At 67.2% G+C, this 56,001-nt stretch carries 56 protein-coding genes, 1 tRNA gene and 1 pseudogene (2 of these 58 cut by a window edge); 26 read left to right on the top strand and 32 right to left on the bottom strand.

Translation table 11 applies throughout. From position 1 onward, the window contains the following. On the top strand, positions 1-405 hold the 3' portion of the coding sequence (locus tag JSQ98_RS00525; protein WP_211647879.1) for a glycerate kinase. It extends 747 nt beyond the left edge of the window; 405 of the gene's 1,152 nt are visible here — the last part of the coding sequence; the start codon falls outside the window, past its left edge; the stop codon is at positions 403-405. Here the strand turns inward: JSQ98_RS00525 and JSQ98_RS00520 are convergent, their stop codons facing one another. The 4 genes from JSQ98_RS00520 to JSQ98_RS00505 form a co-directional block, all read right to left on the bottom strand. Further along, positions 406-1,914, bottom strand: a complete 1,509-nt coding sequence (locus tag JSQ98_RS00520; RefSeq protein ID WP_249290858.1) for an MFS transporter — start codon at positions 1,912-1,914, stop codon at positions 406-408. It abuts the gene before it with no gap. A gap of 116 nt (positions 1,915-2,030) precedes the next feature. Next, complete coding sequence (locus tag JSQ98_RS00515) at positions 2,031-2,903, bottom strand: M48 family metallopeptidase (protein ID WP_211647877.1); 873 nt, start codon at positions 2,901-2,903, stop codon at positions 2,031-2,033. 12 nt (positions 2,904-2,915) lie between these two features. After that, positions 2,916-3,485: a LemA family protein gene (locus tag JSQ98_RS00510; RefSeq protein ID WP_090147664.1), complete on the bottom strand. Its 570-nt coding sequence runs from the start codon at positions 3,483-3,485 to the stop codon at positions 2,916-2,918. A gap of 30 nt (positions 3,486-3,515) precedes the next feature. After that, positions 3,516-3,713, bottom strand: coding sequence for a hypothetical protein (locus JSQ98_RS00505; protein WP_090147662.1), 198 nt, complete (start codon positions 3,711-3,713; stop codon positions 3,516-3,518). A gap of 71 nt (positions 3,714-3,784) precedes the next feature. On the opposite strand from JSQ98_RS00505, the gene JSQ98_RS00500 reads away from it, so the two are divergent. From JSQ98_RS00500 to JSQ98_RS00470, 7 genes are all read left to right on the top strand, one after another. Next, the gene (locus JSQ98_RS00500; RefSeq protein WP_211647875.1) at positions 3,785-4,780 is read left to right on the top strand and encodes an alpha/beta hydrolase; all 996 of its coding nucleotides are present in this window, start codon (positions 3,785-3,787) and stop codon (positions 4,778-4,780) included. After that, the gene (locus JSQ98_RS00495; RefSeq protein ID WP_211647873.1) at positions 4,777-6,195 is read left to right on the top strand and encodes an alcohol acetyltransferase; all 1,419 of its coding nucleotides are present in this window, start codon (positions 4,777-4,779) and stop codon (positions 6,193-6,195) included. The genes JSQ98_RS00500 and JSQ98_RS00495 overlap by 4 nt, the downstream gene beginning before the upstream one ends. Continuing rightward, positions 6,192-6,857, top strand: coding sequence for a DUF6320 domain-containing protein (locus JSQ98_RS00490; RefSeq protein WP_090147655.1), 666 nt, complete (start codon positions 6,192-6,194; stop codon positions 6,855-6,857). The genes JSQ98_RS00495 and JSQ98_RS00490 overlap by 4 nt, the downstream gene beginning before the upstream one ends. Positions 6,858-6,957: 100 nt before the next feature. After that, complete coding sequence (locus JSQ98_RS00485; protein ID WP_211647871.1) at positions 6,958-7,236, top strand: hypothetical protein; 279 nt, start codon at positions 6,958-6,960, stop codon at positions 7,234-7,236. A 382-nt stretch (positions 7,237-7,618) separates the two neighbouring features. Continuing rightward, positions 7,619-8,224, top strand: coding sequence for a hypothetical protein (locus JSQ98_RS00480; protein ID WP_211647869.1), 606 nt, complete (start codon positions 7,619-7,621; stop codon positions 8,222-8,224). Further along, entirely contained in the window at positions 8,221-8,775 is a 555-nt protein-coding gene (locus JSQ98_RS00475) for an XF1762 family protein (RefSeq protein ID WP_211647867.1), read from the top strand. Before JSQ98_RS00480 ends, JSQ98_RS00475 begins: the two co-directional genes overlap by 4 nt. Positions 8,776-8,789: 14 nt before the next feature. Then, positions 8,790-9,512, top strand: a complete 723-nt coding sequence (locus JSQ98_RS00470) for a hypothetical protein (RefSeq protein ID WP_211647865.1) — start codon at positions 8,790-8,792, stop codon at positions 9,510-9,512. Between the two features lie 38 nt (positions 9,513-9,550). On the opposite strand, the gene JSQ98_RS00465 is transcribed toward JSQ98_RS00470, so the two are convergent. Continuing rightward, on the bottom strand, positions 9,551-10,012 hold the full coding sequence (locus tag JSQ98_RS00465) for a hypothetical protein (protein WP_211647863.1): 462 nt from the start codon (positions 10,010-10,012) through the stop codon (positions 9,551-9,553). Between the two features lie 34 nt (positions 10,013-10,046). Here JSQ98_RS00465 and JSQ98_RS00460 point away from each other — a divergent pair, with 34 nt between their 5' ends. Then, entirely contained in the window at positions 10,047-10,658 is a 612-nt protein-coding gene (locus JSQ98_RS00460) for a hypothetical protein (protein WP_211647861.1), read from the top strand. On the opposite strand, the gene JSQ98_RS00455 is transcribed toward JSQ98_RS00460, so the two are convergent. Continuing rightward, complete coding sequence (locus JSQ98_RS00455; RefSeq protein ID WP_211647859.1) at positions 10,638-11,036, bottom strand: hypothetical protein; 399 nt, start codon at positions 11,034-11,036, stop codon at positions 10,638-10,640. The two genes, JSQ98_RS00460 and JSQ98_RS00455, sit on opposite strands and share 21 nt — an antisense overlap. Before the next feature lie 343 nt (positions 11,037-11,379). Between JSQ98_RS00455 and JSQ98_RS14890 the strand changes: the two genes are divergently transcribed. The 5 genes and pseudogenes from JSQ98_RS14890 (at position 11,380) to JSQ98_RS00435 (ending at position 13,072) form a co-directional block, all read left to right on the top strand. Beyond that, positions 11,380-11,562, top strand: a complete 183-nt coding sequence (locus JSQ98_RS14890; RefSeq protein ID WP_249290657.1) for a hypothetical protein — start codon at positions 11,380-11,382, stop codon at positions 11,560-11,562. A 110-nt stretch (positions 11,563-11,672) separates the two neighbouring features. Then, complete coding sequence (locus JSQ98_RS00445) at positions 11,673-12,032, top strand: hypothetical protein (RefSeq protein ID WP_211647854.1); 360 nt, start codon at positions 11,673-11,675, stop codon at positions 12,030-12,032. After that, positions 12,029-12,466, top strand: coding sequence for a hypothetical protein (locus tag JSQ98_RS00440; protein WP_211647851.1), 438 nt, complete (start codon positions 12,029-12,031; stop codon positions 12,464-12,466). Before JSQ98_RS00445 ends, JSQ98_RS00440 begins: the two co-directional genes overlap by 4 nt. A 102-nt stretch (positions 12,467-12,568) precedes the next feature. Beyond that, positions 12,569-12,688: pseudogene (locus JSQ98_RS15475) on the top strand (helix-turn-helix domain-containing protein); the annotation flags it as partial. Beyond that, positions 12,689-13,072 (top strand): hypothetical protein, encoded by a 384-nt coding sequence (locus JSQ98_RS00435; protein ID WP_249290656.1) that lies wholly within the window; start codon positions 12,689-12,691, stop codon positions 13,070-13,072. 34 nt (positions 13,073-13,106) lie between these two features. Here JSQ98_RS00435 and JSQ98_RS00430 read toward each other — a convergent pair whose 3' ends face one another. Continuing rightward, complete coding sequence (locus JSQ98_RS00430) at positions 13,107-13,535, bottom strand: hypothetical protein (protein ID WP_211647847.1); 429 nt, start codon at positions 13,533-13,535, stop codon at positions 13,107-13,109. A 54-nt stretch (positions 13,536-13,589) separates the two neighbouring features. Between JSQ98_RS00430 and JSQ98_RS00425 the strand changes: the two genes are divergently transcribed. Next, positions 13,590-14,090, top strand: coding sequence for a terminase large subunit domain-containing protein (locus JSQ98_RS00425; RefSeq protein ID WP_211647846.1), 501 nt, complete (start codon positions 13,590-13,592; stop codon positions 14,088-14,090). Between the two features lie 291 nt (positions 14,091-14,381). Here JSQ98_RS00425 and JSQ98_RS00420 read toward each other — a convergent pair. Together JSQ98_RS00420 and JSQ98_RS00415 are read right to left on the bottom strand one after the other, a co-directional pair. Then, positions 14,382-14,455, bottom strand: a tRNA-Leu gene (locus JSQ98_RS00420). 236 nt (positions 14,456-14,691) lie between these two features. Then, positions 14,692-16,542, bottom strand: coding sequence for a phosphoenolpyruvate carboxykinase (GTP) (locus JSQ98_RS00415; protein ID WP_211647845.1), 1,851 nt, complete (start codon positions 16,540-16,542; stop codon positions 14,692-14,694). 127 nt (positions 16,543-16,669) lie between these two features. Here JSQ98_RS00415 and JSQ98_RS00410 point away from each other — a divergent pair, with 127 nt between their 5' ends. Beyond that, positions 16,670-18,148 carry a helix-turn-helix domain-containing protein gene (locus JSQ98_RS00410; RefSeq protein ID WP_090147649.1) on the top strand — a complete coding sequence of 493 codons (1,479 nt, stop codon included), beginning with the start codon at positions 16,670-16,672 and terminating at the stop codon, positions 18,146-18,148. A gap of 297 nt (positions 18,149-18,445) precedes the next feature. Here the strand turns inward: JSQ98_RS00410 and JSQ98_RS00405 are convergent, their stop codons facing one another. The 8 genes from JSQ98_RS00405 to JSQ98_RS15470 form a co-directional block, all read right to left on the bottom strand. Beyond that, positions 18,446-19,777 carry an FAD-dependent oxidoreductase gene (locus tag JSQ98_RS00405; RefSeq protein ID WP_200329638.1) on the bottom strand — a complete coding sequence of 444 codons (1,332 nt, stop codon included), beginning with the start codon at positions 19,775-19,777 and terminating at the stop codon, positions 18,446-18,448. A 123-nt stretch (positions 19,778-19,900) separates the two neighbouring features. Then, on the bottom strand, positions 19,901-20,383 hold the full coding sequence (locus JSQ98_RS00400; RefSeq protein WP_211647844.1) for a DUF501 domain-containing protein: 483 nt from the start codon (positions 20,381-20,383) through the stop codon (positions 19,901-19,903). Continuing rightward, the gene (locus tag JSQ98_RS00395) at positions 20,380-20,919 is read right to left on the bottom strand and encodes an FtsB family cell division protein (protein WP_211647843.1); all 540 of its coding nucleotides are present in this window, start codon (positions 20,917-20,919) and stop codon (positions 20,380-20,382) included. Before JSQ98_RS00395 ends, JSQ98_RS00400 begins: the two co-directional genes overlap by 4 nt. A gap of 29 nt (positions 20,920-20,948) precedes the next feature. After that, complete coding sequence (eno, locus tag JSQ98_RS00390) at positions 20,949-22,226, bottom strand: phosphopyruvate hydratase (RefSeq protein WP_090147645.1); 1,278 nt, start codon at positions 22,224-22,226, stop codon at positions 20,949-20,951. Positions 22,227-22,534: 308 nt separating this feature from the next. Further along, complete coding sequence (gene hisS / locus JSQ98_RS00385; protein WP_211647842.1) at positions 22,535-23,845, bottom strand: histidine--tRNA ligase; 1,311 nt, start codon at positions 23,843-23,845, stop codon at positions 22,535-22,537. A gap of 54 nt (positions 23,846-23,899) precedes the next feature. Next, positions 23,900-25,519, bottom strand: a complete 1,620-nt coding sequence (locus tag JSQ98_RS00380; protein WP_090147643.1) for a solute symporter family protein — start codon at positions 25,517-25,519, stop codon at positions 23,900-23,902. After that, on the bottom strand, positions 25,516-25,878 hold the full coding sequence (locus tag JSQ98_RS00375) for a DUF485 domain-containing protein (RefSeq protein ID WP_211647840.1): 363 nt from the start codon (positions 25,876-25,878) through the stop codon (positions 25,516-25,518). Before JSQ98_RS00375 ends, JSQ98_RS00380 begins: the two co-directional genes overlap by 4 nt. Positions 25,879-25,926: 48 nt before the next feature. Beyond that, a complete protein-coding gene (locus JSQ98_RS15470) occupies positions 25,927-26,532 on the bottom strand; it encodes a hypothetical protein (RefSeq protein ID WP_249290654.1) in 606 nt (201 codons plus the stop codon). Positions 26,533-26,717: 185 nt separating this feature from the next. On the opposite strand from JSQ98_RS15470, the gene JSQ98_RS14880 reads away from it, so the two are divergent. Further along, positions 26,718-26,918, top strand: coding sequence for a response regulator transcription factor (locus JSQ98_RS14880; RefSeq protein ID WP_346728691.1), 201 nt, complete (start codon positions 26,718-26,720; stop codon positions 26,916-26,918). Positions 26,919-26,928: 10 nt separating this feature from the next. Here the strand turns inward: JSQ98_RS14880 and JSQ98_RS00365 are convergent, their stop codons facing one another. Beyond that, positions 26,929-27,636 (bottom strand): MazG nucleotide pyrophosphohydrolase domain-containing protein, encoded by a 708-nt coding sequence (locus JSQ98_RS00365; protein WP_234037092.1) that lies wholly within the window; start codon positions 27,634-27,636, stop codon positions 26,929-26,931. A 104-nt stretch (positions 27,637-27,740) separates the two neighbouring features. Between JSQ98_RS00365 and JSQ98_RS00360 the strand changes: the two genes are divergently transcribed. After that, on the top strand, positions 27,741-28,283 hold the full coding sequence (locus JSQ98_RS00360; RefSeq protein ID WP_200329648.1) for a hypothetical protein: 543 nt from the start codon (positions 27,741-27,743) through the stop codon (positions 28,281-28,283). A gap of 93 nt (positions 28,284-28,376) precedes the next feature. Here the strand turns inward: JSQ98_RS00360 and mfd are convergent, their stop codons facing one another. From mfd to hutH, 5 genes are all read right to left on the bottom strand, one after another. Beyond that, complete coding sequence (gene mfd / locus JSQ98_RS00355; RefSeq protein WP_211647838.1) at positions 28,377-32,009, bottom strand: transcription-repair coupling factor; 3,633 nt, start codon at positions 32,007-32,009, stop codon at positions 28,377-28,379. Next, positions 32,006-32,629: an aminoacyl-tRNA hydrolase gene (gene pth / locus JSQ98_RS00350; RefSeq protein ID WP_211647837.1), complete on the bottom strand. Its 624-nt coding sequence runs from the start codon at positions 32,627-32,629 to the stop codon at positions 32,006-32,008. The genes mfd and pth overlap by 4 nt, the downstream gene beginning before the upstream one ends. A 116-nt stretch (positions 32,630-32,745) precedes the next feature. Beyond that, on the bottom strand, positions 32,746-33,327 hold the full coding sequence (locus tag JSQ98_RS00345) for a 50S ribosomal protein L25/general stress protein Ctc (protein ID WP_090147625.1): 582 nt from the start codon (positions 33,325-33,327) through the stop codon (positions 32,746-32,748). A gap of 170 nt (positions 33,328-33,497) precedes the next feature. Beyond that, positions 33,498-34,280 carry an IclR family transcriptional regulator domain-containing protein gene (locus JSQ98_RS00340; RefSeq protein WP_200329654.1) on the bottom strand — a complete coding sequence of 261 codons (783 nt, stop codon included), beginning with the start codon at positions 34,278-34,280 and terminating at the stop codon, positions 33,498-33,500. A 34-nt stretch (positions 34,281-34,314) separates the two neighbouring features. Continuing rightward, positions 34,315-35,889: a histidine ammonia-lyase gene (gene hutH / locus JSQ98_RS00335; RefSeq protein WP_211650332.1), complete on the bottom strand. Its 1,575-nt coding sequence runs from the start codon at positions 35,887-35,889 to the stop codon at positions 34,315-34,317. A 207-nt stretch (positions 35,890-36,096) separates the two neighbouring features. Here hutH and JSQ98_RS00330 point away from each other — a divergent pair, with 207 nt between their 5' ends. Continuing rightward, on the top strand, positions 36,097-37,041 hold the full coding sequence (locus tag JSQ98_RS00330) for an arginase family protein (RefSeq protein ID WP_211647836.1): 945 nt from the start codon (positions 36,097-36,099) through the stop codon (positions 37,039-37,041). Positions 37,042-37,138: 97 nt separating this feature from the next. Next, complete coding sequence (locus JSQ98_RS00325) at positions 37,139-38,563, top strand: amino acid permease (protein WP_211647835.1); 1,425 nt, start codon at positions 37,139-37,141, stop codon at positions 38,561-38,563. Here JSQ98_RS00325 and JSQ98_RS00320 read toward each other — a convergent pair. Further along, positions 38,560-39,231, bottom strand: a complete 672-nt coding sequence (locus tag JSQ98_RS00320; RefSeq protein ID WP_211647834.1) for a uracil-DNA glycosylase — start codon at positions 39,229-39,231, stop codon at positions 38,560-38,562. The two genes, JSQ98_RS00325 and JSQ98_RS00320, sit on opposite strands and share 4 nt — an antisense overlap. Before the next feature lie 27 nt (positions 39,232-39,258). After that, positions 39,259-40,032, bottom strand: a complete 774-nt coding sequence (locus JSQ98_RS00315) for an SDR family oxidoreductase (RefSeq protein ID WP_211647833.1) — start codon at positions 40,030-40,032, stop codon at positions 39,259-39,261. 222 nt (positions 40,033-40,254) lie between these two features. Here JSQ98_RS00315 and JSQ98_RS00310 point away from each other — a divergent pair, with 222 nt between their 5' ends. The 3 genes from JSQ98_RS00310 to JSQ98_RS00300 all read left to right on the top strand — a co-directional run bounded on the left by JSQ98_RS00310 (position 40,255) and on the right by JSQ98_RS00300 (position 43,559). Beyond that, a complete protein-coding gene (locus tag JSQ98_RS00310) occupies positions 40,255-41,580 on the top strand; it encodes a bifunctional o-acetylhomoserine/o-acetylserine sulfhydrylase (protein WP_090147615.1) in 1,326 nt (441 codons plus the stop codon). 75 nt (positions 41,581-41,655) lie between these two features. Continuing rightward, positions 41,656-42,861: a homoserine O-acetyltransferase MetX gene (metX, locus tag JSQ98_RS00305; RefSeq protein WP_090147611.1), complete on the top strand. Its 1,206-nt coding sequence runs from the start codon at positions 41,656-41,658 to the stop codon at positions 42,859-42,861. A 113-nt stretch (positions 42,862-42,974) separates the two neighbouring features. Further along, positions 42,975-43,559 carry a hypothetical protein gene (locus tag JSQ98_RS00300; RefSeq protein ID WP_141653214.1) on the top strand — a complete coding sequence of 195 codons (585 nt, stop codon included), beginning with the start codon at positions 42,975-42,977 and terminating at the stop codon, positions 43,557-43,559. Between the two features lie 48 nt (positions 43,560-43,607). Here the strand turns inward: JSQ98_RS00300 and JSQ98_RS00295 are convergent, their stop codons facing one another. Both JSQ98_RS00295 and JSQ98_RS00290 read right to left on the bottom strand, forming a co-directional pair. Continuing rightward, positions 43,608-44,654 carry a hemolysin family protein gene (locus JSQ98_RS00295; protein ID WP_090147604.1) on the bottom strand — a complete coding sequence of 349 codons (1,047 nt, stop codon included), beginning with the start codon at positions 44,652-44,654 and terminating at the stop codon, positions 43,608-43,610. After that, a complete protein-coding gene (locus JSQ98_RS00290) occupies positions 44,651-45,979 on the bottom strand; it encodes a hemolysin family protein (RefSeq protein WP_211647832.1) in 1,329 nt (442 codons plus the stop codon). Before JSQ98_RS00290 ends, JSQ98_RS00295 begins: the two co-directional genes overlap by 4 nt. 243 nt (positions 45,980-46,222) lie before the next feature. Here JSQ98_RS00290 and JSQ98_RS00285 point away from each other — a divergent pair, with 243 nt between their 5' ends. Genes JSQ98_RS00285 through JSQ98_RS00275 form a run of 3 tightly spaced genes read left to right on the top strand, consistent with a single transcriptional unit; the run spans position 46,223 to position 51,422 of the window. Then, positions 46,223-49,915, top strand: coding sequence for a multifunctional oxoglutarate decarboxylase/oxoglutarate dehydrogenase thiamine pyrophosphate-binding subunit/dihydrolipoyllysine-residue succinyltransferase subunit (locus tag JSQ98_RS00285; RefSeq protein ID WP_211647831.1), 3,693 nt, complete (start codon positions 46,223-46,225; stop codon positions 49,913-49,915). A gap of 8 nt (positions 49,916-49,923) precedes the next feature. Beyond that, entirely contained in the window at positions 49,924-50,712 is a 789-nt protein-coding gene (locus JSQ98_RS00280; protein WP_346728690.1) for a FadR/GntR family transcriptional regulator, read from the top strand. After that, positions 50,712-51,422, top strand: coding sequence for a cache domain-containing protein (locus tag JSQ98_RS00275; RefSeq protein ID WP_211647830.1), 711 nt, complete (start codon positions 50,712-50,714; stop codon positions 51,420-51,422). Before JSQ98_RS00280 ends, JSQ98_RS00275 begins: the two co-directional genes overlap by 1 nt. Before the next feature lie 20 nt (positions 51,423-51,442). Here JSQ98_RS00275 and JSQ98_RS00270 read toward each other — a convergent pair whose 3' ends face one another. The 5 genes in view from JSQ98_RS00270 to JSQ98_RS00250 are tightly spaced (at most 47 nt apart) and all read right to left on the bottom strand, a layout consistent with a single transcriptional unit that may run on beyond the window. Then, positions 51,443-52,252 (bottom strand): type 1 glutamine amidotransferase, encoded by an 810-nt coding sequence (locus tag JSQ98_RS00270; RefSeq protein ID WP_249290653.1) that lies wholly within the window; start codon positions 52,250-52,252, stop codon positions 51,443-51,445. After that, complete coding sequence (locus tag JSQ98_RS00265) at positions 52,249-53,031, bottom strand: gamma-glutamyl-gamma-aminobutyrate hydrolase family protein (protein ID WP_346728689.1); 783 nt, start codon at positions 53,029-53,031, stop codon at positions 52,249-52,251. Before JSQ98_RS00265 ends, JSQ98_RS00270 begins: the two co-directional genes overlap by 4 nt. After that, a complete protein-coding gene (locus JSQ98_RS00260; RefSeq protein ID WP_346728688.1) occupies positions 52,983-53,699 on the bottom strand; it encodes a substrate-binding periplasmic protein in 717 nt (238 codons plus the stop codon). Before JSQ98_RS00260 ends, JSQ98_RS00265 begins: the two co-directional genes overlap by 49 nt. Further along, a complete protein-coding gene (locus JSQ98_RS00255; RefSeq protein ID WP_211647826.1) occupies positions 53,696-55,204 on the bottom strand; it encodes a glutamine synthetase family protein in 1,509 nt (502 codons plus the stop codon). The genes JSQ98_RS00260 and JSQ98_RS00255 overlap by 4 nt, the downstream gene beginning before the upstream one ends. Positions 55,205-55,251: 47 nt before the next feature. Next, positions 55,252-56,001, bottom strand: the 3' portion of a protein-coding gene (locus JSQ98_RS00250; protein WP_211647824.1) for a cytochrome P450. Its footprint extends 474 nt past the window's final position; 750 of the gene's 1,224 nt are visible here — the last part of the coding sequence; its start codon lies beyond the right edge, outside the window; the stop codon is at positions 55,252-55,254.

Here is a 56,001-nt window from a genome sequence, read left to right as displayed (position 1 = left end):
GCCGGCGCAGGAGCCGCCGGGGGTGTCGGTTTCGCCGCCCTCGCCGTGCTCCGCGCATTGCAGCGGCCCGGGGTCGATGTGGTGTGCGAGCTCACGCGACTCCGCGCGCATCTCGCGGGAGCCGACCTCGTCATCACCGGAGAGGGCTCGTTGGACGCCCAGAGCCTCGGTGGCAAAACACCCGTCGGAGTGCTTCACGCCGCCGCAACGCTCGGCATCCCGACGGTCGCAGTCTGCGGGCAGTCGTCGCTCGAAGAGTCCGAGTGGCGCGCGGCCGGCTTCAGTGCGTGCTACGCCACGATCGATCGCGCGCCGGATCGCGCGACGAGCATCCGGAACGCACGCGTGTATCTCACTGAGATCGGTGCTGAGATCGCCGCAGCGGTTGCCGCGCGACGCGACTGATCAGACGCTCGGTCGCCGGCCCGAAGCCCGGCCGTTACCGTCTGCGTCGTCCTCCGGCGAGTTCCGCCCGCGCGGCGTCGGTCCGCCTCCGCCGTCGGAGTCCTCGGTCAGATCGTTGATCGAGATCGCTCCCGTCGCCGACGTGCTCGACCCCTCCTGAGGCGCCGACTCCCCCGCCCCCATCACGGGCGTCGAGCTGCGTCGCAACACCGAGATCGGCGCGGTGAGGGTTTCGAGCTGCGCACCGGGATCGTCGTCGAGGCCCGGTCGACCGCGGTGCGTCACCCGGAGCTGCAGCCCGTCGCGGTGGAAGCGCAAGCGGCGTTCGGAGAACAGCCAGGTGAGCCCGACCGCGAACGCGAGCAGACCGGCTGCGGCGCTGATGAAGAGGGTCGACCGCGGTCCGAGCACGTCGGCTGCCGCTCCGACCAGCGGTGCACCGATCGGCGTCCCGCCCATCAGGATCGCCATGTACAGCGCGAGCACTCGCCCTCTCACCGCAGGTTCCGCGGTCGTCTGCACGAACCCGTTCGCGGTCGTGAGCATCGTCGAGATCGCGAACCCGAAGAAGACGAGGGTGACCGCGAAGCTCCAGAACGTCGGCATGACCGCAGCGATCAGGCTCATGACGCCGATGCCCCCGACGGAGACGATCACGATGCGCATGCGCGCCGATGGTCGGCGAGCCGAGAGCAGGGCCCCGGCCAACGACCCGATGGCGAGCACCGATGACAGCAGGCCGTAGTCGCTCGCCCCACGGCCGAACTCGAGCGACATGGTCGACGAGATCACCGGGAAGTTCATGCTGAAGGCGCCGACGAGGAACACCATGACGAAGATGACCAGCAGGTCGTGTCTGCCGCGCACGTAACGGAACCCCGCGGAGAGCTGTCTCCACTGCGACTCCCGCGCGGACTCCGGAGGTGCGCTTCGACGCGTGCGGATCATCAGCAGGGCCCCGAGCACCGCCACGAACGACACCGCGTTGATGATGAACACCCAGCCGGAGCCGATCACCGCGATGAGCACGCCCGCCACAGCCGGCCCGATGAGACGCGCAGAGTTGAAGGAGGCCGAGTTCAGAGCCACGGCGTTCGAGGTCTGTCCGAGGCCGACGAGATCGGAGACGAAGGCCTGCCGTGCGGTCGTATCGAACGCGTTGACCACTCCGAGCGCCAGAGCGAAGCCATAGAGATGCCACAGTTCCGCCTGCCCGGTGATGAGCAGCACGCCGAGCCCCGCGGCGAGGAGCATGAGCAGTGACTGGGTGACGAGGAGCACCCGGCGCCGGTCGAAGCGATCCGCCACAGCGCCGCTGAACGGCACGAGCAGCAGCTGCGGACCGAATTGCAGCGCCATGGTCGTTCCCACCGCGGCGGCGTTCGTCTCGGTGAGCTCCGTGAGCACCACCCAGCTCTGCGTGGTCGCCTGCATCCACGCGCCGATGTTCGATACCAGCGCCCCGAAGAACCAGATGCGGTAGTCACGAACGGAGAGCGAGCGGAACATATTGGACACGGTTGGGGCGACCTCCTTGGCTACCCTCTAACACTACGCCTCTGCGCGCCCGACATGCGCGGACCGGAGCGGTGCCGACGCCCCGGACGCCTCCCAGCGGCGCTCAGCTAGAACTTGCCGCCCATGTCGAGGAGACGGCGGATGCGCTCCGGGATCGGCGGATGGGTCGCGAAGAGTCGCTGCACCACTCCCGGCTTCAGCGGATCCGCGATCCAGAGGTGCGCCATGCTCGACTGCTGCCGCTGCAGCGGCTGGCCGTGGGTGGAGAGCTTGTGCAGCGCACTCGCCAGCGCCTCCGGATGACGCGTGGTGAGCGCGCCCGTGGCGTCGGCGAGGTACTCCCGCTGGCGGGACACCGCGAGCTGCACGACACTCGCGACGAGCGGAGCGATGAGCATTGCGACGAGCCCGAACACGAGAACGATCGGGTTTCCGTTGTTGTTGCTCCTCCCGAAGAAGGCCATGCGCACGAGCACGTCCGCGATCATCCCGACCGCGACGACGAGACCGTACACGATCATGGAGACGCGGATGTCGTAGTTGCGCACGTGGCCGAGCTCGTGCGCCATGACCCCTTCGAGCTCGGGATCGGTCATGAGGTCGAGCAGCCCGGTCGTGGCCGCGACCATGGCGTGCTCGGGATCGCGGCCCGTCGCGAAGGCGTTCGGCGCTGGATCGTCGATGATGTACACCTCTGGCATCGGCGTACCCGTCGTGATGGCGAGGTTCTCGACGATGCGGTACAACCGCGGATGATCGGCTTGAGTGATGCGGCGCGCGCCACTCATCGAGATCGCCTGGCGCCCGGCCATGAAGTACTGGATCGCCGCATAGATCGCCGCCACCGCGACCACCGTGATGACGATGCCGGGAGAGCGGTAGATGTAGGCGGCCAGGTAGCCGAGGCCTCCGACGATGCCGAGAAACAGCAGGATGATGAAGAAGCTGTTGACCTTGTTGCGGCGAATTGCCCGGTACACGGCCCTCCCCGGTTAGAACTGGATGCGCGGCGGCTCCGAGATCGACGCGATGTCCTCGACCTCGAAGAAGACGCGCTCGGTGAAGCCCATGGGGCGAGCGAAGAGGGTGTTCGGGAACACCTGGATCTTCGTGTTGTACTCGCGCACTCCCCCGTTGTAGAACCGGCGCGACGCCTGAATCTTGTTCTCGGTGTCGACGAGCTCGCTCTGCAACTGCAAGAAGTTCTGACTCGCCTGCAGCTGCGGGTAGGCCTCCGCCACAGCGAAGATGCTCTTCAACGCCTGCTGCATGTGGTTCTCAGCCGCAGACGCCTCGGCCGGACCCTCGGCGGAGATCGTTTCAGCGCGCGCCCGCGTCACGTCTTCGAAGACGCTCTTCTCATGCGCCGCGTACCCCTTCACGGTGTCGACGATCGTGGGGATCAGGTCGGCCCGTCGCTTGAGCTGGACGGTGATGTCGCTCCACGCCTCATCGACGCGCACGCGCAGCGTGACGAGCGAGTTGTACGTCACCCACACGTAGCCGATCAGCAGGACGAGCACTCCGACCACGACGAGCGCGGCAATCAATCCACCAGACATGCTCTGCATCCTAGCGTCGGAGACACGGAATCAGCTGGGATCGCGCGGTTTGTCGGCCGATGCTGGGAGGGCGGCGGCGCCGTCGAACCGCGCCGCTCGAGCGGCTGCGGCTCTGCGCGCAGCACGCGCTCGCTCCCGGCGCAACCGAGCAGCTCGCAACCGCATGAGTACCGCCAGCACGATCACGACGAGGATCGTCATCACGAGCACGAATTTGGCGAAGACCACGGCACCACTGTAACCGCTCCGAGTTCGCCGGCATCAGGTCGAGCCGGGTCTCCGCGCGTTACGCTGAGCCCATGCCCTTCGCCGACCGACAACGCTCACAACTCAACTGGGTGGTTCGGAAGGTGCTGAGCTACTTCGCCGCGCCCCGACTCAACATGCGCGAGGACTACGAGAAGGTGCGCCGCCGGCAGCGCCAGCTCGCCGTGCTGCCCCACCCGAGCTATCACGCGCTCGATGTGGAGATCATGTCGGCCGACGGCGACCACCCGATCCCGGTCCGCGTGTTCCACCCGCGAGAGCGCCAGCGCGATGAGGTCCTGCTCTTCTTCCACGGAGGCGGCTGGGTGACCGGGGATATCGAGAGCTACACGCCGGCGTGCGCGACCATGGCGGATCTCACCGGGTGCGTCGTCGCATCGGTCGACTACCGGCTCGCCCCCGAGCACCCGTTCCCGGCCGGCCTTGAAGACTGCCTGCGCGTCGCCCAACTCTTCCTCGCCGACCCGACGCGCGCCGGAGCCGAACCTGACGACGAGGTGATTCTGATCGGAGACTCGGCCGGGGGCAATCTGACCGCCGCCGTCTCGCTCGCGCTGCGCGAACGAGGAGAGCCGGGGGCCAAACGGCAGATCATGCTCTACCCCGTCACCCACTGGGATCACGATCCGAGCACCTCGCCATTCGCGTCCGTGCGCAACCACGGCGACGACTACCGCCTCACCAACACGGAGGTGCAGGACTACTTCGACCTGTACGTCCCGGATCGAGCCGAACGCGCGCAGCCGCTCGTCGCTCCGCTCATGGCGGAGGATCTGTCGGGGCAGCCGGACACGTTGATCATCACCGCGGAGCTCGACCTGCTGTGCGACGAGGGCGAGGCCTACGGCAGCGCGCTCGAAGCGGCGGGCAACGTCGTGCGCGTGCACCGCGTGAGCGGCGCGCTCCACGGTTTCATCGCGCTCCCCCGGTTCTCGCGGTCGCTGCGCGAGGCGTACGAGCACATCAATGCGTTCCTCGACGGACGCGAGGAGCATGCGGCGAGCGCGACGGCGGCGGAGACGACGTGACGCCGGCGTCGTGGGTGCGACTCGACAACGCCTCGAACATCTTCCTCGCTGCGAGAAGCGATGCGGATCCCAAAGTGTTCCGCATCAGCGCCGAGGTCGACCACGCCGTGGAGCCGCGCCTGCTGCAGCAGGCGCTCGAGGCGACGTACGAGCGGTACCGCCTCTATCATGCGGTGCTGCGGGGCGGCATGTTCTGGTACTACCTGCAGACGAGCGACCTGCGTCCCACCGTCTCCCCCGAGCACCTTCCGACGTGCGCCCCGATCTATCGGGAGGATCGCAGAAACCTGCTCTTCCGCGTCGCGTATCGGCGGCAACGGATCATCCTCGAGATCTTCCACGCGCTCTCCGACGGCACGGGCGCGCTCTGGTTCCTCACGGACCTCGTCACGGCATACCTCCGAGCGCAGGGTGCCGATGCCGCCGGAGCGGACGGCGGCGAGACGGCGCTGCCGGCCGATCCTGCATCGCAACCGGTCGAAGACGAACCGCACCCCGCCCACGAACTGATCGCCGACAGCTTCTCCCACTACTTCCACCGCACCCGGGAACCATTCGCCCCGGCCGACGCTGAATCGGAAGCACCCCGCACCGCGCCGCTGCGCACTGCTGCGACGGCTGCGCTGCGGATCCCTCGGTGGCTCCGAGCGCCCCGCACCCGGGTCCACCGGATTCGCGGCACCCGCACCCCGGACAACCGCACACGCGTCGTCGAACTCACCATGCCAGCCCCGGCCGTACTCGCGCTCGCACGCGCGCAGCAGACGTCGCTGACGATCTACCTGACGGCGCTCTTCTTCCGAGCGCTGCGCGAATCGATCGGGCCGCTCGGGCATGCCAACACGCTCGCGGCGTCCATCCCCATCAACCTCAGACAGTTCTTCCCATCAACCTCGGCGCGCAACTTCTTCGCCACGGTGCGCGTGGAGCACGCGTTCGACGCCGACGGCGCCGGCGACGACCTCGGATCGATCTGCCGCGAGCTCGAAGCCCAGTTCAAGCCGAAGGCGACGCCGCAGGCGCTCGAGCGGAAGCTCCGGCGACTGATCCGCTTCGAACGCACACCGCTCCTGCGCATCCTGCCCAGAGTGCTGAAGGACGCGATCCTCCGCCTGATCAACTGGGGCAACAACCGCGGGCTCAGCGTCGCAGTGTCCAACCTCGGTCGCGTCGTACTCCCAGAGCCGGCGGGGTCGCGGGTGGGCCGCATGCTGTTCCACGTCTCCGCGGTGCGACCGCAGTTCTGCGCGATGTCGCACGCAGGACTCCTGACGATCAGCTTCACCTCCCCCTTCGTCGAAACCGATCACGTGCGCGCATTCGTGCGAATGCTCACCGACAGCGGCGTCGACGTCTCAGTGGCAGCGGCCCGCGTGACGGAGGACGAACTCGCACCGCAGGAGCCCGGCGCATGAGGCGCTGCGAGGAGTGCGCGGTCACCATCGAGGGCACCTGGGCCACGTGCCCGCTCTGCCAGACCGCGCTCATCGGCGACGCCTCCCCCGATCCGCTGCCCAGCGTTCCCCTCACCTTCTCGAAGCGGCGCATCCTGAAGGCGCTCTTCTTCGCGTCGCTCGCGGTGATCCTCGTCTCATTCGTCGTGCAGCTCTTCTTCGCCCGCGACCTCGACGGCATCGGCGTCTGGCGATCCATCTGGCTCGGCGTCACCGCCATGTGGCTCGTCGTGCTCATGGCGGTGCGCAAACGCCGCAACGTGGCGAAAGGCACCGTCTACCTGGTGGCGCTCATCGGACTCGTCTGCGTCTACTGGGACTACCTCGGGGGCTGGCAGCGCTGGTCGCTCACCTACGCCGTTCCGATCGTCTGCGCGTCGGCCATCATCGCCCTGCTGATCACCGTGCAGCTCCTCCGCATCGACGTCGCCGAGCACCTCGTCTACAGCGGACTCACCGTGCTCCTCGGCCTCGCGCCGTTCGTCTTCCTGGTCTTCGGCTGGGTGAACAACCCATGGGCGTCGTGGAGCTGCATCGTCGTCAGCCTCGTCGCGCTGGGCGACGTGCAGATTCTGCGCGGGCGCGAAATGCGCCTCGAACTCGCGAAGCGCTTCCACCTGTAAGTGGGCGGCGGGTGCCGCAAGGGAACGCTCGCGACTCTGGCGCGGTGTCATCCATCGTGGGTAGAGTGCTGGCAATATCCCCGTTGAAAGGAACTGCGCGATGACTGATTACGCGAACGCTTGGGATTTGCTCGCCGACGCAATCGGTGCAGCGAAGAACGAGTCATCAGGGTCCACTGCAGACGTCGCACATCTCACGATCGACCAGAGAATTGAGGTCGCGAAGGTCGCCGCGCTGCTCTCGATCTCGCAAGAACTGAGCGGCCTCCGTCAGGGTGAGGGCGCGGGGCCGGAGAAGATCGAGGCCCATCTGAGCCGGATCGCGATGCACCTGAACGGGGAGACGCCGCCCGTGGAGTTTCGAAGCTTCGATCTCTAACCCGAGGTCCGGGGATGTGATGGTCCCCCCACAGGGATTCGAACCCTGACTGTGCCGATTAACCGGGCCGAAAGAATGGCGGAATCTAGCCAAATCGGTATGGGTAGAGATACTTCGGGATGAGTCGAGCCGAATGCGCCCCTAATCTGGAGTAAGAGCCGGTGCGCATTCGGTATAGATGGGGCATCGTCGGCATAGGTCGAATTGCCATGATGTCCGCTAAGCGACCGGCTTGAGCTCGCTCCGTCGTTCCAGTGGAGCGCTTCCTCGCGGTGCCTCGTGACCGCGGCAATCACGTCATCGAGGCGATCCGGCCAGAGATGCGCGTACATCAGCATCGTTTCCTTCGCCGTCTTATGCCGAACTATAGCGAGATGGCCGCATGAAGCTCGCAATTGCGGACCCGCCATATCCGCCGATCTTCGGCGAGCGGTTCGACACTGTCAGCGACGAGGGCCGGCTGACGGTGAGGTCACGCGCGCGGCGCTGGTACGGCGACGGCACCCGCGCCCAGACGGACTCCGCACCGGCTGACTTCCACCCCGACGCCGGCCGATGGGACGACATCACCGAACACCGCCGACTGATAGAGCAGCTGCTCGACGAGTACGACGGGTGGGCGATCGCCACGACACCCGACGGACTCGGCGCTTACCTACCGCTCCCGGTATCGGCGCGCGTCGCCGCTTGGATACGCCCGAACGGCATGCCGGGCGGCGGACGCCTTCTCTCGCGCTGGGAACCGGTGATCGTTTTCGTGCCGGAGTCGCGGCGTCGAGGTGAGCAGCTGCGAATCCCGGACGTTCTCACCGCCGCCGCTCCGCGCCGCGGGTTCGCCGGCGCGAAACCTGCGGAGTGGACACGGTGGGTACTCGCGATGCTTGGCTACGCACCAGGTGCGGACACCGTCGATGACCTCTTCCCCGGCTCCGGTGCCGTGGCCGCGGCGGCCGACGGTCTCCTCCCGATCGAGGAGTTCGGCCTATGACCGCCTACCCACCCCTCACCGAGACCGACCTCGACGCCCTCGCCCGCATGGGGCTGCCCCGAACATCACTCGACCTCCCGAAGGAGAACACCGTGCTCCGCATCGCACCGATCAGCCTCAGAGAAGCGAACCGGTTCGTCGACGCCTTGCACCGGCACCACGGCCCCGCGCAGGGGCACCGGTTCAGCGTCTCCGTCGTCGACGAGCACGGCGAGGTACATGGCGTCGGCATCGCCGGGCGCCCGGTGTCTCGAGTGCTGCAGGCCGAGGGATACCTCGAAGTGCTGCGCATCTGCACCGACGGCAGCCGCAACGCGTGCTCGATGCTCTACGGCGCGCTCCGCCGCGCCGGCATCGCGTTGGGCTACCCGGCCGAGCGGATCATCACCTACACGCTCGCATCGGAGGAAGGCGGCTCCCTGCGAGCGGCGGGCTGGCATGACGACGGGCCGGCAGGCGGCGGAACGTGGCACCGCGCCGACCGGCCTCGCCGCGACGCTGCACCCATCCAGACGAAACGACGTTGGCGCGCTGCGCCGGCGACCCGATGAAGGAGAACATCACCATGACGAACCAGAAGTCACCCGTGCAGGCGATCGCCGACACGATCGCCGTCGTTGATAAGACGCTTGACAATATCGAACCTGGCACGACCGCGGGTGGCTGCGTCTGGTCAGCCGACGAGGTGCGGGACATGCTCGGAGACCTCCGCACACGGCTCGCCGTAGCGACACCCGTGCAGGGCGGCGCAACCGAGGAACAGATCGAAGCCCTTAGAGAAACATTTGAAGACCTCCGTCGAGGTGATCAAATCGGCTATTCCCAGTACGTCTACCTGATGACCAGACTCGACGCTCTCTCAGTGTCGGCGTCCGCCGATCCGGCGGACGAGCGCCACGATGCCGAGGAGCGCGAGGCCGAGCCCGAGGATCATGCGGCAACGGCGGCTGCGGAGGATCCGGTCGCTGCGGCCCAGAAGGCCGTCTGGGGTGAGGTTCACGGGCAGGACCCGCGCCGGAAGTGCTCGGTCGCTGAGGCCAAGAGGCTCGTCTACCGGCTGGACAACGCCATTGCCGATGCTCTCGTCATTGCCGATGCTATCGCCGCACCGGTCGAGATGGACCGCGAGAAGCTTGCCGACTTCATCGACACGAAGCTGGACGGCGACCACTTCCCCGGCGTGCCGAAGTTCCTGGCCGACTCGATACTCGACGAGTTTCCCGCTCTCGCCGCTCCGGTCGAGATAGAGGACCACGCGGCCACGGCAGCAGGTGGGGCCCACGCATGACCCATATCCCGCGTACGCACGCGATTCAGCACAGCGATTCAGACAATGTTCCACTCGCCGCCAAAGTGATCGAGATCGAAAGGACGGAGCTTCGTCGCAACCAAATCTCCGCGAGCCCACGACAGAACTTGCTCGCTCGCAAACTCGGCAATCACCAGGCGAGGTACCTCGTCGCGGTATCCCTGCATTTTGGACAAGGAAAATTCAATGAAGCGGTCAACCTGACCCGCCCCCTTCGGAAGATGCTGCGCGACATCAAATCGCGCTTCCAGCGCTATGGTGTGCGCCTTCCGGACATCGGAAGCATCAAAATCGCTCGGTGTGATCCGCGCCGCCTTCACCACTGCCTCGCTGAATCCTGCTGCCGACCGGAGGCGATCGCTTCGCACATTTCCTCGGTCGACCCGGCCATCCCGAATCAGCGCGATAACTGGATTCGTGGCTGCGCCGACCGTAGTGCCAAGTACCGCGACAAGTGCAACCCAGATCGTTTCGCTCATTCGAGAACTGTATCGATAACCAAGGAGTTGACCCATGCAGACTGAGCACACGTGGTCGGGGTCGTTCAGGTGGCACCTCGAGCAAGTACCGTGGCAGCTGCTGCACATGCGCGCGCTCGCGGAGTCCACGCTCGCCGCGCAAGACACCACCGCTGTGCGCGTCTCCGGTGGTAGCGAGAAGGCGCGCCTCCCCTACCGCGTCGACCCCGCAGATGACGCCGACCTGCTCTACGCGACCCTCGTCATCTTCGGGCGAGAGGTCGCGGAGAAGATCGGCGGATCATCACCGAAGCCGCTCCGCACCCGCATGTGGAAGGGGCGCGACGAACCCCAAGGGCTTCCCGTCTGCACCCCACAGGACGCGATGGGGCTCGCCGCGGAGATCTGCCGGTGGCTCATCGCCTGCACGCACCAGATCGCGCACGACGAAACCCTGCATGACGCCCCCGAGTCACTGATCGACCTCATCCGGGACATGCGGCGCCGGTACCCGCAGGCCGCGCCGAAGTTCCGCGCATACCGCCCGCGCCCGTGCCCGACCTGCGGCGAGCGCACTATCCGCCCGATCTGGGGCACCGATGGTCTCGCCGGGGCGATCTGCGACGCTTGTGGACAAGGCTGGGGACTAGACATTGCCGCCACATGAGGAGCATGGCAGGTCGAGCCACGCAGTCTGCATCTCATCACGATAGAAATCGAGCAAAGGGCGATCAAGCAACCCATCGTAGTAGGCGAGTACTACAGCTTGGAACCGTTCAAAAGCCGCGCAGACTTGTTCGGGCCGATCAAAGTAGAGCTGATCGTTCAATCGGATGCGAAGATCACGAACCAGGTAGTGAATGTCGCCAGTGGTGGAAAGTACGTGCTCCGTGAGAAAGAGCTTTGCTCCCAGCGCCCCGCTAGCGAACGGCTGACCGTCAGGGAACACCACCGAAATCTGTTCGGGATGTTCTCGCTCAAAGTGCCTGTAATAGCCCTGCCACATCCACTTCTCCGAGACCCCGGGCGACGCATAGGCAGACACCGCTGCGACAGCCTTGCGATTCGCTCGGTCGGACTCCGCGGACTGAACGGCACTCCTCACCAATGCCTCATGGTCACGCTGCCGGCGCTGCAAAAGGTAGTTGGTTACGAACGCTAGACCGGCGCCAAGGAAGACACTCAATAAAGTCCCAAAGAAACCACTCGCGGTCGCGTTGAAAAGTCCATTGAACTGTGACCCGAATGAACAAAGGGACTCATGAGGAAGAACACATGACATGAACCATGAATCTATCTCAACTGTGTGGCTGACTTATCGAGACGCATCGAATCGGGTCAGTCGGTCAGTGAGAACAATGAAACGCTGGCGACACGAAGGTATGCCCATGTCATTCGATCAATGGGGGCGCCGCATCGTCAAAGAACACATCTTGCTCGCCGAGTACCGAAAACGTCTCGCGGCGGATCCCGTGCATCAGCAACGAATTCGCTCTCTGACGGGCGACACGCCGTCAGATGAGCTTCTTGACCTGCTGTCGGTGTCACCCCCTAGATTGATGGTTGAGTAAGTGGGCCGGAACGCGAACATCGCGACTCCGGCCATTTCTCATTCCATCTCGCAGGGGGCAGGAACCTCGAGCTATCGCGGCGTCCCACCCCTCAGCACTACTCTCGAACCATGAGCGACGCACAGACAATCACGCCCGAAGAAGTTCGAGAAGCCTTCGCTGCCTTCCTCAAGGAACGCGCCGATGCCGGAGTGCTAATCGCTCAGGCCGTCACCGACATCACCGTCACGCACAGAGTCGTGCGGATCACGTTCGATCTCAACGAATCGCTCATGTCAATCAACCCGTTCGAAAACCTCGCTCAGTTCGCCGGGCAGCCCATCGCGTTCCGAAACGAGGAGTGCGCCCGCGTCCGTGCCGGCGTCGATTCCGTCGATACCCAACTTCCTGATGGGACATCGCTCGGCGCCCTCACCGCGGCCGAGATCTACAAGCTCGGCGCAGGGCTCGAACTCGCGGACGAGAAGTGAAGCGCGCTACAGCGATCGCAGCAGCAATTCTCATCGCTGCACCCCTCGCAGCATGTGCCGAACCCACGGGGGGCGACAGCGAACCGGAAACCGCCGACACCAACTCGGCGGCATGCGCAGACTTCCAGGAGAACTACGCCGACATCATCGTCGACCTCGTCGTCGGCGCAGGGAACCGCACCCCCGAAGAGTGGCGAGCTGACATCGCCGGCAAGGCCGCAACATTCGACACGATCAGCCTCGCTGCCGAAGGGGAAGTAGCCGACCGCATCGACGCCGTCGCAACAGGCTTCCCAGCAGAGCCGTACACGATCCTGCTCAGCGACCACCGCACCGAGTACAAGCAATTCGGAGAGAACACACAACGCGTCGCCCGAGCCTGCGAAGCCGAGGGCAACGACATGGACATCCCCGAAATCAGATACGGCTTCTAACCAACACCACACCCACCAAGGGCCCGCATCCACACCGGACGACGGGCCCTTTCTCATGCCCGCACCACACACCGGGCACCGTGAACGGGAGGACACCCGAACATGGCCCACAACGCCGCCCGACCAGACGCCCAGCAAACGCGCGCCCGCGTTACCGATCTTCACGCGCAGGGGCTCTCTCGGAACGCGATTGCTCGAGAGATCGGGTGCTCGCCGTCGACGGTGTCGAAGCACGCGAAAGCGCTCGGGTTGTCGTTCGATCGTTCAGCTACGGCGGTAGCGGTTGCTGCACAGACGGTGGATCTCGCTTCTCGTCGTGCTGCTCTAGTGGAGCGAATGATGAAGCTCGCCGAGGACACGCTCGATGAGATAGAAGGCGGCGAGATCGAACAGGTTGCGATCACGCAGCGCGGCGAAGTCGTGCGTACCACTCGTAAACCTGACATGACCGATCGGCGCAACGGTGTGACGATCTCGGGCATCGCTGTCGATAAGGCGACGAAGCTGCTCGACCGCGATTCCGGTCTTGAGACCGCTACGTCGACGCTTGACGCTCTCGAGGCTGCGGTCGGGGCGGCTGCACGCTCGCTGCTCGACGGCGACTGAGGGATGTAGGAGCTATACCTTCTGCAGGATGTTCTTAGTCACGCTCGTCACGTTTGAAGGGAACCTTAATCCGCATTGCTCTCAAGAAAATGCCTACGTAAGCGACGGAAATCGACACGGAAAGCACGAAGACGACGGCCTCGAACCAGTGGCCAGATGTTTGCTGATTGCCGATGAGCTGGAACAGCAACACTGCCGCGAGAATACCGAAAGCTCCGGCCCACAGGATGAAATTGGTCGTCCAATGCCGGCTGCGTTGACGCTTCATCCGCTGCAGTTCGGCCTCGATCTCGGTCTCGACGCTCTTCCTAAGCTCCGGGTTGCTCTCGAGCTTCCCATGAAGCTCTACCAATAGCGCCAGCCGCTTCGACACTGACCGGTCCGAAAGCACCCCCCAGAGAGGCGCAAAGAACCCGAATAACGCGGTGATAGCCGCGACGACAATCGGCGTAACCCATTCCATACTCAATGACTGTACTGCCCCCGCTGCAGGACCATGTCGAGAACAGGGGGTGGTATGAACGCCCTACCAATGAACGGCATTTTCTGCCCGAACCAGCTCCGATTCCTCGGCACCTGGGCGAAGGGCCCGAAGCACACGATCCTCTCCGGCGCGGTCTCCGCCGGTAAGACGTTCATCAGCCTGTGGGCGCTGCTCATGTACATCAAGTACATCCCGACCTCCGGGCAGATCATCCTCATCGGGCGCACGCTCGGCACGCTCAACACGAACGTGATGCAGCTGCTCATGTCCGAGCAGCTCTTCGGACGCATCGCGCAGCAGGTGAGATACACGCCGGGCGCGAAGACCGCGACGATCCTCGGCCGGACGGTCTACCTGTACGGGGCCGGCGACGCGAAAGCGGAAACGAAGATTCGCGGCATGACCGTCGCGTTCGCTTACGTCGATGAGGCGACGCTGCTGCCCGAAGCGTTCTGGAACATGCTCGTCACCCGACTGCGCGTGCCCGGTGCCCGGCTGCTCGCCACCACGAACCCCGGCTCGCAGAACCACTGATTCCATTTCAGCACGAGGAACCGCGCCTCGCCTCTCGTGTCGGTGATGCGGGTGACGATTGCGGTCGGGTGATCGGTCGCGTTGCGCATGATCGCCCACGTGTCGGCATCGAGCCGGATCGGTGCAGGTCTGGTCATGCGCAGAATCGTATGCTCGGCCGCCGACAATCCTTCGAAGCCGCGAACGCCATGCTGTCCCGATGCTGTCCGAGCCCTCATTAGAGCGCATTCTCCCGCATCGAAAAAGGCCCCTACTTCCGCGTAATTCTGCGGAAGTAGGGGCCTTTTTTCGTCCCCCCACAGGGATTCGAACCCTGACTGTGCCGATTTTAAGTCGGCTGCCTCTGCCAGTTGGGCTATGGGGGGCCGTTCGATTCTCGCAGATCGCGGCCGTGTGGGGAGCCAGGCTGTCACTGAGCGCCTGATGCGCACCGATGGCCGCGCAGGGCGACGAGCACGCGAACACGAAGAGAACGAGAACAGAACAGAACAGAACAGAACAGAACAGAACAGAACAGAACAGAAAAGAGTAAGCCCCGCCATTGGGCAGAACGGCGGGGCCTACGGTCTATGGGGCGTCGGCGGTCACCGACGCGGCGCGATCACGCGGCGCCGAGGCGCTGGCGCAAACCTTCGAGCTGTCCGCTCAGCGCAGCCGGCAGACGATCGCCGAACTGAGCGAAGAACTCCTCCGTCAGATCGGCTTCCGCGAGCCACGATGCCGGATCGATCGAGAACAGTTCGGCGAGATCGCTCTCGGGCACGTCGATGCCGTCGAGGTTGAGCTCACCGTCGGCGGGAATGGTGCCCACCGCGGTCTCGCGCCCTGCGACGGAGCCTTCGACACTGCGGATGATCCAGTCGATCACACGCGAGTTCTCTCCGAAGCCGGGCCACAGGAACCTACCGTCGGCGCCCTTGCGGAACCAGTTGACCTGGAAGATCTTGGGCGCCTGGTCACCGAGGGTGCGGCCCATGTCGAGCCAGTGTCCCCAGTAGTCAGCCATGTTGTATCCGCAGAACGGCAGCATCGCGAAGGGATCGCGTCGCAGTTCGCCGACCGTTCCCTCCTGGGCTGCGGTCTTCTCGGAGGAGATCGTGGCCCCGACGAAGACGCCGTGCTCCCAGGAGAGCGACCGAGCCACGAGGGGCACGTTCGTCGCGCGACGCCCGCCGAAGAGGATCGCGTCGAGAGGAACGCCGTTCTGCTCGTACCATTCCTGAGCCAGCGTCGGGGTCTGCTGGATCGGCACGGTGAAGCGCGAGTTCGGGTGCGCTGCAACGCGGCCGCTCTCGGGGGTCCACTCGTTGCCCTGCCAGTCGATCAGGTGAGCGGGAACCTCGTCCGTCTTGCCCTCCCACCAGACGTCGCCGTCGTCGGTGAGCGCGACGTTCGTGAAGATCGTGTTTCCCCACAGGGTCTCGACCGCGACCGGGTTCGTCGATTCCCCCGTGCCCGGGGCGACACCGAAGAAGCCGGCTTCCGGGTTGATGGCGTAGAGGCGCCCGTCGGTGCCGGGGCGCAGCCAGGCGATGTCGTCGCCGATGGTCTCGACCTTCCACCCCGGAATGGTCGGCTGGAGCATCGCGAGGTTCGTCTTGCCGCAGGCCGAGGGGAACGCTGCGGAGAGGTGGTACGACTTGCCGCTCTCGGTGTTCGTGAGCTTCAGCAGGAGCATGTGCTCGGCCAGCCAGCCCTCGTTGCGACCCATCACGCTGGCGATGCGCAGGGCGAAGCACTTCTTGGAGAGCAGGGCGTTTCCGCCGTATCCCGACCCGTACGACCAGACCTCGAGGGTCTCGGGGAAGTGGGTGATGTACTTGGTCTCGTTGCAGGGCCAGGCATCATCGCTCTGGCCGGGCTCGAGCGGAGCGCCAACGGAGTGCACCGTGCGCACCCATTCGCTCCCGGGCAGAATGCCGTCGAGAGCCGACTGCCCCATGCGGGTCATGATCCGCATGTTCAGCACCGCGTACGGCGAGTCGGTGATCTCGATGCCGAGCTGCGTGATGGCGCCGCCCACCGGACCCATCGAGAACGGAACGACGTACATGGTGCGGCCCCGCATGGATCCCTTGAAGCGGGGCATGAGCTCGGCCTTCATCTCATCCGGAGCCATCCAGTTGTTCGTCGGTCCGGCGTCCGCTTCGTCGACGGAGCAGATGAAGGTGCGGTCTTCCACACGGGCGACGTCGTCGGGGTGCGAACGGGCGAGGAAGCTCCCGGGCCGCAGATTCTTGTTGAGCGGGATCAGCGTTCCGGCTTCCACCATTTCAGTGGTGATGCGGTTCCACTCGGCCTGCGAACCATCGCACCAGACAACCTCGTCGGGTTCCGTGAGCTCAGCGACCTCGGTCACCCATGCGAGCACTTCTTCATTGCTCGTGGTCGCGCCGTCGCGAACGATCTCAGCGAAGGTCAGCTCGGTCTCAATGGTCTGCGTGAGTGCCATGTCGTTCTCCTCGGAGTTCCCGCCGCCGGGTGAAGAAGCGGCGACATCTCCATTGTGAATGGGGTGTTCACGTCGCATTCACTCTTTCGGCTGGAAAATTTGGCCATTTTTGACATATAGTCAAGAGATGAACGCTGAGCCAGTTCCAGTGACCGCCGGATTCGACGAGGCCGAACTCGATCGCCTGATTCTTGGAAAGCGGATCAGACACTTCCGAACCCAGGCGGGCCTCACCCTCGAGCAGCTCGGTGAGCGCGTGGGCGTCGTCGCGAGCCAGCTCTCCCTCATCGAGAACGGCCGGCGGGAACCCCGGCTCGGGCTCTTGCAGAGCGTCTCCCGCGAACTGGGCATCGAAGTCGCAGAGCTCCTCAAACGCGAGGCTCCGGATCGCCGCAGCACGTGGGAGGTCGAGCTCGAACGCGCGCAGGCCGCTCCCACGTATACCCGCCTCGGGCTCCCCCACGTGCGCACGCCTCGCGCCTTGCCGGACGACACGTTGGAGGCCCTCGTCGGACTGCACCGCGAACTCGCTCGGCGATCCCGAGCGGCTGCGACCACGTCAGAGGAGGCCCGGCGCGCGAACACTGCGATCCGCATGCAGATGCAGGCGCGCGACAATTACATTCAGGACATCGAGCTCGTGGCGTCCGACCTCATGCGACGCATCGGTCATTCGCTCGGCGCCGTCACGCACCGCGAGGTCGCCATGCTCGCCGAGCTGCTGGGCTTCGACCTCATCTTCGTCGATGACCTGCCCTCGAACACTCGCAGCATCACCGACCTCGAGAACGGGCGCATCTATCTGCCGCCGGCCTCGATTCCGGGCGGTCACGGCCTGAGGTCGCTGGCGCTGCAGGCGATGGCTCACCGCGTGCTCGGCCACTCCGAACCGGCGAGCTACGCGGAGTTTCTCGAGCAACGGCTGCAGATCAACTACTTCGCAGCGGCCTGCCTGATCCCCGAGGCCGGGGCAGTGGAGTTTCTGCAGCAGGCCAAGCGCAATCGCAACCTTGCGATCGAAGATTTCAGAGACGCATTCGGCGTCACGCACGAAGCCGCTTCGCACCGATTCACCAACCTTGCCACGCAGCATCTCGGCCTGCGAGCGCACCACTATCGTGCGGATGGAGCCGGGGCGATCGTGCGCGGCTACCAGAACGATGGCCTGCCGTACCCCGCGGACGACACCGGGTCGATCGAGGGCGAAGTGCTCTGCCACAAGTGGGGTGGCCGCACGTCGTTCAATCGTACGAACCGTACGAGCGAGTTCTACCAGTACACCGACACGCCTGCCGGCACGTTCTGGTCGAGCGTGCAGACCGGGGATGCCGAGCAGGGCCCGTTCGCGATCGCGTGTGGAGTCGCCTTCGATGATGCGAAGTGGTTCCGTGGGCGGGATACGACGGAGCGCCAGGTGTCGACGTGTCCAGATCCGGCGTGCTGCCGCACGCCGAAACCCGAGCTGTTGGCGCGCTGGGAGGGCAAGGCGTGGCCGAGCGCCCGCATGCACGCTCACGTGCTGTCTCCGTTGCCGACGGGAACGTTCCCGGGCGTCGACGACACGGAGATGTACCAGTTCCTGGCGAAGCATGCGCCGGAGGCTTGAGGCGAAAGCGACGCTTTCGCTGCCTCCGGCGCGGGCCCTACAGGGCCCGGAGGCTTGAGGCGAAAGCGACGCTTTCGCTGCCTCCGGCGCGGGCCCTACAGGGCCCGGAGGGCCCGGGGGCTTGATGAACCTCCCATTCAGTGCAGTTATCGCCTCGTAGGCGCACTCTTTTGGCGGTTCGTCCGGTTCTCCGGTTCTCCGGTACTCCCGTCCCGTGTGGGCGCACAGCGCCTGGCCCTCGGAACGCGAGAACCCCCGCAGCGCGTGCTGCAGGGGTTCTCGTTGTGGAGCGCTCGATCAGGCCTTGGGTCGCGAGGCGAACTCTTCGAAGACCGCCCGCGGCTGCTGCACGGCCTCGATGTTGACCGTGTCGCGTCCGAGGAAGAAATGGCCGACCCATCCGCCGAACACGCGCCACTTGCGCTCCCACGAGGGGATCGCGAGGCCGTGGTAGAAGCGGTGAGCGAGCCACGCGAAGTAGCCCTTCATCGCGAACTTGCCCGATTGGAACACGCCGGTGTTGACGCCGAGGCCGGCGACGGCTCCCATGTTCTTGTGGTTGTACTCTGCGATGCCCTCGCCGCGGAGGTCGGCGACGATGTTCTTCGCGAGCAGCTTGCCCTGGCGAACCGCGTGCTGCGCGTTGGGCACGCAGAAGCCGCCGGGGCCGGGAGTCGCTGAGATGTCGGGGGTCTGCGACGTGTCGCCAGCGGTCCAGGCGCCTTCGAGCGCGACGCCGTCTTCCGTGGTGATGCGCAGCGAGGGGCTGCCGATGACGTGCCCGCGGGGGCCGATCGGCAGATCCGTTCCGCGCAGGAACGGGCGAGGCATGACGCCGGCGGTCCAGACGATGAGGTCGGACTCGTAGTTCTCACCGGTCGACAGCTCGATCTTGCCGTCCAGAGCCGAGGCGAGCTGCGTATCGAGGTGGATCTGCACCCCGCGACGCGTCTGATCCTTGACGACCCAGTCGGCGGTCTCCTGCGACACCTCGGGCATGATCCGCCCCATGGCCTCGACCAGGTGGAACACCGTCTCGTCGAACGAGATCTCGGGGTAGCGGCGCAGCAATGCGGTCGCGAACGAACGGAGCTCCGAGATCGTCTCGATGCCCGCGAATCCGCCGCCGACGACCGTGACCGTCAGCAGACGAGCACGCTCGGGGGAACCCTTCGGCAGGGTCGCGGCGCGCTCGAAGTTGCCCACGAGACGATCGCGCACGGCGACCGCTTCTTCGATGGTCTTCATGCCGATCGCGTTGTCGGCGATGCCGGCGATCGGGAAGGTGCGCGAGACCGAACCGGTCGTCACGACGATGTGGTCGTAGGCGAACTCGAACGGCACACCCACGTTCGGCGTGATGGTCACGCTCTTCGTCGCGTGCGAGATCGCGGTCACCTTACCGGCGATGTTCGCGGTGCTCTCCAGGTGGCGACGGCGCGCCACGACCGCGTGACGCGGCTCGATCGATCCCGAGGCGACCTCGGGAAGGAACGGCAGGTACGCCATGTACGGCAGCGGATCGACGATCGTGACCTCGGCCTCGCCCGCACGAAGCAGCTTCTCGAGCTTCCATGCGGTGTAGAAGCCGGCATAGCCGCCACCAACGATCAGAATCTTCTTCGCCACGAAGCGATCTCCTTGCAGCAATCAGGGTCGGACCCGCACCGCGGGCACAGAAAATAGCGGGCAAAACACCCGCATCGAAAGCTTACCGCGTTTTCTCAGCTCCCGAGAACGCCGATGTGCTCGTCACCCAGTCCATCCGCTGCGCTCGAGCGCGAGGTCACCGATGGGATTGACCCCCGGCCCGGCAGCGAGGGCGTGGCCCATGAGCGCGTGCAGGCACTTCACCCGTGTCGGCATGCCGCCGGAGCTCACGCCCGCGACTTCCGGTACCTCTCCGACGCTGTCGCGATCCGCGATGAACTCTTCGTGCGCGCGCTGATACTGCTCGCGCACCGCCTCGTCGCTGGCCAGCAGCTCGTTGAACTCGTTCATCACCCCCGCCGCTTCCAGGCGGGATGCGGCCGCGACCGCTTCCGGGTGGCACAGGTAGTAGAAGGTCGGGAACGGAGACCCGTCGGGAAGCCGGGGCGCGGTGGCGACGACCGCCGGGCTGCCGTCTGACGCGCGCGCCGCAATGCCCACGACTCCGCGCGCTTCGCGCCCGAGTTGCTCGGTCACTGCGGCGATGTCTGCTGCGGTCGGTTCAGGGTAGGGCGGGCGGGTCATTGCGGTGTCTCCTCGGCAGGGGCTTCGGGCGATGCGGGATCGACGGATTTAGTCGTCGAGTCGGCGCCGTCGGGTTCGGGTTCGTTCTGGGCGTCAGCGGTCGCTTCCACCGGAGGAGCATCCGTCGTGCCAGCGCTCAGGAACGATGCTGACAGGCTCCGGGCCCAGTTGCTCGGCATGCGGGACAGCTCGGGATCCGGCTCTTCGTCCGACTCGATGGGCATGACGATGTCATCGATGACGTTCAGCTGGGTCTCCCCCGGCATGACGTAGAACAAGCGGTCTCGCGCTTGAGATCGGACGTAGACCGGGTCTTTCCACTTCGCGCGCTCGGCGTCGATCTCGTTGACCGCCTCCTGGCTCTGCCGCACGCTCTCGCGGAGTTCGGCGATCTCGCGCCGCTGCTGCACGAACGTGGAGAGGCTCGGGCTCACGATGACGATTCCGGCGAGCACGAGCACGACGACGACCACGGTGAAGCCGCTGAACCGCAGGCTCGAGGCCCACGTTCCGACATCATCGATCCAGCGCTTCACCGTGTCGTCGTCTTTCAGTGGTGGTCGGGTTACGCGGTGAAGCGCGGGAAGGCACCGCGACCCGCGTACTTCGCCGCACCGCCGAGCTCTTCCTCGATGCGCAACAGCTGGTTGTACTTCGCCACGCGCTCGGAGCGGGCCGGCGCACCGGTCTTGATCTGACCGCAGTCGGTCGCGACGGCGAGGTCTGCGATCGTCACGTCCTCGGTCTCACCCGAGCGGTGCGACAGGATCGCCGTGTACCCGGAGCGCTGCGCGAGCTGCACGGCGTCGAGCGTTTCGGTGAGCGTACCGATCTGGTTCACCTTGACGAGCAGCGAGTTGGCCGCGCCCTGGGCGATCCCGTCGGCGAGGCGCTCGGGGTTCGTGACGAAGAGATCGTCGCCCACGAGCTGCACGCGATCGCCGAGTTCGTCGGTGAGGTGCTTCCACCCCTCCCAGTCGTCTTCGGCCAGCGGATCCTCGATCGACACGAGCGGGTACCGCTCGAGCAGGTCGGCGTAGTAGGCCGACATCTCAGCGGCGCTGCGCTGCTGCCCCTCGAAGGTGTAGACGCCGTTCTCGAAGAACTCGGTCGATGCCACGTCGAGCGCTACCGCCACGTCACGGCCCGGTTCGAGCCCGGCGCGCTTGATGGCTTCGACGATGAGGTCGAGCGCGGCGGCGTTGTGCGGCAGGTCGGGCGCGAATCCGCCTTCATCGCCGAGCGCGGTTGCGAGGCCCTGCTCCTTGAGCAGTGCCTTCAGCGCGTGGTAGACCTCGACGCCCCAGCGGAGGCCCTCCGAGAACGTCTCGGCGCCGAGGGGCACCGCCATGAATTCCTGGATATCGACGCCCGTGTCGGCGTGAGCGCCGCCGTTGATGATGTTCATGAGCGGCACGGGGAGAGTGCTCGCGTTCGGGCCGCCCAGGTAGCGGTAGAGCGGCAGCTCAGCCGCGGAGGCGGCGGCGTGCGCCACGGCGAGACTCACGCCGAGGATGGCATTCGCCCCGACGCGCTCCTTGTTGGGTGTGCCGTCGATCTCCTTCAGCGTCGCGTCGATGATGCGCTGATCGTCGGCGGCGAGGCCCTCGATCGCGGGCGCGAGCTCGTCGAAGACGGCGTCGACGGCGCGGGTGACGCCCTTGCCGAGGTAGCGATCTTCGCCGTCGCGGAGCTCGTACGCTTCGAATGCTCCGGTCGAAGCGCCCGAGGGAACGGCGGCGCGGCCCACAGAATCGTCGGTCAGGCCGACCTCGACCTCGACGGTCGGGTTGCCACGCGAATCGAGAATCTCTCGGGCGATCACTGCGTCGATAAATGCCACTATGCGCTCCTTGAAGGGGTCGGATGCCGGGTCAAGCAAAGGGTGCGGCGGACCGTGCCCGCCGCACCCCAGTCTAGGGCACGGCTGCTTGGCGATCCGGGGCGCGAAACGGCCGTCAGCGTGCAGGCGGGCCTGAGCCAGGGCGCTGCATGGCGCGGCGGGGCGGCAGGCGAAGCACCGCCGAGGCGTCAGCCGGATGCAGGCTCCGGGAACGTGCGAGAGGCGGCGTCCGTGAGACGTTCAGGCCCGATCCGATCTCACCGACGCCGAATCTCTCACCGAGCACCGTAGTCCGGCGCCGTCCGGACTCAGTCGGCGAGCTGCCTGAACTCCAGTTCGCCGAGATCCGACATCCCTGGCCGCACGTTGGCGACGCGGCTGAAGCCGTCTTCAGCGATCCGCGCGAGCAGCGTCTTCATGTTCTTCTGGCGCTTCTCGAGGCGCACCCGGTGCCCGCGCTCGACGAGCGCGCGCTTCAACGCCAGGAGATCCGCCGGGACCACGTCGACATCGGCGATGAGCGCCACCGCGTCGGGTCCGGTCGGCTCCGGCAGTGCGAGCAGGTCGACGACGCGTTCGAACCCGATGGAGAACCCGACGGCCGGCACATCCTGCCCCAGGAAACGGCCGACCATGCCGTCGTACCGTCCCCCGCCGCCGACCGAGCTGCCCGACCCGGGATGCGCCACTTCGAAGATGGTCCCCGTGTAGTACCCCATGCCTCGCACGAGCGTCGGGTCGAAGCGCACGGCGACGCCCTCCGGCAGCCCGCCCTCGAGCGCCTCCCCCAGCGTGGCGAGGCTCGCGACACCGTCCTCAGCAGCCCCATCGGGCAGCACGCCTGCGATGGCTTCACGCGTGAGCGGGATGCCGAAGCCCGCTCCATCCGCGTTCAGTGCCGGCTCGACGCCCGCGAGCACCGCACCGATGCGGTCGGCCGCAACCGGATCGATCTCGCGCAGTTCCTCGACGACGCCACTCGCACCGATCTTGTCGAGCTTGTCGATGGTGATCAGCGCCCGGTCGTGCGTCTCGGCAGCGAAGCCGCAGTGCGCGAGCAGACCGAAGAGGATCCGCCGGTCGTTCACGCGGATGACGCAGTCGGCGAGGCCGAGTGCTGCAAGCGCCTGCGAGGTCGCCGTGATGAGCTCGACCTCCGCGAGCAGCCCGGATTCGCCGATGATGTCGATATCGGCCTGCACGAACTGACGGTAGCGCCCTCTCTGCGGGCGTTCGGCCCGCCAGACCGGGGCGATCTGGATGGAGCGGAACACGGGCGGCAGCTCGGCGCGGTGCGTTGCGAAGAACCGGGTGAGCGGCACCGTGAGGTCGAATCGCAGGCCGAGATCGGCGAGCTGCTCCGCGTCGCCGGCCTCAGCGGCTGCGGCGAGCGCCTCAGGGCGGATGCCGCGCTTCAGGATCGAGAAGCTCAACTTCTCGTTGTCGCCTCCGAGCCCGGCGTGCAGCCGTACGTAGTCCTCGACCACGGGCGTCTCGATCTCATCGAAGCCGTGGGAGCGGTAGACGCCCCTGATGATCCCGAGCGCGTGCTCGCGACGCGCCTTGTCGGCGGGAAGGAAATCGCGCATGCCGCGCGGCGGGTTCACGGGTTGGGCCATGGTTCACCATTCTTCCACGGCTCGCACCCGCTCGCCCGCCGCCTGGCGAGGCGCTCAGTGCTGCACGGGCGGCTCGGCGCCGTATCCGGTCAGCGCGCGCACCTCCATCTCGGCAGCCAGCTTCTTCGACTCCTTCCGCGAACTCGTCACAGAGCCGAGCCAGCCGAGCAGGAAGCCGAGAGGAATCGACACGATGCCGGGGTTCTGCAGCGGGAAGATCGCGAAGTCCACGTCGGCCCCGAGCATGGCGGTCTCCGACCCCGAGACGACCGGTGAGAACGCGATGAGCACGACCGCCGAGAGCAGGCCGCCGACCATCGACCAGACGGCGCCGCGGGTGGTGAACTTCGACCAGAAGAGCGAGTACAGAATGGTCGGCAGGTTCGCGGAAGCTGCGACCGCGAACGCGAGCGCGACGAGGAAGGCGACGTTCTGCCCCTGCACCCCGATCCCGCCGAGGATCGCCGCAGCGCCGATCACGAGCGTCGTGATGCGGGCGACCTTCACCTCCTGCTTCGCCGACGCGCGACCCTTCTTCAGCACGCTGTTGTAGATGTCGTGCGCAAATGAAGCCGATGCGGTGATCGTGAGGCCGGCGACCACGGCGAGGATCGTCGCGAAGGCCACCGCCGAGATGAACCCGAGCAGCAGGGGCCCGCCGAGTTCTGCTGCGAGCAGCGGTGCGGCGGAGTTCTGGCCTCCGGGCGCATTGGCGATGGTCTCGGGGCCGACCAGCGCGGCCGCACCGTAGCCGAGCACCAGCGTGAACAGGTAGAAGATGCCGATCAGCCAGATCGCCCAGACGACTGATTTCCGCGCATCCTTGGCCGTCGGCACCGTGTAGAAGCGCATGAGGACGTGCGGGAGGCCAGCAGTGCCGAGCACCAGGGCGAGCGCGAGCGAGACGAAGTCGATCGGGTTGGCGCCGTACTGCAGCCCTGGCGCGAGAATCGCGGCACCGTTCGCGTTCTCGGGGTGCTGCACGGCCGCATCGAGCACGGCGGCGAAGTTGAAGCCCTTGAGCGCGAGGACCCAGATCGTCATAGCGGCCGCTCCGGCGATGAGCAGCACTGCTTTGATGATCTGCACCCAGGTCGTCCCCTTCATCCCCCCGATAAGCACGTAGCAGATCATGACGACGCCGACGACGGCGATCACCAGTGATTGGCCCAGCGCGTCGCTGACTCCGAGGAGCAGCGAGACGAGGCCGCCGGCTCCCGCCATCTGGGCGAGGAGGTAGAAGAACGACACGGCCAGCGTGGTCAGCGCCGCCGCCATGCGCACGGGGCGTTGCTGCAGCCTGAACGAGAGCACGTCGGCCATCGTGAACTTCGCGGTGTTGCGCATGAGCTCCGCGACGAGCAGCAAAGCGACCAACCAGGCGACCAGGAACCCGATCGAGTAGAGAAATCCGTCGTACCCGTTGATCGCGATCGCTCCGACGATGCCGAGGAACGACGCCGCGGAGAGGTAGTCGCCGGCGATGGCCACACCGTTCTGGCGACCCGAGAACGAGCGCCCTCCCGCGTAGAAGTCGGCGGCGCTCTTGTTGTCGCGGCTCGCGCGGATGACGATCACCATCGTCACCGCGACGAAGGCGAGGAAGATGGCGATGTTGAGCACCGGGTTCTGCTCGGCGCCGGTCGCCTGAGCGGGGAGGATCGTCGCGATCATCGGGCGTCCCCCTCGAGCCTCTCGAGCGCCTCGAGTTCGGACCGGAGCGCCGTGGTGCGCGGGTCGAGCCTGCGGTTCGCGAACCGCACGTACGCCATCGTGATCGCGAACGTCGTGACGAATTGCGCGAGCCCGAACCAGAGCCCCACGTTCATCCCGAGCAGGGGTGCCGCCATGAAATCGTGCGCGAATGCGGCGAGCACCACGTAGAGCAGGAACCAGAGCATGAAGGCGACCGCGAGCGGGAAGACGAAGCTGCGGAACCGATGCTTCAGCTCCCGGAAGTCGGGTCTGGCCTGAAATGCGACGTAATCGACGGGCTCCCACTGATTTTCATGCCTAGATGCTGATTCGGTCACTCGTTTCTCCCTTGAACTCAAGTTTCCTCGTCGCAGCGCTGCGACGACTCATGCTGATCCTAGAAAACGAGTGTTAGCGTGAGCTACCTCCGAAAGTGGGTAGAACTCGTGCAACGAATGGATGAGGATCACGTGCAGCGCATCTTGCGCGAAGCAGTGGACGTGTTCGCTCGAGAGACCCGGTTCGACGTCGCCTTCGGCGGGTTGGAGCGAGCCGGAGTGACGATGCTCTCCGCGATCTCCGGTGCCGCGAACGACGCGAATGAGGGCGTGCTCGTGCGCACGGACCAGGGCCTCGGCGGGCGGGCGCTGCGCGAGCGTCGACCGCGGATCGCCGCGGACTACGTGGCGAGCCGGCAGATCACGCACGAGTACGACGCGCACATCCGCGGCGAGCGCATCGTCGGACTGTTCGCGATGCCCGTGCTGGTCGACGGCGAGGCGCGTGCCGTGCTGTACGGGGGAACGCGCGGGTCGATGATGCCGGGAACGAACTTCGCGCGCATCGCCGCCGGTGTTGCGCGGGATCTCTCGCGCGAGTTGAGCATCGAGGATGAGGTCGCTCGGCGCGTCAAGGCGCGAGGCGGCGCCCGTGCGAGTGACTGGACCTCCGACCGATCTCAGCTCCTCCCGCTCCCCCCGCACCTCCCGCACCTCCGCACCTCCCGCACCTCCCGCCCGCGACGGTCGAGACGCTGCGCACCGTCCACGCCGGACTTCGCGGAGCGATCGCTGAGGCTCCCACCCCGAGGCTGCGCGAACGACTCCTCGACGTCGAGCGGCAGCTCACGGGGCTTTCGGCGGCTCCCCTGGCTCCAGGGCATCACGCCCGGGTCCGGGTGCCGGTCCAGCTCTCTCCGCGGGAGATCGATACGCTCACGCAGGTCGCGCTCGGCGCGACGAACGCGGAGATCGGCGAGATGCTGGGTCTCACCGAGAACACCATCAAGAGCTATCTCAATGCGGCCATGACGAAGCTCGATGCGTCGACCCGGCACGCTGCCGTGTCGCGTGCACGGTCGCTGGGCTTCCTCGTCTGAAGGCGGCGCGTCACCGGTCGTCGTGCAGCACGCGCGCCGTGAGACGATCGATCGCGAGTCTGAGCGCGCGGTCGGGATCCACTCCAGCGCGATTCGCCCGCATCAGCATCGCGAGCATCGCATCACCGATGCCGAATTCGGCCAGTCGCTGCTCATCTGGACCGATCAGCGCGGCGAGCGGATCCTCGGGGTACGCGTCCCCCGCACCCGGATCGATCAAACCGGCCCGCTTCAGGCGCTCGATGACCTTGGCGGCGCGGGCAAGAGTCGGCATGCCAGCGGGGATGCCCTCGAGCGGGCCGCGCGACCCCCGCTCCTCGCCAGCAGCATCCTCTTTGAGTCGCTCCCACTCGGCGTGCAGTTCTTCCACCGTCATGTAGCCGCGATCTCCGAAGACATGGGGATGCCGGCGCACGAGTTTCTCGTTCAGCGCCGCAGCGATGCTGTCGAAGTCGTATCCCTCAGAATCGCGCTCCGCGATCGCGGCGTGAAACAGGACCTGGTACAGCACGTCGCCGAGCTCCGACTGCACTTCTGCAGGCGGCAGCTCGCGCTCGACCGCGTCGATGAACTCCGCCGTCTCCTCGACGAGGAACTGGGTGAGCGACTCGTGCGTCTGCACCTCGTGCCACGCGCAGCCGCCCGGAGCGACGAGGCGGCGCACCGTGGCGATCAGAGCTTCGAACGGACGTGGGTCACCGGCTGCGTCGGTACTCATACTCACCCACCCTATCGGGCACCGCGACCCTGAAAAGCGCCTGATAGCCTGGTGCGGCCCCGGGGACATCGGCGGGGCAACCACGCTTACGAGGGGGAATCTCCATGACGGATACGAAGTCGCTGTTCAAGATCGCCGGCATTTTCGGCGCGGCCGCGCTGACACTCAGCCTTGCTTCCTGCTCGGGCGGACAGAGCGTTGCAGACGCCTGCAAGATCGCTCAGGATTCGATGACGGATGTCGTCGCGCAGTCCCAGACCGACGCGCAGTCGGCGCTGCAGAGTGCGATGTCGGGTGAAGAGACAGATTTCGCCGCGATCTTCACCCCGGTGGTCGATGCGCTTGAGGACACTCAGGGCAAGGTCACCAACGAGGACGTCAAGGGGCCGCTCGACAACTTCGTGACGGAGTACAAGTCGTTCGTCGAGACGTTCGATGGCATCGACCTCTCCGCGATGCAGGAGATTCAGGAGATGTCGCAGCTCGACATGACCGACCCCGCCAACCAGGCGAAGCTCGAAGAGCTGCAGACGAAGTCCGAAGAGCTGCAGCAGCAGTCGCAGGAGCTGCAGACGAAGCTGCAGGACAGCCAGTCGACGCTCATGGACGCGAGCTCCGAGCTCAACGACGTCTGCTCCGCGGGCTGACCCACCGCGCGATCAACGCAAGACCACGGTCTTGTCCACTCGCTGCGCGTGTGCGGCCGGCACCCGGCCAGCACCACGCGCAGCGAGTTCTTCTCAGCCAGCCGCGGGCGATTCCTCCTCGAGGAGGGTCGCCAGCACGCGCCCCGTCCAGGCCACGATGTCGTCTTCGTCGCCCACGTGCTTCTGCCCCACTCCGGAGAGCGGACTGCGCGATGACGCGGTGCCGCCCGGAAGCGGGATCTGCAGGCTCTTCGACGCCTCGACGTAGCGAGAGCCCGGGTACATCCGGTTCATGCGCATGCGCCGGGAATCGAGCAGCTCGACCGGTTCGATGCGCAGCGCTGGGCCCGCGGCGACGACCTTCGCGAGACCGAGGCGCGACGCCCGGCGGCGCAGCGCCGATACTGCGGCGAGGCGTTCGACCTCGACCGGCGGCGCTCCGTAGCGGTCGGTGAGCTCCTCGAGCACGAGTGATACGTGCTCGGCCGGCGCCTGCGGGTGGGCAGCGGCGGAGAACTTCTGATACGCCTCGAGTCGGAGCCGCTCGCTCTCCACGTACTCCTCGGGGATGTGCGCGTCGACGGGCAATTCGAGCACCAGTTCGGTGGTCCCCGAGATCTCCTCGCCCTTGAACGAGCTCACGGCCTCGCCGATCATGCGCAGGTACAGGTCGAACCCGACGCCCGCGATGTGACCCGATTGCTCTCCGCCGAGCAGGTTTCCGGCTCCGCGCAGCTCGAGGTCTTTCAGAGCCACTTGCATGCCCGAGCCGAGCTCGTTGTTCGTCGCCAGGGTGTCGAGGCGCTCGTGCGCGTGCTCGGTGAGCGGCTTGTCCGGGTCGTAGAGGAAGTACGCGTATGCGCGCTCACGACTGCGCCCGACGCGCCCGCGCAGCTGGTGCAACTGGCTCAAGCCGTACTTGTCGGCGTTGTCGATGATGATCGTGTTCGCGTTCGCGATGTCGAGGCCGGTCTCGATGATCGTCGTCGACACGAGCACGTCGAACTTGCGCTCCCAGAAGTCTTGCACCACTTGCTCGAGCTGATGCTCGCCCAGCTTGCCGTGCGCCACCGCGACGCGCGCCTCCGGCACGAGCTCCGCGATCTGATTCGCGACCCTCGTGATCGATTGCACGCGGTTGTGCACGAAGAAGACCTGCCCCTCGCGCAGCAGTTCGCGCCGGATCGCGGCGGTGATCTGCTTATCGCTCCGCGGTCCGACGAACGTGAGAATCGGATGGCGGTCTTCAGGGGCGGTCGCCAGCGTCGACATCTCGCGGATGCCGGTCACCGCCATCTCGAGCGTGCGCGGGATCGGGGTGGCGCTCATCGCGAGAATGTCGACGTTCGTCTTGAGCTTCTTCAGGGAGTCCTTGTGCTCGACGCCGAACCGCTGCTCCTCGTCGATCACGACGAGCCCGAGGTCTTTGTAGTGCACGTTCTCAGAGAGGAGCCGGTGCGTGCCGATGACCACGTCCACCGTTCCGGCCGCGAGACCCTCGATCGTGTCTCGCGATTCCTTGTCGGACTGGAATCGGCTGAGCGGACGCAGGCGCACGGGGAAGCCGGCGAAGCGATTCTGAAAGGTCTCCAGGTGCTGCGTCACGAGCAACGTGGTCGGCACGAGGATCGCGACCTGCTTGCCGTCCTGCACAGCCTTGAAGGCTGCCCGCACGGCCACCTCGGTCTTGCCGAAGCCGACATCGCCCGCGATGAGGCGATCCATCGGGATCGTGCGCTCCATGTCCCGTTTGACCTCGTCGATCGTGGTCAGCTGATCGAGGGTCTCGGCGTAGGGGAAGGCTTCTTCGAGCTCGTGCTGCCACGGCGTATCGGAGGAGAACGCGAAGCCCTTCGATGCGACGCGCGCCGAATAGAGCTTCACCAGCTCCACCGCGATGTCGCGCACCGCCTTGCGCGCCTTCTTCTTGGCGGTCGCCCAGTCGCTGCCGCCCATCTTCGAGAGGGTCGGCGCCTCGCCCCCGACGTATCGAGAGAGCTGGTCCAACTGGTCGGTGGGCACGTAGAGCTTGTCGCGGGGCATTCCCCGCTTCGTCGAGGAGTACTCGAGCACGAGATACTCGCGCAGCGCCTTCGTCGCATCGCGCCCGATGCCAGTGGGAACCATGCGCTGCGTCAGCTCGACGAACTGCCCGATGCCGTGCGTCTCGTGCACGACGTAGTCGCCGGCGACGAGCTTCAGAGGATCCACGACGTTCTTGCCGCGGCGCTTCGCGAGCTTCTGCGAGGAACCGGCCTGCGATCCTGCCGATCGCCCGAAGAACTCGGCCTCGGTCGCCAGCAGCAGGCGGGCTTCGGCGCTTTCGAAGCCCGACCAGGCGGTGCCTGTGACGAGGTAGACGATGCCGTCCTCCCAGGCCTCCGGCAGTTCGTCGACGATGCGCGCGGCAGCTCCGGCGTCGGCGAGGACGTCGCGCGCGCGCTCCACGAGGCCGACGCCCTGAGCGGAGACGACCGCGTGCCATCCGTCTCGCAGCCGCTCGCCGATCAGTCGTATCGCCGCGCCCGTCGCGTCGCCCGCCTGCGATGGCTTGGGGAAAGCACCGCCCTGCACGGCGATCACCGCTGGGTCGCCGGGCACGGCCACATCGACGCCGCCAGCGCCCGCTTCGTCACGCACGAAGTTGGAGACCGACCACCACGGCCTCCCCTGCGAGGCTGCGCGCAGCTCTCCGAGGGCCAGCATGCCGCTGTCTTCGACGGGCACCGGCGCATCGGCTCCAGCGGTCGCCGCCTGCCATGCGGCTTCGAGGAACTCTCGATTCGTATCGGCGAGGCTGACGGAGCGGCTGGCAACGCGCTCCGGTGAGACGACGAGGACCGCACCGCCCTCCGGAAGCAGGGAGGTGATGGGCGCAAGGCCTGGAACGAGTTGCGGCAGAAGGCTCTCCATGCCCTCGACGGCGATGCCCTCGCTCATCTTCTCGAGCAGCGATCCGAGTGCCGGGAAGCGTGGCAGCAGCGCCGCAGCGCGCTCGCGCACGTCGTCGGTGAGCAGCAGCTCGCGCGCCGGCCAGAGCTCGATCGCATCGAGCGGATCGCCTGCGCTGCGCTGATCGGAGACCGCGAAGCGCTTGATCTGATCGATCTCGTCGCCGAAGAAATCGACGCGCACCGCCTGATCCGCGGTCGGCGGGAAGACGTCGAGAATCCCGCCGCGGACCGCGAATTCGCCGCGTCGCGTCACCATGTCGACACGCGTGTAGGCGTACTCGACGAGGCGCCGCGCGATGGGATCGAGACCCTTCGTGGTGCGCCCCGAGGTCAGCTCGATGGGCTCGGCGGTGGCGGCGTGCGGCGACACCGGCTGCAGCGCGGCGCGGACCGATGCGACGATCACGAGCGGCACCTCGCCGTCGTACTCGCGGAGCAGCCGCAGAGACTCAGCTCGGCGGCCGACCGTCTCCGCGCTCGGGCTGAGTCGCTCATGCGGGAGCGTCTCCCACGCGGGGAACTCGGTCGTGATCGCTTCGGGGAGGAGCGATGCCAGGGCCGAGCGGATCGCGTCGGCCTCGCGGCTGGTCGCTGCGATCACGAGCAGCGCGCCGCGGTCGCCGGCGGCGCGGCGTCTGCGGAGCAACCCGGCGATGAGCGGTGCGCGCAATCCCTCGGCGATCGAGAACTCCGCGTCGGTCGAGCTGGCTTCCAGTGCGGCCGCGAACGATTCTGACGACTCGAGCAGACGGTCGAGCCCCCGCAGCGTCACTGGGCGCTCCGACCGTGGAAGCGCTGCTGAGCGGCGAGCAGCCCCTCGTCGACGAGGGACTCGGCCGCGTCGGCGGCGTCCTCGAGCAGGACGGGGAGCGCGCTGCGCTCTGACGTCGCGAACGGCTTCAGCACGAAATCGGCGGGGTCCTGCTGACCCGGCGGGCGACCGATGCCGATGCGCACGCGCAGGAAGCCAGGGGTGTCGAGCGCCTTCGCGATGTCGCGCAGGCCGTTATGACCGCCGTGCCCGCCTCCCTGCTTGAGCTTGACGGTGTCGAACGGCACGTCGAGCTCGTCGTGGAGCACGATGACGCGCTCGGCCGGGATCGCGAAGTACTTCGCGAGTGCAGAGGTCGGCCCGCCCGAAGTGTTCATGAAACCGTTGGACTTGGCCAGGATGAGCTTCGGCCCCCCGGCGCGGAGTCGCCCCTCGGCGACGCGTGCGCCGGCCCGATGCGACGAGAAGCGGCCTCCGATGCGAGCGGCGAGCACATCGAGCGCCATCTGCCCCACGTTGTGCCGCGTCGCCTCGTATTTCGCCCCTGGGTTGCCCAGACCGACGATGAGCCAAGTGTCATCCGACACGGGATCCTCCGCTTTCTTTCGCTTCCACAACATCCGTTCCCCCTTCGGCGTCCATCATCGCAGCCGCCGCCGACACTCGCCCTGACAGACGAACGGCCCGTCGGCCGGCGACGCATCGCCGAGCCGACGGGCCCGTAATCGTGTGGAGCTTACTCGGCTGCTTCTGCTGCCTCGTCCTCGTCCTCGGCGGTACCGCGCGGCACGACGATGTTGACGACGAGCTGCTCGGGATCGCCGAGGAGCGTCGCGCCCTCGGGGAGCTCGATGTCGCCCGCGTGGATCTGCGCGCCTTCCTCGAGACCCTCGACGCTGACCTCGACGCTGTCGGGGATCGATGCCGCGGGAGCGCTCAGGTGCAGGCTGTTGAGCTCCTGCAGGGCGTTCGTACCCGAGAACGACTCGCCGGTGACGTGCACGCGCACCTCGACCTCGACGGTCTCGCCCTGCTTGATCACGATGAGGTCGACGTGCTCGATGATCTGGCGCACCGGATCCTTCTGCACGTCCTTGACGAGCACGAGCTGCTTCTCACCGGCGACGTCGAGCTCGATCAGGGCGTTCGCCTGACGGATGATCAGGCTGAGCGGGTGCGTGTCGACCGCGACGTGGATCGGGTCGGTGCCGTGACCGTACACGACGGCCGGGGTCTGACCGGCGGCGCGAAGCTTGCGCGCCGCTCCCTTGCCGAAGTTCTCGCGTGCGTGGCCGACGAGCTGGCTGGTCTCGCTCATAGTGGTTTCTCCTTGCGGGCTCTCGCCCAATGAGGGCGGTCTGGCCGCCGGATTGGTGTCTCGCACTTGCGTAAATCACGCAGCAAGATGGCCCGCTGAGGCAGTCCGTCCCGCGTCGATCACGGGCTCGCAGGCCCCTCGCCGAAGTACAGCCTCCGAGTTTACACCATTCACGAGGAAGCCCGGCGCCCGTGGATCCTCGCCGACAGCGTCTCCGCCGCCGCGTGCACCTCTGAGGCGAGCGCCGCGGCGACCTCCGGCTCGACCGCGCCCTCCGGGTAGGTCACCGCGATCGCCGCGACGGGCCACCCGCGGTGATCCAGCACCGGCACCCCAATCGAGGAGAGCCCCGCGGTCACCGAGCCCTCCTCCAGCGCGTAGCCGCGCGTCCGCGTCGCATCCAGCACGCTCCGCAGCCTCGAGTACCGGTCGATCCCGCCCGGGTCGACGTGACGGTGGACGAAGGACTCGCGGTCGGGGAAGAGCGCCCGCACCTGCGCCTTCGGAAGCGCGGCGAGGATCGCCCGACCGCTCGCCGTGAGCTGCATGGGGAGCCGCACATCGACGTCGGTCACGAGCGGCGGGGAGCCGGGTGCGCGCTCCTCCACCACGTAGAGCACGTCGCGTCCATGGGGCACCGCGAGGTGGCCGCTCAGGCGCACTCGATCGACGAGCGCGGCGAGCAGGGGCCGCCCGATCCTCGCGAGCGGCTCCTGGCGCGCGTAGGCCGAGCTCAGGTCGACTGCGGCGATACCGAGACCGAAACGGCGCTCCTCCGGCAGGTGCATCACGAACCCGTGCTCCTGCAACGCGTCCAGCAGATGGTAGACCGTGGAACGAGGCAGATCGAGCTTGCTCGCGATCATGCTCGCCGCGAGCGGCCCGCGGGAGCCCGCGAGCAGGCTGAGGATCCGCAGCGTCTGATCCGCGGCCGGAACCTTCGGGGTGCCCACGCTCCGCAGCCTATCCGGTCGGCTCCGCTGCGACTCAGTCGAGCGGCGCGCCGAGCGCCCCGGTGAGCGCCGAGTGCACCGCTCCGCTCACGATCAGCTCGTGAGCGGCCGTGATCGTCGGAGACAGGAAGGTGTCGGTCTCCGGCGCGGGAATCCGGGTGCGGAAGAGCGCGTGGATCGCCGCCGTCGCGGGCGCCGGTTCACCGAGACCGGAGGCGGCACGGAAGTCGAGCGCGCGCGTCGATGCGAGCAGCTCGATGCCGAGCACCCGCGCGAGCCCGTCGATGGAGCGCCGGAGCTTGCGGCCCGCCGCCCAGCCCATGGAGACGTGGTCCTCCTGCATCGCCGATGACGGGATCGAGTCGACCGAGGCCGGCGCGGCGAGCCGCTTGAGCTCGGAGACGATCCCCGCCGCGGTGTACTGCGCGATCATGAGGCCGGAGTCGAGGCCAGCGTCCGCCGCGAGGAACGGCGGGAGGCCGTGATTGCGCGCCACGTCGAGGAAACGGTCGGTGCGGCGCTCCGAGATGCTCGCGACGTCGGCGACGGCGATCGCGAGGAAGTCGAGCACGTAGCCGACGGGTGCGCCGTGGAAGTTGCCGTTCGATTCGACGCGGCCGTCGGGCAGGACGACCGGGTTGTCGATCGCCGAGACGAGTTCGACGCTCGCGACCCTGGCGGCGTGCGCTGCGGTGTCTCGGGCGGCGCCGTGCACCTGCGGGGCGCATCGGAGCGAGTACGCGTCTTGCACGCGCGTGAACTCGCCCTCGCGCGGCCGCTGCACCAGCTGGGAGTTCTCGAGCACGCGCAGCATGTTCGCGGCCGAGGTCGCCTGACCGGGGTGCGGACGGAGCGCGTGGAGATCCGCCGCGAAGACGGCGTCGGTCCCCGTGAGTCCCTCGATGGAGGCTGCGGCCGAGACATCCGCGATCGTCAGCAGGCTGGCGAGGTCGGTGAGGGCGAGGCAGAGCATGCTGAGCATGCCGTCGGTGCCGTTGATCAGCGCGAGCCCCTCCTTCTCGGCGAGCACCATCGGCTCGATGCCCGCCGCTGCGAGCGCGGTCGCGGCCGGCACGGTGGGCCCGTCGGGCTCTGCCGCCGTGCGCACGTGGCCCTCCCCCATCAGCGTGAGCGCGCAGTGCGCGAGCGGGCTCAGATCTCCTGAGCACCCGAGCGAGCCGTACTCGTGCACCACCGGGGTGATGTGGGCGTTGAGGATCGCGGCGTACGTCTCGACGACTTCGAGGCGCACGCCGGTCCGACCGCTCGCGAGCGTGTTCAGACGCAGGAGCATCAATGCTCGGACGACTTCGCGCTCGACCTCCGAGCCGGTTCCGGCGGCATGCGATCGGATCAGGCTCCGCTGCAGTTGCTGACGCTTCTCCACGGGAATCTGGACGTTCGCGAGAGCACCGAACCCAGTCGAGATCCCGTAGTGCGGTCGAGTGTCGTTCGCGAGATCCTCGATGACCCTGCGGCTCGCCGCGACGCGCTGGCGGCTGGAGTCGGAGATGGTGATCCGTGCATCGTGGCGGGCAACCGATACGACGTCGGCGACGGTGAGCGGAGCGTCGCCGAGCACGACGGTCGCTGGGTGGGAAGCTGTCATGCATCGATCCCACCGCACGAGCGGCACCGCGGCCAGCTCGGGCAGTCCATCGGTGTCCGGGATCCCGGACGTCGTCTCGATCCGGGATCCCGGACGCGCAGCTCGCTCCTCGTGCTGCGCGAGAGCCGGGAGACGCTCCACACTGGGAAGCAGCACCGCTGCTCGCGCGGTGCGTCGCAGCACCCCTACGATCACGAGGAGACGCCCATGGCCCCCGGTCTGCCGCACGATCCGTCCTGGCCGCGCACGGGAGGATGGCCGTCTCCCGACCCCGATGGACCGGCGGATCTCGCACTCATCGGCGTACCGACCTCGCGCACCTCGCTCTCGCCGTCGAACGCGCACGAGACCCCCGCAGCGGTGCGCGAAGCGCTGCAGCGGTACTCGAGCCACATCGTCGGATCCGCACTGCCCGACGATCGCGGCGACGAGTCCGAGATCGTGCTCGACGAGGCCCTGCGCATCGTCGACGCGGGTGACTGCGTCGATCCCGACACCGAGGACGGAGAGCTCGCGGCGGCGTCCGCGATCGCGGCTCTCGCCGCTCGCGCCGAACTCGTCGTCGCGATCGGCGGCGACAACGCGCTGACCGTGCCCGCCGCACTCGGCATCGCGGGATCCGACCTCCGCCAGGCCGGCCTCATCACCTTCGACGCGCATCACGACCTCAGAGACGGTCGCAGCAACGGGTCGCCGGTGCGTCGCCTCATCGAGGCGGGTCTCGACCCGCGGCGCATCGTCCAGGTGGGGATCGCCGACTTCGCGAACTCCCGTGCGTATCGACGACGCGCGAAGGAGCTCGGCGTGACGGTGATCCATCGCGATGAGCTCCACGACCGACCCATGCCCGACGTCATCGCAGAGGCGCTCGACATCGCAGGCGCAGGAGGCGGGCCGGTGCACGTCGATCTCGACGTCGACGTGTGCGATCGCTCCGTCGCTCCCGGCTGCCCGGCCTCCATCCCCGGCGGCCTGCAGGCGCACGAGATCCGTCGTGCAGCCCGACTGCTCGCAGCCGATCCGCGCGTGCGCGGCATCGACATCGCGGAGGTCGACGCCGCCGCAGACGCACCCGACGGTCGCACCGTGCGACTCGCCGCCCTGCTCGTGCTCGAAGCCGCGGCCGGGCTCGCACTACGGCTCGGTCGGTAGCCCCCCGCCCTCCCGCACGGCAGCACTCCCCGCGACACGGGTCCGTCGAGTGCGCCCGATTCCACAGAATCCGTTCGACGACGAAAGGATGTTCTTCATGACCACGACCGATTCCGGCCTCCGGCGCGGCCTCACCGCTCGGCACATCAGGTTCATGGCCCTCGGCTCAGCGATCGGCACTGGGCTCTTCATGGGCTCCTCCGGCGCGATCCAGACCGCGGGCCCGGCGGTGCTCATCGCCTACATCATCGGCGGCGCCGCCGTGTTCATGGTGATGCGGGCGCTCGGCGAGATGGTCGTGCGGCACCCGGTGTCGGGATCGTTCGGCCAGTACGCGTCGCGCTACATCCACCCGTTCGCCGGCTTCCTCGTCGGTTGGACCTTCGCATTCGAGATGTTCCTCGTCGCGGTCTTCGACGCGACCGCGATCGGCGTCTACATGCGGTTCTGGTTCCCCGACGTGTCGCAGTGGGTGTGGGTGCTGGCCGTCGTCTGCTTCATCGCGGCCATCAACCTGCTCGGCGTCCGCGTCTTCGGCGAACTCGAATTCTGGTTCGCGCTCGTGAAGATCGTCGCGATCGTCGCGCTGATCGTCGCGGGTGTCGCCGTCATCCTGTTCGGCTTCGGCGTCGCCGGACACGATCAGATGGGACCGCAGAACCTGGTCGAGCACGGCGGGTTCATGCCGCACGGCATCTGGGGAGTGATCGCTTCGTTCACGATCGTGATGTTCGCCTTCGGCGGCATCGAGATCATCGGCGTCACCGCCGGCGAAGCACAGAACCCGAAGCAGGTGCTCCCGAAGGCGATCAACTCGGTGCCGATCCGGATCCTGCTCTTCTACGTGCTGACCCTCGGGGTGATCATGTGCATCCAGCCCTGGGTCGACATCACCGGCGAGACGAGCCCGTTCGTCTCGATCTTCGAGTCGATCGGGTTCCAGGCCGCGGCAGCCGTGTTCAACGTGATCCTCATCACCGCGGCGCTCTCAGCCATGAACGCCGACATCTTCGGTGCGGGTCGCATGCTGCACGGTCTCGCCGAACAGGGCCAGGCTCCCCGATCATTCACGCGCACCACGCGCAACGGCGTACCCATCATGACGGTGCTCACGATGATCATCGGCCTGCTCGTCGGTGTCGTGCTCAACTTCTTCTACCCCGACCAAGTGCTCTTCCTGCTCGGAGCGCTCGCCACGTTCGCGACGGTGCTGGTTTGGCTCGTGATTCTCGTCGCCCACATCCGCATGAAGGCGGAGATCGCGCGCGAGCACCGGCTCCCCAGCGAGTTCCCGGTGCCCCTGTGGCCGGTCGCATCGTGGCTCACGGTCGCGTTCATCGTGGGCGTCATCGTGCTCGTCGGAATCGTTCCCGACTCGCGCCCGGCGCTGTGGGTGGGACTCGTCTGGGTCGCCGGTGTGACCGCGTGCTACTTCGCCTGGGTGCGCGGCGACGGGCGTCAGCCGTACCACCTCGTCGATCAGACCGAGCCCATCGGAGTGGTCCCCGCCGCCGAGCGCTAGAAGAGCGCTGGCTCGACCGGGGGCACGGACCAGTCGACTGGTTCGGCGCCCTGCATCCGGAGCGCAGCGTTCGCACGGCTGAAGGGGCGGGAGCCGAAGAACCCGCGCGACGCCGAGAGGGGGGACGGATGCGCGCTCTCGATGCAGGGCACTCCGTCGAGCAGGGCCCCGAGCGTCTGGGCTGGCTTCCCCCACAGGATCGCGACGAGCGGCCCGGCCCGCTCGGCGAGCGCCGTGATCGCGTGAGCGGTGATCGGTTCCCAGCCCTTCCGCTGGTGGGAACCGGCGTCACCGGCGCGCACCGTGAGCACGCGGTTGAGCAGCAGCACGCCGCGATCGGCCCACGCGGTGAGATCCCCGTGCTCGGCCGGCGGAACGCCGAGGTCGTCTGCGAGCTCCCGGTAGATGTTCCTGAGGCTCCGCGGGATGGGGCGCACATCGGCGGACGTCGCGAACGACAGTCCGATCGGATGGCCCGGGGTGGGGTACGGATCCTGCCCGACGATGAGCACCCGAACGTCCGCCATCGGCCGCTCGAACGCCGCGAGCACGCGATCGGGGCTCGGGAGCACCTCGACGCCGGCGGCGCGCTCCGACTGCACGAAGCGCTCGACGGCGGCCAACTGCTCCGCGACGGGGCCGAGGGCCGTCGCCCAGTCGGCCGCCATGCCGGCGGTCGAAAGCGGGCGCACCGGTCAGTCGTCCCGCGCTGCGAGCTCGCCCCGGTGCGTGTGGAACACGCTCGTCTGCGCGACCGGCCTGAGCACGATGAGGTCTTGATTCACGTGCGGAGGCTGCTCGAAGGCGCCGACCAGCACCCGCGCCACGTCCTCCGCTTGCAACGGGATCACGTCCGCGTACGGTTTCTGCGCCGCCTCCGCGTCCCCTCGGAGCCGGTTCAGCGTGAACTCCTCGGTGTGCACGAGTCCCGGTGCCAGCTCCATGACCCGGATCGGCTCGCCTCCGAGCTCCAGGCGCAGCACCTGCGTCACGGCGTGGGCCGCGTATTTGGCGGCGTTGTACCCGCCCCCGCCGGGGTACGCGTCATGCCCGGCCGTCGACGTCAGGTTGAGGATCGACGCCCATCCCGACTGCCGCGCGCCCGCGCGCAGCACCGGCAGGAGTGCCGCCGTCACCGAGCGCAATCCGATCACGTTCACCTCGAACATACGGCGCCAGTCGGCATTCGAGGCGTGTTCGACGGATTCGGTGCCCCAGGCGCCCCCGGCGTTGTTCACAAGTCCGGTCGCCCCTCCGCTGTCCGCCACCTCGGCTGCGAGGCCGGCGACCTGGGCTTCATCCGTCACGTCGCACGCGATCGCTCGCGCACCGGTTTCGGCGGCGAGCGCCTCGAGACGATCGAGCCGCCGCGCAACGGCGACGGTCTCCCAGCCGAGCTCCGCGAACCTGCGCACCGTCGCCGCTCCGATTCCGGAACTCGCCCCTGTGACCACGACCCGACGTTGCATGCGCTCCTCTTCCGCTCGGCAGTACGTGCTCCGAGCCTAGCGAGGCATCGCGGCTCGCAACAGACGGGTCGACGCGCGCTGACGAGGCGCGAATCACGTTACGCAATACGACTCGCTCCGTTGCCGCCGCGGCACGCGTCTCGTACGCTCGGACCGCACCGCAACTTCATCTCGCACCGCAGCTTCACTCGCACATCGCAATCTACTCACCGAGGAGTCATCATGACCGACCAGAGCGCCTGGGGATTCGAAACCCGGCAGATCCACTCGGGCCAGCAGCCCGACGAGACCGGGGCTCGCGCCGTTCCGATCCACCAGACCACCTCGTTCGTGTTCGACGACACGACCCAGGCTGCGAACCGATTCGCGCTCGCGGAGCTCGGCCCGATCTACACCCGCATCACGAACCCGACCCAGGCCGTCGTCGAAGAGCGCATCGCCGCGCTCGAGGGCGGAAGCGGCGCGCTGCTGCTCGCGAGCGGGCAGGCGGCGTCGACGTTCGCCGTGCTGAACATCGCGAACTCGGGTGATCACATCGTGTCGTCGGCGTCGATCTACGGCGGCACGTACAACCTGTTCAAGTACTCGCTCGCGAAGCTCGGCATCGAAGTCACCTTCGTCGAGGATCAGGACGACCCCGCAGCGTGGCAGCGCGCCGTCCGCCCCAACACCAAGCTCTTCTTCGCCGAGTCGATCGCGAACCCGCGCTCCAACGTGCTCGACATCCGTGCGGTCGCCGATGTCGCGCACGAGAACAGCCTGCCGCTCATCATCGACAACACCGTCGCGAGCCCGTACCTGGTGCGCCCGTTCGAGCACGGCGCGGACATCGTGCTGCACTCCGCCACGAAGTTCCTCGGCGGGCACGGCACGACCCTCGGCGGCGTGATCGTCGACGGAGGCGTCTTCGAGTGGTCGCAGCACGCCGACAAGTTCCCCGGGCTGACGGAGCCCGACCCCTCGTACAACGGCGTCAGCTACACGGGAGCCGTCGGCGACGCGATCGCGTACATCATCAAGGCGCGGGTGCAGCTGCTGCGCGACCTCGGGGCGTCGATCGCCCCGCTCAGCGCCTGGCTCCTGCTGCAGGGCATCGAGACGCTGTCGCTCCGCGTCGAGCGCCACGTGCAGAACGCCCAGGAGGTGGCTGAGTGGCTCGATTCCCACGATGATGTCGCGACGGTCTACTACTCGGGCCTGCCGTCGAGCCCGTGGTACGCCGCAGCGAACCGCTACGCACCGAAGGGCGTGGGAGCGGTGCTCGCGTTCGAGCTCAAGGGCGGGGTCGACGCAGGCCGCGCGGTCGTGGAGAACGTCGAGCTCTTCAGCCACGTCGCCAATATCGGCGACGTGCGCAGCCTGATCATCCACCCGGCCTCGACGACGCACTCGCAGCTGACACCCGAGCAGCAGCTGACGGCGGGCGTCACGCCCGGGCTCGTGCGTCTGTCGGTGGGCCTCGAGCACATCGACGACATCAAGGCCGATTTGGAGCAGGGATTCGCTGCGGCTCGCAAGGTCGTGGCCGAGTCGGCCGCGAACGCCTAGACGGTGCGGTGCGGGGGCGGACGCAGCGCGTAATATTCGCCCTCGCACCGGCTGCGCACGACAGAATGGGTGCTCATGGACTGGCAGACTCCCGAGGACTCGTTCCCGACCGATTTCATCACCGATGCGCAACTGCGCGCGCTGATGGGGCGGCCGCCGATCTCGGGCGGATGGCGGGACGGCGATGCCGTCGGCGAGCGCTCATTCGTGTCGGTCGGAGAACTCGAGACCGAAGCCGGCAGTGTCATTCCCCACGTGCGCATTGCATACGAGACGTTCGGCGCGCTCAATGAGCGGCGCGACAACGCGATCCTCGTCTTTCACGCCCTGACGGGCGACAGCCATCTCGTGGGCCCCGCCGCGGCCGGGCACCCGACCGACGGCTGGTGGTCTGAGATCGTCGGCCCGGGCAAACCCCTCGACACCGATCGCTTCTGCATCATCGCCCCCAACGTGCTCGGAGGGTGTCAGGGATCGACCGGGCCCGGCTCCCTCGACCCGTCGGGCCTGGAGTGGGGCGGGAGGTTCCCCTACCTCACCATCCGCGATCAGGTCACCGCTGCCGGCCGTTTCGCCGACGCCCTCGGCATCGAGCGGTTCGAGGCGGTCATCGGGGGCTCCATGGGCGGAATGCACGCCCTCGAGTGGGGCATCTCGCACCCGGATCGCGCGGCGCGGATCGCGGTCATCGCCGCTCCCCCGGTGACCACCGCCGACCAGATCGGCCTCAATCTCGTGCAGCTCGAAGCCATCCGCTCAGACCCCTTCTACCGCGGCGGCAACTACTACGACGCCCCCGACGGGGTCGGACCCCACCACGGTCTCGCCACCGCGCGCAGGCTCGCCCTGCTCAACTACCGGAGCAATACCGAGCTCGACGAACGGTTCGGTCGCGCGTGGCAATCCGCGGTGAGTCCGCTCGGCGGCGGCGGTCGCTTCGCCGTCGAGTCGTACCTCGACTTCCACGGCAACAAGTTCACTCGACGGTTCGACGCGAACAGCTACGTCACGCTCGTGCAGGCGATGAACTCGCACGACGTCGGCCGCGGCCGCGGCGGCGTGCGCGCCGCACTCTCCACGATCGACGTGCCGACGCTCGTGCTCGGCATCCCCAGCGATCGGCTCTTCACGCTCGAAGGCCAGGATGAGATCGCGCGGCACACGCCCGGCAGTCTCGACGGGTCGCGCGCGACGCGCATCGATTCGCCGTTCGGCCACGACGCGTTTCTGATCGAGTTCGAGCGCGTCGGCGCTCAACTCCGACGACTGCTCGCTGCCTGAACGGCCTCGCAGCAGCCACTCGGGGGCCTCCCACCTTTGCGCCGTAGTCTCTCCCCATAACCTGACCGGCGCGTCCGCCCGAGTCTCTGCGTCACCGGAAGAGGAGCATCAGCTTGACTATCGTGCACGCGCGTTCTTCTTGGCGCGCTCTGGGTGTGGTCGCGTCCGTCACCGCCGTGATCCCGCTCTGCCTCGCGGGCTGCGCCCCGGCGGTGGAGAGCGACGCGAGCGCCGCCGAACTCCGCGCCGCCCCGGATTCGAACCTCATGACGGTTCCGGTGGATCGCACGTACGACGTCACCGAGATCAACCTCATCGCGCCCCTCGGCGCCTCCTCGCTCCACGAAGCGCTCGGCGAGCGCATCTCGTCCACGGGCACCATGGTCGTGCGCGACGGCATGATCATGTCGGCCGACCTCCAGGTGGTCATCGATGACATGCCTGAGGCCTCCTTCGTGCAGACCCGGCCGACGATGCTCGTACGCGACGACATCGAAGAGACCGTGACGTCCGTCGGCACCCTCTCGGTCGGGGGCCTCACGCAGCCCAACACGAGCGTCGAGCTCAAGCCGACAGAGCTCGGCGAGGATCAGGCGCAGTTCGACGTGACCTTCGCCATCCCCGACAATCTGCTCGTCTCGACGGCCGGGCTCCCGTTCGACGAGATCTCGGCGCACCTCGTACTCACGGCGCAATAGCGCCGCGCCTCGCGTCGCTTCGGCACGCGCCGTGGTCGCCCGCCCGCCCTAGGCGAAACGCTGTCGGCGCGTCGCGTCGTGGATCTCGCCGACGAGCTCTTCGATGACGTCTTCGAGGAAGACGACCCCGAGGACGGAACCCGCGTCGTCGTGAATGCGAGCGAGATGAATGCCCCTGCCCTGGAGCCGGGCGAGCACGTCCTCGAGTTCCGTCTTCGCATGCACCGATTCCATCTCGCGAATGCGCTTCGCCGGGATCGGCTGCGCAATGCGGTCCTCTCCCAGTCGCACCAGGTCCTTGATGTGCACGTAGCCGACGAGCTCGCCGCTCGCGTCGGCGATGGGATACCTGGAGAAGCCGTGCCGGGCGACCGCGGCCTCCACGTCCTCCGGCGTCGACCCCTCAGGGAGCACGACCAGGCGGTCGGATGCGACGAGCAGGTCCTCCGCTCGCTTCGTCGTGAACTCGAAGGCTGCGGTGAGCGCACCGCTGCGGTCTTCCAGCACGCCCTCGCGCGTCGAGTGGCTCACGATGCTCGCCACTTCTTCCAGCGTGAACGTGCTGTTCGTCTCCGACTTGGGCTCCACGCCGAAGAGACGCAGCACGCCGTTCGCGACGGCGTTGAGCGCCGCGATGATGTGCCGGAGCAGGCGCGAGATCGCGACGAGCGGCGGCGCGAGGAGCAGCACGGCGCGATCCGGCATCGAGAACGCGGCGTTCTTCGGGACCATCTCGCCGAACACCACGTGCAGATACGAGACGCCGACGAGCGTGAGCACGAACGCCGCGATGGTCACCGCCTGCTCGGGAATGCCCGTCCAATGCAGCGGCCCCTCGAGCAGGTGGTGGATCGCCGGCTCGGAGACGTTCAGAATCAGCAAGGAGCACACGGTGATGCCCAGCTGACTCGTCGCGAGCATGAGCGTCGCATGCTCCATGGCGTAGAGCGCTGTCTGCGCGCGCTTCGACCCTGCCTCCGCGCGCGGCTCGATCTGCGACCGCCGAGCAGAGATCACGGCGAACTCGGCGCCGACGAAAAACGCGTTGGCGGCGAGCAGCACCACCAACCACAGGATCCCGACCCAGTCGCTCATGCGCTCTCCCCCTCGGCCGCCGATGGCGCCGCTGGCGCACTCATGTACTGCAGACGGGCGATGCGCCGACCGTCCATGCGCATCACGCGCAGCGTACCGCCATCGGGCAGCTCGACGGCGTCGCCGGCCTCGGGAATGCGACCGAGCTCGTGCAGCACGTACCCGGCCGCGGTGTCGTAGGCGTCGTCTTCCGGGATCTCGACTCCCGTCTGCTCGCGCACCTCGTCCGGGCGCAGGTCGGCGGGGAAACTCATCTGCTCAGCAGTTCCCACCACGCCGGCGGCCGCCCGGTCGTGCTCGTCGGCGACCTCGCCGACGATCTCCTCGACCAGGTCTTCCAGGGTGACGATACCCGCCGTCCCGCCGTACTCGTCGGCGACGATCGCGAGCTGGAACCCGCTCGCCCGCAATTCCTCGAGCAACTGGTCGAGGTGCATCGTCTCGGGTACGCGCACCGCATCCTCCATGAGCGCCGCCACCGGGACGTCCTCGCGCTTCGCTCGGGGCACGGCGACCGCCTGCTTCACGTGCACGACACCGACGATGTCGTCGCGATCCTCATCGATCACCGGGAAGCGGGAGAAGCCGGTGCGACCCGACAACTCGAGCACGGCCTTCGCGGGTTCGAGTCGCTGCAGACTCTCGACTTTCAGGCGCGGTGTCATCACGTCGCCAGCGGAGAGCTCCGAGAAGCGCAGGGTGCGATCGAGCAGGGTCGCGGTATCGGCCTCCAGCAGTCCGGCGCTCGCCGAGTGACGGACGAGTGACGAGAGCTCCTGCGCGGACCGGGCGCCCGACAGCTCTTCCTGCGGTTCGATGCCGAGCGTGCGCAGAATACCGTTCGCGCTCCCGTTCAGCACCATCACCGCGGGCTTCAACGTGGTCGTGAACGCGGCCTGGGCCGGCATCACGAGCCGAGCGGTGGCCAGCGGCTTGGAGATCGCGAAGTTCTTCGGCACGAGCTCGCCCACGATCATCGAGAACACCGTGGCGATGGCCACCGCGATCGGAGCGCTGATGGCGCGTCGCAGATCCTCGGGCACCCCGACCGCGGCGAGCGGGCCGCCGAGGAAGGTGCTCAGCGCCGGTTCCAGCGTGTACCCCGCGAGCAGCGTCGTCAGCGTGATGCCCAGCTGGGCGCTCGAGAGATGCGTCGACGTGCGAGAGAGGCCTCGGATCACGCGGTCGAGCCCGCGCTCCCCGGCGCCGCGACGGCGCTCCAAGTCGTGCCGGTCGAGTGCCACGAGGGAGAACTCGGACGCCACGAAAACACCCGTCCCGAGCGTCAGCACGACGCCGATGAGCAGGAGGAGCCAGTCGTTCATCCACGACTCCGGGAGAAGACGATCTGCCGCGCCTCAGCGCGGCCGGTACTCGGAGGGTCGGAAGGTCTTCGAGAGTCAACGTCCATAGCCCTCCGAGATTACCACCAGAACCCGGAATCTGCGCTGAGAGTATTCGGGCACCGGCGCCGAGATGGGCGTAGGCTTGTTCCCGGTACGGCTCAGGAGCCATTACCTCCGACTACATCAATCTTGCAGGCATTGCACGAACGAGAGGAAGTCGCTTTGGCGGAGCGCACGGAGACCACCAATCAAGCTGGTCCCGCAGGAGATTTCGGCGCGAATGCGTGGCTGGTGGACGAACTCTGGAAGCAGTTCCAAGTCGACAAGAACTCGGTAGACCGGTCATGGTGGCCCGTTCTCGAGAAGTACGGCGCCGCTCAGGCGGGTGAGGCGAAGACGCCGGCTCCCTCCGGCGGTGCGGCCCCCGCGACGAGCCCGATCACCACTCCGACGCAACCCGCGAGGACGACGAAGGCGGCACCGCGCGTCGCTCCGATCCCGGCCGACGCCCCGAGCACGGCGCGCAACACGAACGCCGAGCAGGAGGCGCCCGAAGCCGATCAGGTGACCCCGCTCAAGGGCATGGCCCGAACGCTCTCCAAGAACATGGACCAGAGCCTGGCGGTGCCGACGGCGACGAGCGTGCGCACGATCCCCGCGAAGCTGCTGATCGACAACCGCATCGTCATCAACAACCACCTGCGCCGCAGCCGCGGCGGCAAGGTGTCGTTCACCCACCTCATCGGCTGGGCCCTGATCCAGACGCTGAAGGAGTTCCCGAGCCAGAACGTCAGCTACGCGGAGGTGGACGGCAAGCCCTCGATCGTCACGCCAGCGCACATCGGGCTCGGCATCGCGATCGACGTGCCGAAGCCCGACGGCACCCGCTCGCTGCTGGTCCCGTCGGTGAAGCGAGCCGAATCGCTCAACTTCAACGAATTCCTCTCCGCCTACGAGGACCTCGTGAAGCGAGCCCGCGACAACAAGCTCGCGGCCGGGGACTTCCAGGGCACCACGATCTCGCTCACCAATCCCGGCGGCATCGGCACAGTGCACTCCGTCCCCCGCCTCATGCAGGGCCAGGGCAGCATCATCGGCGCCGGCGCCCTCGAGTACCCCGCTGAGTTCCAGGGCGCGTCGCAGGAGACGCTGAACCGGCTCGGCATCTCCAAGACCATCACGCTCACGAGCACCTACGACCATCGGGTCATTCAGGGCGCCGGTTCCGGCCAGTTCCTGAAGCTCGTGCACGAGCGCCTGATCGGCAAGCACAACTTCTACGAAGAGATCTTCGCCGCACTGCGCATCCCGTACAAGCCGGTGCAGTGGGCCTCCGACATCCATGTCGACATCGTCGGCGCGGTCGACAAGTCGGCGCGCGTGCAGGAGCTCATCAACTCCTTCCGCGTGCGCGGCCACCTCATGGCCGATGTGGATCCGCTCGAGTACGTGCAGCGCACCCACCCCGACCTCGAGATCGAGTCCCACGGACTGACCTTCTGGGATCTCGACCGCGAGTTCGCCACCGGAGGCATCGGCGGCAAGCGCACCATGCCGCTGCGCGACATCCTCGGCGTGCTGCGCGACTCGTACTGCCGCAAGATCGGCATCGAGTACATGCACATTCAGGATCCCGCGCAGCGGCTGTGGCTGCGCGATCAGCTCGAAGTGCCCTACGCGAAGCCGAGCCACGACGAGCAGATGCGCATCCTCGAGAAGCTCAACGAGGCCGAGGCCTTCGAGACCTTCCTGCAGACGAAGTACGTCGGCCAGAAGCGCTTCAGCCTGGAGGGCGGCGAGACCGTCATTCCGCTGCTCGACGCGATGCTCATCGATGCGGCGGAGGACGGCGTCGACAGCGTCGACGTCGGGATGGCGCACCGCGGCCGTCTGAACGTGCTCTCCAACATCGCGGGCAAGACGTACGGACAGATCTTCCGCGAGTTCGAGGGGGCGCAGGCGCAGAAGGCCGGATCGGGCGATGTCAAGTACCACCTCGGCACTTCCGGCGTCTTCACCGCCCCCAACGGCACGCAGGTGCCGATCCATCTTGCGGCGAATCCGTCGCACCTCGAAACGGTCGACGGCGTACTCGAGGGCATCGTCCGCGCGAAGCAGGACTTGAAGCCGATCGGCTCCTTCACCACCCTGCCGATCCTGATCCACGGCGACGCGGCGATGGCCGGCCAGGGAATCGTGTACGAGACGATGCAGATGTCGCAGCTGCGCGGCTACCGCACGGGCGGCACCATTCACATCATCATCAACAATCAGGTCGGTTTCACGACGCTCCCACTCGATTCCCGTTCGACGGCCTACTCCTCGGATATCGGCAAGGTCGTGCAGGCGCCGATCTTCCACGTGAACGGGGACGACCCGGAATCGGTCGTGCGCGTCGCGAAGCTCGCCTACGAGTTCCGTCAGCGCTTCCACATCGACGTCGTCATCGACCTCGTGTGCTACCGCCGTCGCGGCCACAACGAGGGCGACGACCCCTCGATGACCCAGCCGCTCATGACCGACCTCATCGAGGCGAAGCGCTCGACGCGCCGCCTGTACACGAGCGCCCTCGTCGGACGCGGTGACATCACCGAGGAAGAGTACGACAAGGCGAAGCAGGATTTCCAGGATCGGCTCGAACGGGCGTTCCAGGAGACCCATGCCGCTCAGACCGGATCGATCCCGGTCATGGACACGAGCGGCATCGCGGAGGTCTCGGAATCCGGCGGCCGCTCCGAGCAGCAGCTCGAAACCGCGGTGGATCGCACGGTCATCGAGCGGATCGGCGATGCGCACGCCAACAAGCCAGAAGGCTTCATCGTGCATCAGAAGCTGCAGCAGCTCCTCAACAAGCGTCTGGAGATGAGCCGGGAGGGCGGCATCGACTGGGGCTTCGGAGAGCTGCTGGCGCTCGGCTCGCTCCTCATGGAGGGCACTGCGGTGCGCTTCGCCGGTCAGGATGCGCGGCGCGGCACCTTCGCCCAGCGGCACGCGGTGTTCCACGATCGCGCGAACGGACAGGAGTGGATTCCGCTGCTCAACCTGTCCGAGGAGCAGGCGCGGTTCTGGATCTACGACTCGCTGCTCTCCGAGTACGCCGCGCTGGCCTACGAGTACGGGTACTCGCTGCAGCGAGAGGATGCGCTCGTTCTCTGGGAAGCGCAGTTCGGAGACTTCGCGAACACCGCACAGGCCGTGATCGACGAGTACATCGCCGCTGCCGAGCAGAAGTGGGGCCAGCAGTCCTCCGTCGTAATGCTGCTCCCCCACGGCTACGAGGGTCAGGGACCCGACCACTCCTCCGCGCGCATCGAGCGGTACCTGCAGCTGTGCGCTGAAGACAACATGATCGTCGCCCGCCCGTCGACGCCGGCGAACTACTTCCATCTGCTCCGGCGACAGGCGTACGCCCGTCCGCGCAAACCGCTCATCGTGTTCACGCCGAAGTCGATGCTGCGCCTGCGCGGAGCGACGTCGAAGGTGGAGGACTTCACCGAGGGCTCGTTCCAGCCAGTGATCGACGACCCGGCGATCACCGAGCCCACGAGCGTGGAGCGCGTGCTCCTCGTGTCCGGCAAGGTCTACTACGACCTGCGATCCGCTCTCGAGAAGCGCCCCGACCCGCGCGTGGCAGTGGTTCGCGTCGAGCAGTTCTACCCGATTCCGGCGACGCAGTTGGGTCGCGTGCTCGCGCAGTACCAGGGCGCCGAGATCGTCTGGGTGCAGGACGAGCCCGAGAACCAGGGCGCGTGGCCGTTCATCTCGCTCGAGCTCTCCAAGAAGCTCGCGAACGACCGCATCCGCGTGGTTTCGCGTGCGGCGTCGGCAGCGCCCTCGACGGGCTCGGCCAAGGTGCACGCGGTGGAGCAGGAGGATCTCATCTCCCGCGCGCTGCGCTTCGACGGCGACGCCTAGGAGCTCCAGTGCACCAATCGCTGATCGGGGACTCGCCGAGTGCGACCGGCGGCTCGGTGAGCCCCCAGATCAGCGGTATCGCGCAGAAGATCGCGTCCGCGATCTCCGTCGGCATGCTCAGCGTCGGAGAGCGGCTGCCCCCCGAGGCCGATCTCGCCGGGCAGTTCGGCATCGCCGTCGCGACGCTCCGGAAGGCGCTCGCCGAGCTGCGCGCCGAAGGCATCGTCGAGACGCGGCGCGGACGCAATGGCGGCACGTTCGTCGTGCAATCCCCGTTTCCCTCGCCTGAAACACTGACCGCGTCGCTCATCCGTACGAGCACGACGGCGCTTCGCGACTTCTTCGACGAGCACGCCGCGGTCTCGGGCATGGCCGCGTATCTTGCTGCTGAGCGCACGTCGCCGGATTCGCGGACGCGCCTCGCCGAATTCGCGTTTCTGGCGCGGGAGGCGCGGACCGTGCGCGACCGGTCGCTCGCTGACAGTCGATTCCATTTCGAGGTCGCCGTGCTCAGCCAGTCGCAGCGCCTGCTCACCTCTGAGCAGAGACTCCAGTCGGAGCTCTCCCCGTTCCTCTGGTGCGGGCAGATCTGTCGAGCGTCCGCGCAGGGCGCGTTCACCGAGCACCTCGACATCGTGATGGCGATCGAACAGCGCGCGCCGGACCGAGCGCGAGAACTCGCCGTGGCTCATGTGCGCGGCAACATGAAGCTGATCATCGACGGAAAGATCGCGCTCAATCGCCTTGCAGCGGCGAACGAGCCGAGCGGGGCGAATCAGGAGGCGAGCCCGCGGTGATGCCCGAGACAGAAATCGTCGACGAGGTGATTCAGCGGGTCGATGCCTGGTTCTCACGGCGCTTCGATCGACTGGCCCGACTCGCGACGCAGTTGATCGACGTGACGGCACTCGATGCTGACGGCCACATCGAGATCACCGAGGCGGCCCGGAAACGTCTCAAATCGGTCGCCGTTCGATACCTCGCCGAAGACGAAGCGGTCGACGGGTGCGGACTCATCATCGCGCAGTCCGCATTGGGCACTGAGATCGGGGATCTGGAGTGGTGGGTGCGCGAGGAGGAATCGCGCTTCGCCCGGTACTCGTTCGGCGTCGTCCCCGGTGCCGATCGGTATTACGACTACTCGCACCACGAGTGGTTCACTCGCGCATTCGTCGACGGCGAGACGGCGATCGTCGGGCCGTACATCGACTACCTCGGCATCGAGGCGTACGTGGTGACGATCACCGTTCCCGCAGAGATCGACGGCACTCGCATCGGAGCCGTCGGCAATGACCTCCAGGTCGCAGATCTCGAAGCCGCGCTGCTCCCCGAGCTGCTTCGCGCGCCTGCGGAGATCGCACTTATCGGCGCGCGCGGCACCGTGCTCTTCGGCACGTCTTCCCGGTTCGTGTCAGGCGATTACGTAGCGCCCGAGCTCGATGGGTTCCGCAGCGTCGCCGTCGGTCCAGCGGGCGCGGGCCTTCGCATCGTCGTTCCGTCCGCCTGACGCGATCGCAGCACCGCACCTCATCCGGTCCGCTGTGCGCGCACCCGGGCGTCCACGATCCCGGCGAATCGCCCCGCGACTCCGCCCCACACGCGCAGCAGCTCTGGCTCGGCGGCGGTGACCCTCGACACGATCGATGCGGCATCGATCGCGAGCTGTTCGAGGTTCTCGGCGTCTTCAATGACCCAGTCGGCGGCCGACACCGACGAGGCCTCGGGGTGGAACTGCACGCCCCAGGCAGCGCCGCCGAGAGCGAAGACCTGATTCGGGCAACGATCACTCGAGGCCAAGCGTCTCGCGGCGCTCGGGAGTGCCGCGACCGCGAGGTAATGCCACTGCACCACCGGCACGGAAGCACCGGCGAAGGGACCGAACAGCGGGTCCTCCTCGCCGGGCGTCGCGCCGCGTCCCGCGAACGTGACCGTGTCGAGGCCGATCTCCGGCCCGTGCGCCATCGGGGTGACTCGACCGCCGTGGGCGACGGCCAGCAGCTGCGCTCCGAGGCAGATGCCGAGGGTGGGCACGCCAGAGGCGACGCCCTCGCGCAGCAGCTCGCGCACTCGGGAGAGCCACGGGGCCACGGCGTCGTCCTCCGGCCCCATCGAGCCTCCGAGCACCACCAGGCCGTCGAATCCGGCGAGGGTCTCCGGTATCGCGCCCGGATTCTCGGCGCTGCGGACGTCGACTCGCGCTGCGGCCGACTCGAATGAGCTCGAGATCGCTCCCAACCCCGCGTTCGACTGGTGCTGAATGACGAGGATGCGCCCCTGGCTCGTGCTCTCGGCCGACGACACTGGGGCGGACTGGCTCGTCGTCGTCCTCGGCGTCATGCCGCTCTCCCGCTCGACGCGGTGGAACCCTCATGAGGAATCGCGTGCAATGCGGCTCGACGGATCAGCCAATCGAAGAGCGCCTGCTGCTGCGCGTCGCCCGCAGCGGTGTCTTCGGGGTGCCACTGCACCGCGATGAGGTCAGCACCCGGCACTTCGACCGCTTCGACGATGCCGTCCTCGGCGCTCCCCACCGCACGAAGGCCCCTGCCCAGCCGATCGATCGCTTGATGGTGGTAGGACGACACTGAGATGGTCGTCATTCCGAGCACCTCCGCGAGCGATGATTCCGGCGCGATCGCGACGGGATGCGCGGCGTTGCGGTGCCGGCTCTCGATCGGGAGATCCTGCACCAGCGATCCGCCGTACTCGACGTTCAGCAGCTGGAATCCCCGGCAGATCGCGAGCACCGGCACCCCGCTTCGCATCGCCGCAGCCATCATGTCAGCTTCGAACTGATCCTGCGCGGCGAAATCGGCGGGCACCGTCGCGGGGTCAGATTCGCCGCCGTACCGGGCAGGATCGACGTCGGCGCCGCCCGGAACGAGCAGGCCGTCCAACCCCTCGAGTCGTTCCTCCGCCGACAGCCCGCTCTCGGCGAACAGCATCATCGGCTCCCCTCCGGCCCGCACCACCGAGCGAAGCACGGCGGTGGACACGGCGCTGCCATCGAACCTCAGGCCGTGAATGCGGTTCGACCACATTCCGGTGACGCCGATGCGCGGCGCCCTCACCGTGCCGCCCCACTGCTGAGCGGGAACGGCAGCAACGGCATCCACCGCTGCCAGATGCGCTCCAACTGCCCGTCGGCGATCGCCGACTCGAGGGCCGCATCGAGCTCCAAGCGCAGCGCATCGTTTCCGGGTGCGACGCCGACTCCCCAGCGATTGCCGGTGCGCACGGTGAACGCCTCGACGAAGTCGGGATCCTCTTCCGCGAGGGGCACCATCACCACGTCGTCATCGACGAATCCGTCGATGCGCCCGCTCCGCGTCGCCTCGATCATGTCGCCGAACACGTCGTCGCTCGCGCCGAAGCTCACGAGTTCGACGCCGGCAAAGGTCTCAGCCAAGCGCATGTTCGTCGAGTGAGCGATTGCGCCGATGCGATACCCGTCGAGATCATCGGCCGAACGAGCGGGATCATCGGCGCGCACCAGGAGCGTCTCGTTGAACACGGCGTACGGCCGCGTGAAGTCCACGAGAGCCGCTCGTTCGGCCGTCTCCCCTTGGCCGCACCACACGGCGTCGGCGTCTCCGCGACGCACCGCCGGAATCATCTCCTCCCAGGGCAGCATCACCCACTCGACGCTTGCGCCGATCCGCTCGGCGATCGCCGACGCGACGTCGGGTTCGTAGCCCGAACGCTCGACCCCGTCCGGGCTCTTGGCGAAGAGCGGCAGCGCTTCCGAGTCGATGCAGGCCAGCCGAAGCACTCGCGCGCTCACGGGATCGCCTCCCAGTACTGATCGAACTCCCACTGAGTGATCTGGCCGCAGTACCGCGCCCACTCATCCCGCTTCAGCTGCAGGAAGATGCGCGTGAGTTCTTCCGGCATCGCGCCCATGAGGTAGGAGTCGGCTTCGAAGGCATCGATCGCGCTTCCCAGGGTGTTCGGAACCACCACGTCCTGCAGCAGGGCGCTCGGCGCTCCGGGCTCGCCCGGTTCGAGCCCGGCTTCGATGCCGTGCTCGATCGCTGCGAGAAGATACAGGTGCGAGAGGTACGGGTTCACGCTCGCGTCCGGGAGGCGGTACTCCATGCGACCGTTCGCGGAGATTCGGATGGCGACGCCACGGGTGTCGAGGCCCCAGTCGGCGCCCGACGGCGCGAACTGCCCGGCGTCCCAGTAGCGCTTGTAGGAGTTCACGGTCGACCCCATGACGAGCATCGAACCCGGCGTGTGCAGCAGCATGCCCGCGATTGAGCGCCGCGCCGTCTCTGTCGCGTGCAATTCGACGCGGCCGTCCTCCACCACGTTCTCCTCGCCGTCGGCGCCGGCTCGCCACAAGCTCAGGTTGTGGTGGCACCCGTTGCCCATCTTTCCGTTGTACGGCTTCGCCATGAAGCTCGCCTGCAGGCCGAGTTCCCGTGCGACCTGCTTGCAGATCTGCCGGTACGTCGTCATTCGTTCTGCGGTGAGCTCGGCGCGGTCGTACTCCCAGTTGAGCTCGATCTGGCCGACGTCTTCGTAGTCGCCCTGAATCATCGTGAATCCGAGCGCCTGCGCGTAGGAGATGATCTTCTTGTAGACGGGCCGCATCTTCTCGAGGTTCTCCACCTGGTACGCCGGGCTCTGATCCTCCTTCGACACCACCTCGAGACCAGGCCCGGTCCAGGTCATCTCGGGTTCGAGTCCGCTCCTGAGTTCGAGACCGGTGCGTTCCGTGAAGCCGCGGTGCGCCGCGGCGAAGAGCGCGCGCGTGTCGAGCGGGATGAGCCGCCCGCCCGATGGTCCCAGGTGCGGTGGATCGTAGGCGGTGCAGAAGATGCGTCCCACCTCGCCGTCCCACGGAAGCGCCTGGAAGGTCTCCGGTTCGGGGAGCGCCCAGAACTCGTGCGCTGAGACTCCCCCGCCGATGAGCTCGCCCTCGCGACTCGTCTGCAGATCGGTGAGCGCCGTGCGGTGGAACGCGATGCCCTTGCGCAGCATGCGCTCGTAGTGCTCCGCGGGTACGACCTTCGCGACCGTGCGGCTGCCGAGCGTCGGAATCATGTAGTAGATGTACTTGACGCCCGTCGCCCGAATGCGCTCGGCGAGCGCTTCCACGACCTCCGGGCGCAGGTTCGCCTGCTGATGGCGTTCGAACGCGCTGGTGTCGTCGAGCAGTTCGCGCAGCGCAGCGCCGAACCGACCGCCGGTCTCCCATGAGGTCGCGGAGGTCTGGCGACTCGCGCTCACTGGCTCGTCGAGTTCGGAGGGATGCAGCCGGTCGGCTGTCAGGTGGGTCATGGTGGTCCTTTCGACATTGGAAGGGTGAAGCGCGACCGCGGATGGTGTCATCGCACGGTGAAGGTGATCGGCAGAGCGATCGGGCCGTGATTTCCGGAATCCGGCAGCCACGAGTCTCCGCCGGGGCAGGAGACGTCGGTGAACGCCTCTGCGAGCATCGGGAGCGCGACGCTCATGTCGGCGCGGGCGATGAAGTGACCGATGCACTTGTGCACGCCGCCGCCGAAGGTGTGATGCTGCTTCCGCCCGCTCACCTCGATATCGATCTCCGGATCGGGGAACGCCTCTGGGTCGGTGCCGCTCGCCATCGTGAAGAGATGCACCGTCGTGCCCTCGGCGATGCTCAGGCCCTTGAATTCGAAGTCCTCGTTGGCCTCGCGCGTCACCCAGCGAGTCGTCGGATTGACGCGCAGGGCCTCCTCGAGCGCGGGGCGCGTCAACTCCTTGGGCCGTGCGGCGAGCTTCTCCCATTGATCGGGGTTTCGCATGAACGTCTGCAAGATGAGCCCGAGCTGGTTGCGCGTCGTGTCCATGCCGCCGAACAGCATCAGGACCAGCGCATTTCGCAGTTCTGCGTCACTGAGGCTGTCGCCGTCGCCCTGATTCACCTGCAGCAGTTTCGACACCATGTCGTCGCTGGGATCGCGGCGACGCTCTTCGATGAGCTGCTCGACGAAGTCGTAGAGCTCACGCACCGCGACATCGACGCGCTCGATGTCCTCCTTGATCGTGACGCTGAGCGCGTAGCCCACTGTGTTCGCACGGGACGCGATGAAGGGCCAGTGCTCGTGCGGCAG

Origin of the sequence: Leucobacter manosquensis (genome assembly GCF_018304845.1) — a bacterium.
GTDB classification, from domain to species: Bacteria; Actinomycetota; Actinomycetes; order Actinomycetales; family Microbacteriaceae; genus Leucobacter; species Leucobacter alluvii.
Note: the sequence above shows the minus strand (reverse complement) of the source record. Positions and strands in the feature narration are given on the sequence as shown.

Excerpts from the sequence above, each read along its gene's own strand:
- JSQ98_RS00520 (WP_249290858.1), bottom strand. The coding sequence starts at position 1,914 with ATGTTCCGCTCGCTCTCCGTTCGTGACTACCGCATCTGGTTCTTCGGG.
- JSQ98_RS00510 (WP_090147664.1), bottom strand. The coding sequence starts at position 3,485 with ATGTCTGGTGGATTGATTGCCGCGCTCGTCGTGGTCGGAGTGCTCGTC.
- JSQ98_RS00500 (WP_211647875.1), top strand. The coding sequence starts at position 3,785 with ATGCCCTTCGCCGACCGACAACGCTCACAACTCAACTGGGTGGTTCGG.
- JSQ98_RS00490 (WP_090147655.1), top strand. The coding sequence starts at position 6,192 with ATGAGGCGCTGCGAGGAGTGCGCGGTCACCATCGAGGGCACCTGGGCC.
- JSQ98_RS00485 (WP_211647871.1), top strand. The coding sequence starts at position 6,958 with ATGACTGATTACGCGAACGCTTGGGATTTGCTCGCCGACGCAATCGGT.
- JSQ98_RS00480 (WP_211647869.1), top strand. The coding sequence starts at position 7,619 with ATGAAGCTCGCAATTGCGGACCCGCCATATCCGCCGATCTTCGGCGAG.
- JSQ98_RS00475 (WP_211647867.1), top strand. The coding sequence starts at position 8,221 with ATGACCGCCTACCCACCCCTCACCGAGACCGACCTCGACGCCCTCGCC.
- JSQ98_RS00470 (WP_211647865.1), top strand. The coding sequence starts at position 8,790 with ATGACGAACCAGAAGTCACCCGTGCAGGCGATCGCCGACACGATCGCC.
- JSQ98_RS00465 (WP_211647863.1), bottom strand. The coding sequence starts at position 10,012 with ATGAGCGAAACGATCTGGGTTGCACTTGTCGCGGTACTTGGCACTACG.
- JSQ98_RS00460 (WP_211647861.1), top strand. The coding sequence starts at position 10,047 with ATGCAGACTGAGCACACGTGGTCGGGGTCGTTCAGGTGGCACCTCGAG.
- JSQ98_RS14890 (WP_249290657.1), top strand. The coding sequence starts at position 11,380 with ATGTCATTCGATCAATGGGGGCGCCGCATCGTCAAAGAACACATCTTG.
- JSQ98_RS00445 (WP_211647854.1), top strand. The coding sequence starts at position 11,673 with ATGAGCGACGCACAGACAATCACGCCCGAAGAAGTTCGAGAAGCCTTC.
- JSQ98_RS00430 (WP_211647847.1), bottom strand. The coding sequence starts at position 13,535 with ATGGAATGGGTTACGCCGATTGTCGTCGCGGCTATCACCGCGTTATTC.
- JSQ98_RS00425 (WP_211647846.1), top strand. The coding sequence starts at position 13,590 with ATGAACGCCCTACCAATGAACGGCATTTTCTGCCCGAACCAGCTCCGA.
- JSQ98_RS00415 (WP_211647845.1), bottom strand. The coding sequence starts at position 16,542 with ATGGCACTCACGCAGACCATTGAGACCGAGCTGACCTTCGCTGAGATC.
- JSQ98_RS00410 (WP_090147649.1), top strand. The coding sequence starts at position 16,670 with ATGAACGCTGAGCCAGTTCCAGTGACCGCCGGATTCGACGAGGCCGAA.
- JSQ98_RS00400 (WP_211647844.1), bottom strand. The coding sequence starts at position 20,383 with ATGACCCGCCCGCCCTACCCTGAACCGACCGCAGCAGACATCGCCGCA.
- hisS (WP_211647842.1), bottom strand. The coding sequence starts at position 23,845 with ATGGCCCAACCCGTGAACCCGCCGCGCGGCATGCGCGATTTCCTTCCC.
- JSQ98_RS00380 (WP_090147643.1), bottom strand. The coding sequence starts at position 25,519 with ATGATCGCGACGATCCTCCCCGCTCAGGCGACCGGCGCCGAGCAGAAC.
- JSQ98_RS00365 (WP_234037092.1), bottom strand. The coding sequence starts at position 27,636 with ATGAGTACCGACGCAGCCGGTGACCCACGTCCGTTCGAAGCTCTGATC.
- JSQ98_RS00360 (WP_200329648.1), top strand. The coding sequence starts at position 27,741 with ATGACGGATACGAAGTCGCTGTTCAAGATCGCCGGCATTTTCGGCGCG.
- pth (WP_211647837.1), bottom strand. The coding sequence starts at position 32,629 with ATGTTGTGGAAGCGAAAGAAAGCGGAGGATCCCGTGTCGGATGACACT.
- JSQ98_RS00345 (WP_090147625.1), bottom strand. The coding sequence starts at position 33,327 with ATGAGCGAGACCAGCCAGCTCGTCGGCCACGCACGCGAGAACTTCGGC.
- hutH (WP_211650332.1), bottom strand. The coding sequence starts at position 35,889 with ATGACAGCTTCCCACCCAGCGACCGTCGTGCTCGGCGACGCTCCGCTC.
- JSQ98_RS00330 (WP_211647836.1), top strand. The coding sequence starts at position 36,097 with ATGGCCCCCGGTCTGCCGCACGATCCGTCCTGGCCGCGCACGGGAGGA.
- JSQ98_RS00325 (WP_211647835.1), top strand. The coding sequence starts at position 37,139 with ATGACCACGACCGATTCCGGCCTCCGGCGCGGCCTCACCGCTCGGCAC.
- JSQ98_RS00320 (WP_211647834.1), bottom strand. The coding sequence starts at position 39,231 with ATGGCGGCCGACTGGGCGACGGCCCTCGGCCCCGTCGCGGAGCAGTTG.
- JSQ98_RS00315 (WP_211647833.1), bottom strand. The coding sequence starts at position 40,032 with ATGCAACGTCGGGTCGTGGTCACAGGGGCGAGTTCCGGAATCGGAGCG.
- JSQ98_RS00310 (WP_090147615.1), top strand. The coding sequence starts at position 40,255 with ATGACCGACCAGAGCGCCTGGGGATTCGAAACCCGGCAGATCCACTCG.
- metX (WP_090147611.1), top strand. The coding sequence starts at position 41,656 with ATGGACTGGCAGACTCCCGAGGACTCGTTCCCGACCGATTTCATCACC.
- JSQ98_RS00295 (WP_090147604.1), bottom strand. The coding sequence starts at position 44,654 with ATGAGCGACTGGGTCGGGATCCTGTGGTTGGTGGTGCTGCTCGCCGCC.
- JSQ98_RS00290 (WP_211647832.1), bottom strand. The coding sequence starts at position 45,979 with ATGAACGACTGGCTCCTCCTGCTCATCGGCGTCGTGCTGACGCTCGGG.
- JSQ98_RS00275 (WP_211647830.1), top strand. The coding sequence starts at position 50,712 with ATGCCCGAGACAGAAATCGTCGACGAGGTGATTCAGCGGGTCGATGCC.
- JSQ98_RS00270 (WP_249290653.1), bottom strand. The coding sequence starts at position 52,252 with ATGACGCCGAGGACGACGACGAGCCAGTCCGCCCCAGTGTCGTCGGCC.
- JSQ98_RS00255 (WP_211647826.1), bottom strand. The coding sequence starts at position 55,204 with ATGACCCACCTGACAGCCGACCGGCTGCATCCCTCCGAACTCGACGAG.